Source organism: Arenimonas sp. (assembly GCF_044348765.1).
Lineage (GTDB): Bacteria > Pseudomonadota > Gammaproteobacteria > Xanthomonadales > Xanthomonadaceae > Arenimonas.
Map to the genome: position 1 here is coordinate 1 of NZ_JBIKSE010000004.1, position 57671 is coordinate 57671.

At 60.0% G+C, this 57671-nt stretch carries 53 protein-coding genes, 1 tRNA gene and 1 riboswitch (1 of these 55 running past the window's edge); of the genes, 23 read left to right on the top strand and 31 right to left on the bottom strand.

Translation table 11 applies throughout. The annotated features are described in order from the left end of the window. The 5 genes from ACIQ0Q_RS01365 to ACIQ0Q_RS01385 all read left to right on the top strand — a co-directional run. Window positions 1-1001 (top strand): alpha amylase C-terminal domain-containing protein (locus ACIQ0Q_RS01365; protein ID WP_395771151.1); only part of this gene is annotated, 1001 nt, incomplete at its 5' end. Then, window positions 998-3106 carry a glycogen debranching protein GlgX gene (gene glgX, locus ACIQ0Q_RS01370; protein ID WP_395771152.1) on the top strand — a complete coding sequence of 703 codons (2109 nt, stop codon included), beginning with the start codon at window positions 998-1000 and terminating at the stop codon, window positions 3104-3106. The genes ACIQ0Q_RS01365 and glgX, both read left to right, overlap by 4 nt. Continuing rightward, entirely contained in the window at window positions 3103-4623 is a 1521-nt protein-coding gene (malQ, locus tag ACIQ0Q_RS01375; RefSeq protein WP_395771153.1) for a 4-alpha-glucanotransferase, read from the top strand. The genes glgX and malQ overlap by 4 nt, the downstream gene beginning before the upstream one ends. A 52-nt stretch (window positions 4624-4675) precedes the next feature. Further along, window positions 4676-6394, top strand: a complete 1719-nt coding sequence (locus ACIQ0Q_RS01380; protein WP_395771154.1) for a glycoside hydrolase family 43 protein — start codon at window positions 4676-4678, stop codon at window positions 6392-6394. Then, window positions 6391-6894, top strand: a complete 504-nt coding sequence (locus tag ACIQ0Q_RS01385) for a GNAT family N-acetyltransferase (RefSeq protein ID WP_395771155.1) — start codon at window positions 6391-6393, stop codon at window positions 6892-6894. Before ACIQ0Q_RS01380 ends, ACIQ0Q_RS01385 begins: the two co-directional genes overlap by 4 nt. 3 nt (window positions 6895-6897) lie before the next feature. Here the strand turns inward: ACIQ0Q_RS01385 and thiC are convergent, their stop codons facing one another. The 5 genes from thiC to ACIQ0Q_RS01410 all read right to left on the bottom strand — a co-directional run bounded on the left by thiC (window position 6898) and on the right by ACIQ0Q_RS01410 (window position 14976). Next, complete coding sequence (gene thiC, locus ACIQ0Q_RS01390; protein WP_395771156.1) at window positions 6898-8757, bottom strand: phosphomethylpyrimidine synthase ThiC; 1860 nt, start codon at window positions 8755-8757, stop codon at window positions 6898-6900. Between the two features lie 33 nt (window positions 8758-8790). Continuing rightward, window positions 8791-8879: riboswitch (TPP riboswitch) on the bottom strand. Window positions 8880-9039: 160 nt separating this feature from the next. Further along, a complete protein-coding gene (locus ACIQ0Q_RS01395) occupies window positions 9040-9747 on the bottom strand; it encodes an SIMPL domain-containing protein (protein ID WP_395771157.1) in 708 nt (235 codons plus the stop codon). A gap of 86 nt (window positions 9748-9833) precedes the next feature. Then, window positions 9834-10694: an alpha/beta fold hydrolase gene (locus tag ACIQ0Q_RS01400; protein ID WP_395771158.1), complete on the bottom strand. Its 861-nt coding sequence runs from the start codon at window positions 10692-10694 to the stop codon at window positions 9834-9836. A 17-nt stretch (window positions 10695-10711) separates the two neighbouring features. Beyond that, window positions 10712-13867 (bottom strand): efflux RND transporter permease subunit, encoded by a 3156-nt coding sequence (locus tag ACIQ0Q_RS01405; protein WP_395771159.1) that lies wholly within the window; start codon window positions 13865-13867, stop codon window positions 10712-10714. Further along, window positions 13864-14976 (bottom strand): efflux RND transporter periplasmic adaptor subunit, encoded by a 1113-nt coding sequence (locus tag ACIQ0Q_RS01410; protein ID WP_395771160.1) that lies wholly within the window; start codon window positions 14974-14976, stop codon window positions 13864-13866. Before ACIQ0Q_RS01410 ends, ACIQ0Q_RS01405 begins: the two co-directional genes overlap by 4 nt. Before the next feature lie 69 nt (window positions 14977-15045). Here ACIQ0Q_RS01410 and ACIQ0Q_RS01415 point away from each other — a divergent pair, with 69 nt between their 5' ends. The 3 genes from ACIQ0Q_RS01415 (at window position 15046) to ACIQ0Q_RS01425 (ending at window position 17814) form a co-directional block, all read left to right on the top strand. Next, entirely contained in the window at window positions 15046-15684 is a 639-nt protein-coding gene (locus ACIQ0Q_RS01415; protein WP_395771206.1) for a TetR/AcrR family transcriptional regulator, read from the top strand. A 106-nt stretch (window positions 15685-15790) separates the two neighbouring features. Beyond that, window positions 15791-16444 (top strand): protein-L-isoaspartate O-methyltransferase, encoded by a 654-nt coding sequence (locus ACIQ0Q_RS01420; RefSeq protein ID WP_395771161.1) that lies wholly within the window; start codon window positions 15791-15793, stop codon window positions 16442-16444. Window positions 16445-16458: 14 nt separating this feature from the next. Beyond that, window positions 16459-17814, top strand: coding sequence for a TolC family outer membrane protein (locus ACIQ0Q_RS01425; RefSeq protein ID WP_395771162.1), 1356 nt, complete (start codon window positions 16459-16461; stop codon window positions 17812-17814). 10 nt (window positions 17815-17824) lie between these two features. Here the strand turns inward: ACIQ0Q_RS01425 and ACIQ0Q_RS01430 are convergent, their stop codons facing one another. Beyond that, entirely contained in the window at window positions 17825-19036 is a 1212-nt protein-coding gene (locus ACIQ0Q_RS01430; RefSeq protein ID WP_395771163.1) for a 3-deoxy-D-manno-octulosonic acid transferase, read from the bottom strand. A gap of 110 nt (window positions 19037-19146) precedes the next feature. On the opposite strand from ACIQ0Q_RS01430, the gene ACIQ0Q_RS01435 reads away from it, so the two are divergent. Further along, window positions 19147-20049: a lipid A biosynthesis lauroyl acyltransferase gene (locus ACIQ0Q_RS01435; protein ID WP_395771164.1), complete on the top strand. Its 903-nt coding sequence runs from the start codon at window positions 19147-19149 to the stop codon at window positions 20047-20049. Window position 20050: 1 nt separating this feature from the next. Here the strand turns inward: ACIQ0Q_RS01435 and ACIQ0Q_RS01440 are convergent, their stop codons facing one another. The 8 genes from ACIQ0Q_RS01440 to groES all read right to left on the bottom strand — a co-directional run bounded on the left by ACIQ0Q_RS01440 (window position 20051) and on the right by groES (window position 28707). Beyond that, window positions 20051-20239 carry a zinc-finger domain-containing protein gene (locus ACIQ0Q_RS01440; RefSeq protein WP_395771165.1) on the bottom strand — a complete coding sequence of 63 codons (189 nt, stop codon included), beginning with the start codon at window positions 20237-20239 and terminating at the stop codon, window positions 20051-20053. Window positions 20240-20342: 103 nt separating this feature from the next. Further along, window positions 20343-20912, bottom strand: coding sequence for a YceI family protein (locus ACIQ0Q_RS01445; protein ID WP_395771166.1), 570 nt, complete (start codon window positions 20910-20912; stop codon window positions 20343-20345). Window positions 20913-20952: 40 nt separating this feature from the next. Then, window positions 20953-21543, bottom strand: coding sequence for a malonic semialdehyde reductase (locus ACIQ0Q_RS01450; protein WP_395771167.1), 591 nt, complete (start codon window positions 21541-21543; stop codon window positions 20953-20955). A 124-nt stretch (window positions 21544-21667) separates the two neighbouring features. Beyond that, the gene (glnE, locus tag ACIQ0Q_RS01455) at window positions 21668-24391 is read right to left on the bottom strand and encodes a bifunctional [glutamate--ammonia ligase]-adenylyl-L-tyrosine phosphorylase/[glutamate--ammonia-ligase] adenylyltransferase (protein WP_395771168.1); all 2724 of its coding nucleotides are present in this window, start codon (window positions 24389-24391) and stop codon (window positions 21668-21670) included. Next, window positions 24381-25577 carry a magnesium transporter gene (locus ACIQ0Q_RS01460; protein WP_395771169.1) on the bottom strand — a complete coding sequence of 399 codons (1197 nt, stop codon included), beginning with the start codon at window positions 25575-25577 and terminating at the stop codon, window positions 24381-24383. Before ACIQ0Q_RS01460 ends, glnE begins: the two co-directional genes overlap by 11 nt. Window positions 25578-25628: 51 nt before the next feature. Then, a complete protein-coding gene (locus ACIQ0Q_RS01465) occupies window positions 25629-26630 on the bottom strand; it encodes a TraB/GumN family protein (protein WP_395771170.1) in 1002 nt (333 codons plus the stop codon). A gap of 115 nt (window positions 26631-26745) precedes the next feature. Then, window positions 26746-28386 (bottom strand): chaperonin GroEL, encoded by a 1641-nt coding sequence (gene groL / locus ACIQ0Q_RS01470; RefSeq protein WP_395771171.1) that lies wholly within the window; start codon window positions 28384-28386, stop codon window positions 26746-26748. A gap of 33 nt (window positions 28387-28419) precedes the next feature. Next, a complete protein-coding gene (gene groES, locus ACIQ0Q_RS01475; protein ID WP_297800893.1) occupies window positions 28420-28707 on the bottom strand; it encodes a co-chaperone GroES in 288 nt (95 codons plus the stop codon). Between the two features lie 212 nt (window positions 28708-28919). On the opposite strand from groES, the gene ACIQ0Q_RS01480 reads away from it, so the two are divergent. From ACIQ0Q_RS01480 to ACIQ0Q_RS01525, 10 genes are all read left to right on the top strand, one after another. Then, the gene (locus ACIQ0Q_RS01480) at window positions 28920-31013 is read left to right on the top strand and encodes a protein-disulfide reductase DsbD family protein (protein ID WP_395771172.1); all 2094 of its coding nucleotides are present in this window, start codon (window positions 28920-28922) and stop codon (window positions 31011-31013) included. After that, the gene (locus ACIQ0Q_RS01485) at window positions 31010-31597 is read left to right on the top strand and encodes a TlpA family protein disulfide reductase (protein WP_395771173.1); all 588 of its coding nucleotides are present in this window, start codon (window positions 31010-31012) and stop codon (window positions 31595-31597) included. Before ACIQ0Q_RS01480 ends, ACIQ0Q_RS01485 begins: the two co-directional genes overlap by 4 nt. Window positions 31598-31708: 111 nt before the next feature. Further along, complete coding sequence (aroQ, locus tag ACIQ0Q_RS01490; protein ID WP_395771174.1) at window positions 31709-32167, top strand: type II 3-dehydroquinate dehydratase; 459 nt, start codon at window positions 31709-31711, stop codon at window positions 32165-32167. 20 nt (window positions 32168-32187) lie between these two features. Next, window positions 32188-32667, top strand: a complete 480-nt coding sequence (gene accB / locus ACIQ0Q_RS01495) for an acetyl-CoA carboxylase biotin carboxyl carrier protein (protein ID WP_395771175.1) — start codon at window positions 32188-32190, stop codon at window positions 32665-32667. 13 nt (window positions 32668-32680) lie between these two features. Then, the gene (gene accC / locus ACIQ0Q_RS01500; protein ID WP_395771176.1) at window positions 32681-34048 is read left to right on the top strand and encodes an acetyl-CoA carboxylase biotin carboxylase subunit; all 1368 of its coding nucleotides are present in this window, start codon (window positions 32681-32683) and stop codon (window positions 34046-34048) included. Beyond that, window positions 34048-34944 (top strand): 50S ribosomal protein L11 methyltransferase, encoded by an 897-nt coding sequence (gene prmA / locus ACIQ0Q_RS01505; protein ID WP_395771177.1) that lies wholly within the window; start codon window positions 34048-34050, stop codon window positions 34942-34944. Before accC ends, prmA begins: the two co-directional genes overlap by 1 nt. Before the next feature lie 155 nt (window positions 34945-35099). Beyond that, on the top strand, window positions 35100-35372 hold the full coding sequence (locus ACIQ0Q_RS01510) for a helix-turn-helix domain-containing protein (RefSeq protein WP_395771207.1): 273 nt from the start codon (window positions 35100-35102) through the stop codon (window positions 35370-35372). Window positions 35373-35428: 56 nt separating this feature from the next. After that, complete coding sequence (gene purH / locus ACIQ0Q_RS01515; protein ID WP_395771178.1) at window positions 35429-37000, top strand: bifunctional phosphoribosylaminoimidazolecarboxamide formyltransferase/IMP cyclohydrolase; 1572 nt, start codon at window positions 35429-35431, stop codon at window positions 36998-37000. Between the two features lie 9 nt (window positions 37001-37009). Further along, window positions 37010-38296, top strand: coding sequence for a phosphoribosylamine--glycine ligase (gene purD, locus ACIQ0Q_RS01520; protein ID WP_395771179.1), 1287 nt, complete (start codon window positions 37010-37012; stop codon window positions 38294-38296). A gap of 40 nt (window positions 38297-38336) precedes the next feature. Further along, complete coding sequence (locus tag ACIQ0Q_RS01525) at window positions 38337-40220, top strand: MFS transporter (RefSeq protein ID WP_395771180.1); 1884 nt, start codon at window positions 38337-38339, stop codon at window positions 40218-40220. A 135-nt stretch (window positions 40221-40355) separates the two neighbouring features. Here the strand turns inward: ACIQ0Q_RS01525 and ACIQ0Q_RS01530 are convergent, their stop codons facing one another. The 6 genes from ACIQ0Q_RS01530 to ACIQ0Q_RS01555 all read right to left on the bottom strand — a co-directional run bounded on the left by ACIQ0Q_RS01530 (window position 40356) and on the right by ACIQ0Q_RS01555 (window position 44374). After that, window positions 40356-41231 carry a hypothetical protein gene (locus ACIQ0Q_RS01530; protein ID WP_395771181.1) on the bottom strand — a complete coding sequence of 292 codons (876 nt, stop codon included), beginning with the start codon at window positions 41229-41231 and terminating at the stop codon, window positions 40356-40358. A gap of 15 nt (window positions 41232-41246) precedes the next feature. Beyond that, entirely contained in the window at window positions 41247-42146 is a 900-nt protein-coding gene (gene nudC, locus ACIQ0Q_RS01535; RefSeq protein ID WP_395771182.1) for an NAD(+) diphosphatase, read from the bottom strand. Then, window positions 42146-42502 (bottom strand): iron-sulfur cluster insertion protein ErpA, encoded by a 357-nt coding sequence (gene erpA / locus ACIQ0Q_RS01540; RefSeq protein WP_395771183.1) that lies wholly within the window; start codon window positions 42500-42502, stop codon window positions 42146-42148. Before erpA ends, nudC begins: the two co-directional genes overlap by 1 nt. 20 nt (window positions 42503-42522) lie before the next feature. After that, window positions 42523-42855: a polymer-forming cytoskeletal protein gene (locus ACIQ0Q_RS01545; protein ID WP_395771184.1), complete on the bottom strand. Its 333-nt coding sequence runs from the start codon at window positions 42853-42855 to the stop codon at window positions 42523-42525. A gap of 81 nt (window positions 42856-42936) precedes the next feature. Then, entirely contained in the window at window positions 42937-43656 is a 720-nt protein-coding gene (locus ACIQ0Q_RS01550; protein WP_395771185.1) for a DUF6776 family protein, read from the bottom strand. Window positions 43657-43780: 124 nt separating this feature from the next. Beyond that, window positions 43781-44374: an RNA pyrophosphohydrolase gene (locus tag ACIQ0Q_RS01555; RefSeq protein WP_395771186.1), complete on the bottom strand. Its 594-nt coding sequence runs from the start codon at window positions 44372-44374 to the stop codon at window positions 43781-43783. A 142-nt stretch (window positions 44375-44516) separates the two neighbouring features. On the opposite strand from ACIQ0Q_RS01555, the gene ACIQ0Q_RS01560 reads away from it, so the two are divergent. Further along, a tRNA-Met gene (locus ACIQ0Q_RS01560) sits at window positions 44517-44593 on the top strand. 31 nt (window positions 44594-44624) lie between these two features. Here ACIQ0Q_RS01560 and ACIQ0Q_RS01565 read toward each other — a convergent pair. Continuing rightward, on the bottom strand, window positions 44625-45137 hold the full coding sequence (locus ACIQ0Q_RS01565) for a DUF3016 domain-containing protein (protein WP_395771187.1): 513 nt from the start codon (window positions 45135-45137) through the stop codon (window positions 44625-44627). Window positions 45138-45419: 282 nt separating this feature from the next. Between ACIQ0Q_RS01565 and ACIQ0Q_RS01570 the strand changes: the two genes are divergently transcribed. Then, window positions 45420-45791, top strand: a complete 372-nt coding sequence (locus ACIQ0Q_RS01570; RefSeq protein WP_395770639.1) for a cell wall hydrolase — start codon at window positions 45420-45422, stop codon at window positions 45789-45791. 29 nt (window positions 45792-45820) lie between these two features. On the opposite strand, the gene ACIQ0Q_RS01575 is transcribed toward ACIQ0Q_RS01570, so the two are convergent. Beyond that, window positions 45821-46366 carry a molybdenum cofactor guanylyltransferase gene (locus ACIQ0Q_RS01575; RefSeq protein ID WP_395771188.1) on the bottom strand — a complete coding sequence of 182 codons (546 nt, stop codon included), beginning with the start codon at window positions 46364-46366 and terminating at the stop codon, window positions 45821-45823. After that, complete coding sequence (locus tag ACIQ0Q_RS01580; RefSeq protein WP_395771189.1) at window positions 46345-47595, bottom strand: molybdopterin molybdotransferase MoeA; 1251 nt, start codon at window positions 47593-47595, stop codon at window positions 46345-46347. Before ACIQ0Q_RS01580 ends, ACIQ0Q_RS01575 begins: the two co-directional genes overlap by 22 nt. A 72-nt stretch (window positions 47596-47667) precedes the next feature. Here ACIQ0Q_RS01580 and queD point away from each other — a divergent pair, with 72 nt between their 5' ends. Further along, window positions 47668-48024: a 6-carboxytetrahydropterin synthase QueD gene (queD, locus tag ACIQ0Q_RS01585; protein WP_395771190.1), complete on the top strand. Its 357-nt coding sequence runs from the start codon at window positions 47668-47670 to the stop codon at window positions 48022-48024. Window position 48025: 1 nt separating this feature from the next. Here the strand turns inward: queD and ACIQ0Q_RS01590 are convergent, their stop codons facing one another. The 3 genes from ACIQ0Q_RS01590 to bioD form a co-directional block, all read right to left on the bottom strand. Continuing rightward, entirely contained in the window at window positions 48026-51088 is a 3063-nt protein-coding gene (locus ACIQ0Q_RS01590) for an efflux RND transporter permease subunit (RefSeq protein WP_395771191.1), read from the bottom strand. 15 nt (window positions 51089-51103) lie between these two features. Beyond that, window positions 51104-52147 (bottom strand): efflux RND transporter periplasmic adaptor subunit, encoded by a 1044-nt coding sequence (locus ACIQ0Q_RS01595; RefSeq protein ID WP_395771192.1) that lies wholly within the window; start codon window positions 52145-52147, stop codon window positions 51104-51106. A 99-nt stretch (window positions 52148-52246) separates the two neighbouring features. After that, window positions 52247-52879, bottom strand: coding sequence for a dethiobiotin synthase (gene bioD / locus ACIQ0Q_RS01600; RefSeq protein ID WP_395771208.1), 633 nt, complete (start codon window positions 52877-52879; stop codon window positions 52247-52249). 58 nt (window positions 52880-52937) lie between these two features. On the opposite strand from bioD, the gene ACIQ0Q_RS01605 reads away from it, so the two are divergent. Next, complete coding sequence (locus ACIQ0Q_RS01605; RefSeq protein ID WP_395771193.1) at window positions 52938-53420, top strand: GAF domain-containing protein; 483 nt, start codon at window positions 52938-52940, stop codon at window positions 53418-53420. 5 nt (window positions 53421-53425) lie between these two features. On the opposite strand, the gene ACIQ0Q_RS01610 is transcribed toward ACIQ0Q_RS01605, so the two are convergent. The 5 genes from ACIQ0Q_RS01610 to glmS all read right to left on the bottom strand — a co-directional run. Then, complete coding sequence (locus ACIQ0Q_RS01610; protein WP_395771194.1) at window positions 53426-54004, bottom strand: TIGR00730 family Rossman fold protein; 579 nt, start codon at window positions 54002-54004, stop codon at window positions 53426-53428. Window positions 54005-54018: 14 nt separating this feature from the next. Further along, window positions 54019-55242 carry an organoarsenical effux MFS transporter ArsJ gene (arsJ, locus tag ACIQ0Q_RS01615; protein ID WP_395771195.1) on the bottom strand — a complete coding sequence of 408 codons (1224 nt, stop codon included), beginning with the start codon at window positions 55240-55242 and terminating at the stop codon, window positions 54019-54021. Continuing rightward, on the bottom strand, window positions 55235-56257 hold the full coding sequence (locus ACIQ0Q_RS01620) for an ArsJ-associated glyceraldehyde-3-phosphate dehydrogenase (protein WP_395771196.1): 1023 nt from the start codon (window positions 56255-56257) through the stop codon (window positions 55235-55237). Before ACIQ0Q_RS01620 ends, arsJ begins: the two co-directional genes overlap by 8 nt. Before the next feature lie 61 nt (window positions 56258-56318). Continuing rightward, complete coding sequence (locus ACIQ0Q_RS01625) at window positions 56319-57218, bottom strand: endonuclease/exonuclease/phosphatase family protein (protein WP_395771197.1); 900 nt, start codon at window positions 57216-57218, stop codon at window positions 56319-56321. Continuing rightward, window positions 57172-57671, bottom strand: the final stretch of a protein-coding gene (gene glmS / locus ACIQ0Q_RS01630) for a glutamine--fructose-6-phosphate transaminase (isomerizing) (protein ID WP_395771198.1). Its footprint extends 1327 nt past the window's final position; the window shows 500 of its 1827 coding nt (coding positions 1328-1827); its start codon lies beyond the right edge, outside the window — the gene reads right to left on this strand; the stop codon is at window positions 57172-57174. The genes ACIQ0Q_RS01625 and glmS overlap by 47 nt, the downstream gene beginning before the upstream one ends.

Here is a 57671-nt window from a genome sequence, read left to right on the forward strand (position 1 = left end):
AGCGCTGGGGCGTCGATGGTCTGCGTGTCGATGCGGTCGCCTCAATGCTTTACCGCGACTATTCACGCAAGTCCGGCGAGTGGCTGCCGAATGCCTTTGGTGGCCGTGAGAATCTGGAAGCGATATCCCTGTTCCAGCGCATCAATACCGAAATCGGTGGCAATCCCGGCGCCATCACCATGGCCGAGGAATCGACCGCATTCCCGGGCGTGACCGCGCCTGTGCCTGCCGGCGGTCTGGGTTTCCATTTCAAATGGAATATGGGCTGGATGAATGATTCCCTGCAGTACATGCATGAAGATCCGGTACACCGGCGTTGGCATCACGACAAAATCACCTTCAGTCTGGTGTATGCCTTCAGCGAGAATTTCATACTTCCGCTTTCGCATGACGAAGTGGTCCACGGCAAGGGTTCACTGCTGGCCAAGATGCCGGGCGATGACTGGCAGCGCTTTGCCAATCTGCGTGCATATTACGGTTTCATGTGGGGCCATCCGGGCAAAAAGCTGCTATTCATGGGTCAGGAATTCGCACAGCCGACCGAATGGCGGCATGACCAAGCCCTGCCCTGGTCGCTGCTGGAGGATGCGCGTCATGCCGGCATCCAGCGACTAATCCGCGATCTCAATATGCTGTACCGCGAACAGCCGGCTCTGCACACCAAAGACTGCGAGCCCGAAGGCTTCCGATGGCTCAATGGCGGTGATGCCGATAATTCGGTACTGTCCTGGCTGCGCGATGATGGCTGCGGAAATCATGTCATCGTGCTCTCCAACATGACGCCGGTGCCGCGTCCGAGTTACCGCATTGGTCTTCCGGAAGGCTTGAGCTCGCGTTGGCAGGAGGCCCTGAATACCGATTCGCGCCATTACGGCGGCAGCGATGTGGGCAATACCGGTGCCGTGCTGCAAAGCGAGGTCCTAGCCGCCGACGGCCATGCCAATTCGCTGGCCGTAAGCTTGCCACCGCTGTCCACTGTGTTTCTGGTACCGTCATCATGACTGTTCTGCCCGAATGTCTGGAGCCGGGACGGGATGCGCCACTGGGCGCGCATGCCGGCGAAAGCGGCGTCAACTTCGCGGTCTTTTCGCAGCGTGCCGAAGCCATCGAGCTCTGTCTGTATGCCGATGATGGCGCCACCGAACTGAAACGCTACCGTTTACACGGTCCGGACGACGGCATCTTTCATGGTTTTCTTGACGGCGCCACGGCAGGACTGTATTACGGCTACCGCGCGCACGGCGAATACCGGCCGGAAAACGGAAGGCGTTTCAATGCCAACAAACTGCTGCTTGATCCTTATACGCGCGCCATCGAAGGCCATTTCGACTGGCAGGACCAACACCATGGCTGTCTGCGTGATCACCCGGAAGGCGACCGCCGAGCCGACGCCTGCGACAACGGCGCCAGTTCACTGAAAAGCCGTGTGCTGGCCGATCCAGGGCCGGGACCGGGCAGCGGCAACCGGCCGCGCCATGCCGCGGCCGACGTGGTGCTGTACGAACTGCATGCCAAAGGTTTCAGCATGCAGCTGCCGGGTATTCCGGAGGAACTGCGTGGCAGTTTCGCGGCGCTCGCGCATCCGGCGGCCATCGCACATTTCAAAAAGCTTGGAGTCACCACACTGTCTCTGCTGCCGGTGCAGTACGCACTCAGCGAGCGGCATCTGACCGAAAAAGGCCTGATCAACTACTGGGGATACAATCCGATCGGTTTTTTCTGTCCGGATCCGCGTCTGTGTGCGGCTAGAACGCCGGAGACGCAGCGCGAAGAATTCCGGCAGATGGTACACACCCTGCATGCGCATGGTCTGGAAGTGGTCATTGATGTGGTGTTCAATCACACTGCAGAAGGCGGTGCCGACGGCCCGACCTTAAGTTTCCGCGGCCTCGATAATGCCAGCTGGTATATGTTGGTGCCGGATGACCGCAGCCGTTACGAAAATCACAGTGGCTGCGGCAACACCCTGCGCGTGGTACATCCGCGTGTGGCGCAGTTCGTGATGGATGTGCTGCGCTATTGGGTCGAAGTGATGGGTGTTGACGGCTTCCGTTTCGATCTGGCACCGGTGCTCGGCCGCACCCGGCAGGGCTTCGATGCCTCGGCTCCGTTTTTCACGGCATTGCGCCAGGATCCGGTTTTGGCCGGTGTGCATTGGATCGCCGAGCCCTGGGACACTGGCCCCGGCGGTTATCAGCTTGGCCGTTTCCCCGGAAAATTCCTGGAGTGGAATGACCGCTTCCGCGATGCCGTGCGCGGCTACTGGCTGGGTACCGGCGTCAGCCGCGGTGAATTCGCGCGCCGGGTTACCGGATCGAGCGACCTGTTCCACCATGGTGGCCGGCAGCCGGTCGCCAGTGTCAATTTCGTGGCCGCGCATGACGGCTTCACGCTGCAGGATGCCGTGAGTTACACCCAGAAACGAAATCAGGCCAACGGCGAAGACAACCGTGACGGCCATGCCCATGAGATCAGCGTCAACTTCGGTGCCGAAGGCGACAGCCATGATGCCGCCATCCGCGATATACGCATTCGTGTTCGGCGCGCCCTGCTGGCGACGGTGATGGTGGCACAGGGCACACCGATGCTGTGCGCCGGCGATGAACTTGGCAACTCGCAGAACGGCAACAACAATGCCTACTGCCAGGACAATCCCACCGGCTGGCTGGATTGGTCCGCCGGCGACCGCGATCCGGGCACGGCCCTGCTGGTTTCGAAGCTGGCGGCGCTTCGCCGCATCAATCCGCTGCTGCGCCATCCGCGCTGGTTCGCCGACGAAGGCGACACTGGCAGCACACCGCAGTTGCACTGGTATACCGCAGCCGGCGAACGCATGGCCATTGCCGACTGGCACGACCGCAGCGACAGCGTGTTCGCCTGCCAGGTGCAGGACAGCGCGGAGGCGGTGCCGGATTCCTGCGTAGTGTTCAACCCGCAGAACGCCGACCGCGAGGTCGCTCTCGCGCATGGTCCGTGGCGGATCGTGCTGGATACCACCGCACCGGAAGCAGCGGCCTCGCACGAACCGATTTATCATATCAACGTTCCCGCGCACTCTCTGCTGATTCTCGCGCGCGCCCAAATTGCACAGGAGTTTCATCCATGATCGATCTGCAACAACGCCAAGCCGGTGTGCTGCTGCATGTCACTTCACTGCCCGGCCCAAACGGCATCGGCGACTTCGGACCGGATGCATTCCGATTCGTCGACTGGCTGGCATCGGCCGGACAGAAGATCTGGCAGTGGCTGCCGACCACGCCAATCGGACCCGGCGACTCGCCGTACCAGAGCGTGTCGGCCTTTGCCGGATCGCCCTTGATGGTGGCGCTTGAGCCGCTGCTGATGGCCGGCTGGCTGGGCAAACCGGAAATGCCGAAGGATGGATTCAACGCATTGCGCGTGGATTTCGCAAAGGTGGTGCCTTGGCGGCTGATCCAGCTGCGCGCCGCATTTGCCGGCTTTGTGGCCAAGAACAATGCTGGCGAACAGGCCGCGTTTTCCGCATGGCGCAGCCGCGAAGCGTCCTGGCTGGATGATTACGCGCTGTTCATGGCCCTGGAAACCGAAAACGCCGGCAAGGCCTGGTGGCACTGGCCGGAGGCATTGTGCCGTCGCGAAACCTCCGCTCTGGCCGACGCACGAACGCGTCTGCAGGATGAAATCGCATTCTGGGCGTTTGTGCAGTGGTGCTTCGACACCCAGCTGGCCGCGCTAAAGCAGTATGCCAACGGAAAAGGTATCGCCATCATGGGCGATCTACCGATATTTATCGCCCACCATAGCGCCGACTGCTGGTCGCGTCCGGACCTGTATACACTTGATGAACATTTCCAGCCTACCGTGGTCGCCGGTTGCCCGCCGGATGCAATGGCACCGACCGGGCAACGCTGGGGCAACCCGCTGTACCGCTGGGATAAAATGGCGGAAGAAGATTACGCCTGGTGGAGCGCCCGACTGAAACGGGCCTTGAATCAAGCCGATGTGTTCCGGATCGACCACTTCCGTGGCTTCGCCGGCTATTATGAAATTCCTGCGAGCTGTCCGACCGCCGAAGAAGGCCGATGGGTTCCTGGCCCAGGCAAGGCCTTGTTTGAAGCCATCGAGCGTATGCTTGGCCGGCTTCCGATTGTCGCCGAGGACCTCGGACTGATTACTGAAGACGTCATCGCGCTGCGTGATGGCTTCGCCTTCCCTGGCATGAAAATATTGCAGTTCGGCTTCGGTACCGACGGTACCGATGATTTCCTGCCGCACAACTGGAGCCGGAATTTCGTGGCCTATACGGGTACTCACGACAACGACACCGTGCGCGGTTGGTGGGATTCGGCCAGCGAACGTGAACGCGTTTATGCCGGCAGTTATCTGGCCACCGATGCCGGCGATGTGCATTGGGCAATGATCCGCGCCTGCTGCAATTCAGTGGCGGACATCGCAGTATTTCCACTACAAGACGTGCTCGGTCTGGACGGTGCGCACCGGATGAATGTGCCCGGCACCATCGGTGCGCATAACTGGACTTGGCGTTTCCACTGGGATTGGCTGGGCAGCGAGCCGGCACGCGTGCTTGGTCTGATCTGCGCTGCAAGCGGAAGGTCACCGGTCGCGCTGCTGCAACTGCCATGAGCTCCTTTCAGAAATTTTGATTCCTCTTCAACTTTACAAACCGGAGTTCGGCATGCCGTCAATGAAAAGCCCTTTTCTGGCTTTACTTATGTCTCTCGCCTCTGGTCTGGCATTTGCAATGCCAGCCGGTCATGAGTATGCAGCAGCTTCCGGGAAATTCAGCAACCCCGTAATACCGGGTTTCGCGCCAGATCCTTCGATCGTCCGTGTTGGTCAGGACTTCTATCTAGTCAGCTCCAGCTTTGAATACTTTCCGGCGCTTCCCATTTACAAAAGCCGCGACTTGGTAAATTGGACTTTGATAGGACATGCGCTTTCAGATCCCAATGTTTCCGGCCTCCACATGGTTGAATCCAGCGGCGGCGTGCAGGCAGCAACTATCCGTTACCATCAAGGTACTTTCTATGTCGTCACTACCCGCATCGTTGATGGGAAGATGGCCAGTTTCATCGTCACGGCAAGAAACCCTGAAGGACCATGGTCCGCACCGAAAATCATTACCGATGCCGTTGGCATCGATCCCTCGCTGTTCTTCGATGATGACGGTCGTGTCTGGTATACGGCAAACTGGATTCCTCCGGATCCCGAATTCGATGGACAGGCTGAGATTTGGTTGCAGGAGCTTGACCTAAAGCGTTTTGTCCTGAAAGGCCCCAGACATTTCATCGGACGCGGCTGCTGCCAGGGCGTCTGGGCAGAAGGTCCGCATATCTACAAACGGAATGGACGATATTATCTTCTGATCGCTGAGGGTGGCACATCCTATGAACATGCCGTTTCCATCTCAGTGGCCGATACCATCACCGGCCCCTACAAAAACAACCCACGAAACCCGGTTCTCACGCACCGCAACCTCAGCTACGACCATCCGATTACCGGGATTGGACATGCCGATCTGGTTGAACTCGATGATGGTCGGTGGTATGCGGTGGCGTTGGGCTGGCGGCTACTGGATGGCAGACATGGCATTCTGGGGAGAGAGACGTTTCTGGTGCCGGTCCTCTGGGAAAGCGAGCGCGAATGGTGGAAAGAAAACAAGCAGACCTTTCCGGTGTTCAGCCCGGATAGCGGCAAAGTGGAATCTCATTTTCCATTGCCTTTTCCCGCCCTACCCCAGGCAGCCCCTGCCGAATTCAGGGATGAATTCAATACCACGGCGTTGAATCCCGAATGGACGTTCCGGCGTGCACCAATCCGTCCTTTCCACAACCTTCGGGACAATACAGGCGAACTAAGGCTGTTTCCACAACCGGGTGCTTTTGCCGAACGTACTCAATACAGTTTTGTCGGCATTCGACAACGCCATTTCCAGTTCGAATCCAGCACTGTAATGGCCTTTTCACCGGAACATCATGAAGAAGCCGGCCTTGCCATCGTTCAAAAAGACAATGCGGCATATGCGATGACTTTGGCCAAATCGGTAAGCGGGAAAAATGTCATCCGCGTCTCTCAAATGACCGAGGCCGGGCCGACTATTTTATCGGAACAGGCCATATCGGAAACAAAAGTTTTCCTAAAGGTCACTGGCAATGCACTTGCTTACCAATTTTATTTTTCATTGGATGGCAAGTCATGGTTGGCGACAGGTCCAGTAATCGATGGCTCGACACTCTCTCCTGCTGTGCTTCGCGGCTTCAACTACACCGGTGTTTTTATCGGTCTGTACGCAACATCCAACGGATTGAAGTCAGATAATTATGCCGATTTTGAATGGTTCACCTACAGCCCCCGGTCTACCAAAGAAACCCTCGGTTTACGACGGACCCAATGATGTATAGAATTGCCATCCGCGATATATCGCAAGGCGACTTCGAGCGGATCGTCGAACTCAATGCCGCCGCCGTGCAGCACACCAGTGCGATGGATGCTTTGCGGCTGAAGGAATTGCAGACGATGGCAAATTGCAACTGGGTTATTACCGTTGACGGCACCGTCGTCGGCTTTCTGCTGGCCATGCGCGAACGCGCCGGCTACGCCAATCCCAATTATGATTTCTTCGCTGCACGGTATCCGGTATTTCTATACATCGACCGGATTGTCATCGCACCGGAACATGCCGGACTGAAACTCGGCACCCGCCTGTACGAGGCGCTGTTCGAACATGCACGTGCGCAGGGCGTTCCGGTGCTGACCTGCGAATACAATATCGAACCACCGAACGAGCCGTCGCGGCGCTTCCATGACCGGTTTGGTTTCAGCGAAATCGGCACGCAAGCACTGGACAGCGGCAGCAAGTGGGTTTCGCTGCAGGCCGCGCCAGTCAGGCAATAAAGGCTATTCCGGCCGGTAGACCTCGGCACCCTGTGCCAGGAATTCCTGGGATTTCTCGGCCATGCCTTTGGCCACATCCTGCTGGTCGGCGAACTCGCGCACGTCTTGGCTGATCTTCATCGAACAGAAGTGCGGCCCGCACATCGAGCAGAAGTGCGCGACCTTGTGCGCCTGTTTGGGCATGGTTTCATCATGGTATTCGCGCGCACGTTCCGGATCCAGACCGAGATTGAACTGGTCCTCCCAGCGGAATTCGAAACGGGCTTTGCTCAGTGCGTTATCGCGCGCCTGTGCGCCTGGATGGCCTTTGGCCAGATCGGCGGCGTGCGCAGCGATCTTGTAGGCCATCAGGCCTTCGCGCACGTCCTGCTTGTTGGGCAGGCCGAGATGTTCCTTCGGAGTCACATAGCAGAGCATGGCGGTGCCGTACCAACCGATCATGGCCGCGCCGATGGCGCTGGTGATGTGGTCGTAGCCCGGCGCGATGTCGGTGGTCAGCGGGCCGAGTGTGTAGAACGGCGCTTCGCCGCACTCGCGCAGCTGCTTGTCCATGTTTTCCTTGATCAGGTGCATGGGCACATGGCCTGGGCCTTCGATGATGGTCTGCACATCGTTCTTCCAGGCAATCTGGGTCAGCTCGCCGAGCGTCTCCAACTCACCGAACTGGGCCTCGTCATTGGCGTCGGCGATCGAGCCCGGACGCAGGCCATCGCCGAGCGAGAAGCTGACGTCGTAGGCTTTCATGATTTCGCAGATGTCTTCGAAATGCGTGTACAGGAAATTTTCCTTGTGATGCGCCAGGCACCACTTTGCCATGATCGAACCGCCGCGCGAGACGATGCCGGTGACGCGCTTGGCGGTCATCGGCACATAGCGCAGCAATACGCCGGCGTGAATAGTGAAGTAATCCACGCCCTGCTCGGCCTGCTCGATCAAGGTGTCGCGGAAGATGTCCCAGGTCAGTTCCTCGGCACGGCCGTCGACTTTCTCCAGCGCCTGGTAGATCGGGACGGTACCGATCGGTACCGGCGAATTACGCAGGATCCACTCGCGGGTTTCGTGGATGTTCTTGCCGGTCGACAGATCCATCACCGTGTCCGCGCCCCAGCGGATCGACCAGACCAGCTTTTCCACTTCTTCGGCAATGCCGGAAGACACCGCCGAATTGCCGATGTTGGCATTGACCTTGGTCAGGAAATTGCGGCCGATGATCATCGGCTCCAATTCCGGATGGTTGATGTTGGCCGGAATCACCGCACGGCCACGCGCCACTTCACTGCGTACGAACTCGGGGGTGATCTTCTGCGGAATGCTGGCGCCGAAATTCTCGCCCCGGTGCTGGCGCAGCAGATGCGCGTCGCTGATGGAATCGATACGCTGGTTTTCGCGGATGGCGATGTATTCCATTTCCGGGGTGATGATGCCCCGGCGGGCGTAATGCATCTGGCTGACATTGCCGCCGGCCAGCGCTCGCCGCGGCAGTGGCCGGTTGCCGAAACGCACGCCGTCGAGCGCGGCGTCGCGTTCGCGGGAGCGGCCGAACTCGGAACTCAGACCGCCCAGGATTTCGCTGTCGCCGCGCTCGGCAATCCAGGCCGAGCGCACCGGCGCCAAGCCGGCGAGCAGATTGATGGCAATACCGGCATCGGTGTACGGACCGGAGGTGTCGTATACGCAGAACGGATGGTTGATATCTTCACCGAACAGCTTCGGCGTCGGCGACAGCGCGATTTCGCGCATCGGCACGCGGATGTCCGGGCGTGAGCCTTCGACTTGGATTTTGCGGGAGCCGGGAATCGGCGCGGTTACCGATTCGGAAAGGGTCTGGGCCTGCTGCTGCAGCGGATTGAGTAGCGCGTTCATGGAAATCCTCGGGCAATGAACGCAGGCGGCCCGATGATCGAGTCCGAAGCTCCCTCCGGCGGTGTTAACCGCATCAGGTTCTAAGGGTATGTCTCAGCCGTCCGGCACCCCTGCTTGAGTGCGTATTAGACCATAAAAAACCCGCCATTCGGCGGGTTTCTTGGGCTTACCGGCCTTTCAGGCGGGCAGCGCGGCGACGGGCGCGGGCTTTTCTCATGACGGCGTACTCTGGATGAATTGATGACTATTGTCCCACAATCGACGGGTTCGCACCTGAACGGCTCAATCCGAGAGGTAATACTCGACCGTTGCCACCACCCGCACGGCCTTGATATGTGGGGTATTGGCATCGCGCGCCTCCAGGCTGAACTGACCCTGGCTGGCTGATTTGATCTTGCCGAGCTTGCTGTTGGAGTCTTCCGCGAATTTTTGGGCAACCTGGCGAGCATTGCGAGTCGCTTCTTCAATCATCTGCGGTTTGAGCGCATTCAGTCCGGAGAATTGATAATCGGTGGACTGATAGCCGCCGCCGACACCGACGCCCTGCTTGCCGAGCTCGGCGATCTGGGTGTTCATCGCGCGTACCAAATCGATGTTCTTGGTGTACACCGTGGCGGTCTGCGTCGCGTAATAGCGCAAGCCACCGCGGTTGTCGTCGGCGTACTGGCCCTTGTCATTCACGTTCGGCGCCGACAGCGTGATCTCCTCCGCCCTGAACCCCTTGTCGAGAAGGAACTGACGGACCTTGCCGCTGTCTTTCTCCAGCTGCGTATACACCGCGGAAAGCTCGTTACCGCTGGCGGCGAAGGTCACCGGCCACAGCGCGGTATCTGCCGGCACATTGCGCTCCGACAGGCCTTTGACCGTCACCGTGCGTTCGTATTCCTTGAACCGGATCAGGCTCTGACCGAGAGTCAGGCCCAGCAGCAACAGGCCGAACAGAATACCGCCGGCAAGAATCCAGGCGCTTTTGCTAGTCGAAGTGGACATAAGGTATTCCTCAGCGGAGTTTCGGCCTATTAGAGCAAAAGCCGGAGGCATTGGCGATGCCGCCCGCTACGCTGGTTATGCGGCGTTTATCCGCCGAAGGCCTCGAGCTGCTTCAGGGCATGTGGCCAGAGGGTGTCTTTATGGATACTGCGGAAGAAATTCAGATGCCCGATGGCACGGCCACCGAAATCCGCAGGACGCAGGGTTTCCATGGCGACACTGCGCGCGTTCGGATAATGCGCAATCAGGCTGCGCACCGCTTCCGGGGTGCCCCAGGGGTCGTCACTGACCTGGTACAGATGCAGGTGGCCTTTGAACGCCAAAGCATTGCCACGGGGATCGAACTGGCGGGCATCGAATACGAAATCGGCCTGCTGAGCCCATTCGGCGAATTCGCGGCCGAGTTTCGCCGGCAGATCATGGCTCAAGCCTGCCCAGCCCGGCCAGTATCCGAATAAGGCCGTGGTTACCGGCACCAGGGCCGTCCAGGCGAACCAATGGAAATAACGATGCGGACGTGCCATCAAGGGCCAATACGCGGACAAGGCGGCGACTCCGAGCAAGCCGTCAATGCGCGGACTGGCATAGGTCAACGCGGGCATCCAACCGCCGACACTGTGACCAACGATGTACAGCGGCTGGCTCGGATGGCGTGCGCGCATCCAGTCGATGACCGCCGGGTAATCTTGCTCGGCCCATGAGGAAAATCCGATATCCGCATAGTCACGGATTGGACGCAGTTTCGATTGACCGACGCTCCGGAAATCGAAGGTAAGCACGTCGTATCCGTGGCCGGAAAGATACTTGCAGAAGTTGTAGTAAAACGTCTGCGGCACCGCCGTGGCCGGACCAACGATGACACTGCGACCGCGCCGGAAACCTGTTGCCGCAGGAAAAAGATGAGCGATCAGGCGGTCATCGTTGATGGCAATGTCGACTTTCTGCATCAGCAGGCTCCGATTCTTTACGGCACTGATTGCGCGGGCGTGTCGCATTCGACCTTGAACCAGGCGGCATACAGCGCCGGCAGGAAAAACACGGTCAGCGCGGTCGCCACAATCAACCCGCCCATTATCGCCACCGCCATCGGCCCGAAGAATACGCTACGCGACAGCGGAATCATCGCCAGTACAGCAGCCAATGCAGTCAGCACGATCGGTCTAAAACGGCGTACAGTGGCATCGATAATGGCGGCATACGGCGCGCTACCGGCCCGGATATCATGATCGATTTGATCGACCAAAATCACCGAATTACGCATGATCATGCCGGACAGCGCGATGGTGCCGAGCATGGCCACGAAGCCGAACGGCACGCGAAAAATCAGCAGGAAAGCGGTCACCCCGATCAGCCCCAGTGGAGCGGTCAACAGCACCATGAACGCACGCCGGAAGCTTCTCAGCTGCAGCATCAGCAGGGTCATCACCACCAGCAGGAACAAGGGTATGCCGGCAGCAACCGATTTCGAGCCGCGGTCGGAGTCCTCCACGGTGCCGCCGGTCTCCAGCAGATAACCGTTCGGCAGCGCGGCACGGATGCTTTCCAGTTCCGGCAGGATCTGCGCGGTCACCGTCGGCGGTGCGGTCTCATCGTAAATATCGGCACGCACGGTAATGGTTGGCAGCCGGTTACGGTGCCAGATGATGCCGTCTTCCATGGTGTACTCGAGCGAGGCGATCTGTGACAGCGGAACGCTGGCACCGGAGTCAACCGGTACCGACAGGCTGTCGAGCAGATCGAGGTTGGCGCGTTCGTTGTCCGGACCGCGCAGCAGGATTTCGATCAGCTCATTGCCTTCGCGGTAGGTGCTGACCGTGGTGCCTGAAAGCGAACCGCGCAGGAACGCCGCTAGATGAGTGGAGGTGATGCCGAGTGCGCGTGCGCGGTCCTGGTCGATGTTCAGACGCACGATCTTGCTGGGCTCGTCCCAATCCAGATTGACATTGACAACATGCGGATTGGCACGCACTTTGTTCGCCACGGCATGGGCAAGGCGTTTGACTTCGTCGATGTGTTCCCCGGAAACCCGGAACTGGATCGGATAGCCGACCGGAGGACCGTTTTCAAGGCGCCATACCCGGGTCTGTACAGTCGGGAATTTTTCATGCATGAGCTGGATCAGCCAGGTCCGTGTCCGCTCGCGCGATTCGATGTCCTTGGTCAGGATGACGAATTGCGCGAAGTTGGCCTGTGGCAATTTCTGGTCGAGCGGCAGATAGAAACGTGGCGAACTGGCGCCGATATGGCTGACGTAGTTCACTAGATCCTTACGCTTGGCCAGTTCGCGCTCCAACCGCTCGGTAATGCGCTGGGTGTCCTTCAGCGAAGCGCCTTCGGCCAGTTCCACATCGACCATCAGTTCGAGTCTTGTGGAGGACGGAAAGAACTGCTGCGGAATGAACCGGAACAGCAGCACCGAAGCCACGAAGGCGGCGATGGTACCCAGAATCACCGCGCGCCGGTGCTGCAGACACCAGCCGACCCACTGTTTGAGTTGGTGGTAAAACGGTGTGCCATAGGGATCTTGATGCGTGGCGCCGGACTCCGCCAACCAAGCCTGTGCCCGTGCGGGAAGCAGATGCGAAATACGCTCTTTGAACCGGGACGGTTTGCGTTCCGATGGCGTATCCGCCGTATGCGCATCCGGCAGCAGCCGGTAGCCCAGGAAGGGAATGAAGATGACCGCCACGATCCAGCTCAGCAACAAGGCAATGGTGACAACCTGGAAGATCGAGCGCGTGTATTCCCCAGTCGAGGAATTGGCGGTGGCGATCGGCAGGAAGCCGGCAGCGGTGATTAAGGTACCGGTCAACATCGGGAAGGCGGTACTGGTGTAGGCGAACGCCGCCGCCGAAAGCCGGTCGAAGCCCTGCTCCATTTTAATGGCCATCATTTCGACGGCAATGATGGCATCATCAACCAGAAGGCCAAGCGCGAGGATGAGCGCGCCGAGTGAGATCTTATGCAAACCGATGCCGAAGTAGTACATGGTGGCGAAGGTCATTGCCAGCACCAACGGAATCGACAAAGCCACTATCAGGCCCGGACGCTTGCCGAGCGAGAAGAAGCTGACCAGCAACACGATGATCACCGCCTCGGCCAGGACGCGGACGAATTCACGCACCGAATGCTTGACCACCGCCGGTTGGTCGGACACCTTCTCGAGCAAGATACCGGAAGGAAGGGTTTTCTGCAGGCGTTGGAATTCCGTTTCCAGCTGTTCGCCGAGTGCGATGATGTCGCCACCCTTGCGCATCGAGACCGCAATGCCGATGCCTGGCTTGCCCAGGAAACGCATTTTCGGTGCAGCCGGATCGGCGAAACCACGAGACACTTCGGCGATTTCGCCGAGCCGGAAATTGCGGCCGTTGGCGCGTACCGGGAAATTGCGGATTTCATCGATGGACTGGAATCCGCCGCTCACGCGCAATTGTACCCGGTCGGTCTCGGTTTCGAAGAAACTGCTGCTGTTGACTGCATTCTGGGCGTCAATGGCCTGCTGTACCTGATACATCGACAGGCCGAGCGTGGCCAGTTTGGTATTGGACAGATTGATCCAGATTTTTTCGTTCTGCAGACCGACTAGTTCAACCTTCGCCACATCCGGAACACGGTGCAGTTCGAGCTCGATGCGCTCGGCGTAGTTCTTGAGCGTGGCGTAATCGAAACCGTCGCCACTGAGCGCATAGATGTTGCCGAAGGTGTCGCCGAATTCGTCATTGAAAAACGGGCCCTGCACGCCCTGCGGCAGCGTATGCCGGATATCTCCGACCTTCTTGCGCACCTGATACCAGAGCTCGGGAACATGGTCGGAGGTCATGGCGTCTTTGGCCATGAACATCACCATCGACTCGCCGGGCTTGGAATACGAGCGCAGGAATTCGTATTGCCCGGTTTCCAGCAATTTCTTTTCAATGCGGTCGGTCACCTGTTGGCTGACTTCAGCCGCCGTCGCACCCGGCCAGTACGTTTGCACCACCATAACCCTGAAGGTAAACGGCGGATCTTCCGACTGGCCGAGTTTCTGGTAGCTGAAAATGCCGACCAGTGCCAGCACCAGCATGGCAAATCGCACCAAGGTGCGGTTCTTGATCGCCCAGGCGGAAAGATTGACGCTCATTGCGCTGCCTTGGCGGCACCGCCCATCGGCACCGGCCGGTTGTCGGCATCGACCGCGCGCACGCTTTCACCGTCGCGCAGCAGATGCACGCCGGCCTGCACAATCCACTCGTTCTGCGCCAGTCCCGCTGTGATCTCAGCGCTGCGGGCACCGTAGCGACGCACGCTGACGCCGCGTTTCTGCAGACGTTGGTCACGCCCGACGACCCACACCGCTGGCTTGCCATTGCTTTCAGTCAAGGCCGACAAGGGCACCGAGAGGCCCTGATTACCGCGTTCCGCCATGTACACCCGTGCGCTCTGGCCGAGCTGGGTCACCGCTGCGGCATCATCGAGTGCTACCCGCACAGCATAGGTACGGGTCAAGGCATCGGCGGCGGCGCCGATTTCACGGATTTTGCCGTCGTACACGGTGCCTTCCTGTGTCCACAACTCGACTTTCACCGGCTGCCCTGCACGCAGATTCGGCAAATGCTGTTCGGCCACGGTGATGGCGACGTCGCGGGCGCCGTCGGCGGCGAACGTGAACACCGGCTGGCCGGCGGAAACCACCTGCCCGGCTTCGGCCAGACGCTGGCTGATGACACCGCTGACCGGTGCACGGATCACGGCATAGCCGGTCTGGTTGCTGTTGACCTTGGATTGTGCGACCGCCTGTTGGTAACGCGACTGCGCCGCCTGGGCCTGGGCTTTCTTGCTGTCGAAAAGGGATTGCGACACCAGCTGCTTGCCGACCAGTTCGCGGTAGCGGGCCAACTCGGCCGCCGCCAGATCCCGGTCAGCGCGCAGGGCCTGCACCGAGGCCTCGGCGGCCTCGCTTTGCAGCGCAAGGTCACTGTCATCCAAACGCGCCAGAATCTGACCGGCCTGCACACGGACGCCGGCATCCACATAACGGGTGGCGATTTTACCGGCCACGCGGAACGACAGATTGACTTCCTCGCGGGCACGGACTTCGCCGGCAAAGATCTGGGATGCCGTGCCGCTCGGTTGCGCCTGGGTCACCAGCACCAAGCGCCTGGAATCGGGCTCCGGGCCGCGGGAACAGGCGCTCAGGGTCAGCAACAGGGCGGTGGCAAAGCCAAAACGGCGAAAGGATTGGTGGCGCATGGTGCTGTCCGAATTATTGTACTAATTGGTATACTATCATTATATTGTACTAATTGGTACACTAATGTGATGAATCTGCGAAATCCCCAAAAACTCGGCCGGCCGAAAAATCCGGAAAAACACCAAGCCATTTTGCAGGCGGCAGCCGAACTGTTTCCGGCCAAAGGCTTTTCCGGCGTCAGCATGATGGAAATCGCCGAAAAAGCGAATGTTTCGAAACTGACTCTGTACAGCCATTTCGTCGACAAGGAAGATCTTTACACGCAATCGGTAATCGACTGCTGCGAGCAGCAACTTCCGGCCAGCAGCTTCAAGCCCGCGCCCGGCCTCGATCTGGAGCAGGCCCTGCGCGCCATCGGCAATGGCTTCCTTGACCTGATCATGGACGAAAAGGCACTGACGCTGCACCGGATGATCATCCAGCAATCGGGCGCCGATGGCGACCACGCCGGTCTGTTTTTCAACGCCGGCCCGGCACGCATGCTCTCCGAAATGCGCAGCTTCCTTGAACAGGCCTCACGCAGCGGCGCATTGCTGATTGCGGAACCACGTCTGGCCGCCGAACATTTTTTCTGTCTGCTCAAGGGTCTGGTCTACATGCGGGTGATGATGGGGCTTTGTCCGCCGCCAGCCAAAGCCGAACGCGAAAAACACGTACGGGAAGTCGTTTCCCTGTTCCTGCGCGCCTATCGCCCGCTGACGGCCTGACAAGATGACTTTTGGCACGTTTTCAACCCGGCGCGAACGGGGATAATCACTTTCTGCACACAGGCAAAAGCCTTACAATAGGCGCTCTTGCCGGAGAATGAACGTAATGACGATGAATGTTGAACATGCCCGCCACGCCATGATCGAACAACAGGTCCGCCCCTGGGACATCGTCGATCTGCAAGTGCTGGCCGCGATGTCGGCGGTTCCGCGCGAGAACTTCGTGCCGGCGGCCTACCGTGACCTCGCCTTTGCAGACACCGAGCTGCCGATTGGCTATGGCGAAACGATGTTCAAGCCGGTGCTGGAAGGCCGCATGCTGCAGGGCCTGAAGCTGCAGCCGAATGACGAAGTGCTGGAGATCGGCACCGGCACCGGTTACATCACCGCCTGTCTAGCCAGCCTGTGCCGCTCACTGGTCAGCGTCGATCTGCATGCCGATTTCATTGCCGATGCCAAAAACCGATTGGCCGCACTTGATCTGAACAATGTCCGTTACGAACAGGCCGATGCATTGGCCTTCAATCCGGATCAGCAGTTCGATGCCATCGCGGTCACCGGCGCCGTCACCGATGTGCCGCAGGTGTTTCTGGACTGGCTACGTCCCGGCGGCCGCCTGTTCATCATCCACGGCCAGTCACCGGCACAGGAAGCGGTATGCCTGACCCGCAGCGCACAGGGCTTCGATACCGAAAGCCTGTTCGAAACCGATATCCCCTACCTCGTCGGCGCACAGCCGATCGACCGCTTTTCCCTTTGATCAAGGAATTCCACATGCGTTTCAAAGCGACCCCCCTGGCCTTGGCCACCGCGCTGGCACTGAGTTGTTCGCCGGCTTTCGCTGTTGACCTGGTCCAATCCTACACCCAGGCCCGTCAAGGCGACCCGACACTGGCCATCAGCGAATCGCAGAATGCCATCTCGAAAGAAGGTGTAGTGCAGTCGCGCTCGAATCTGCTGCCGCAGATCAACGGCCGCGTGGGCCTGAACAAAAGCGATACCGACGGTACGCTGAACAACAACAGCACCTTCAGCAGCTCGAGCACCCAGCAGCAGAACAGCGCCAGCCTGAGCCAGAGCATTTACAACTACGGCAACTACGCCCGACTTTCAGGCAGCAAGGCGCGCGCGCTGCAATCGGATTCGGAACTGGATTCGGCCAACGATAGCCTGATCATCCGTGTTTCTGAAGCCTACTTCAATGTGCTCACCGCCATCGACAGCCTGGCCGCATCGCGTGCCGAAGAACGTGCGGTGAAACGCCAGCTGGATCAGGCCGAAAAACGTCTGGAAGTCGGCCTGGCACCGATCACCGATGTGCACGAAGCCCGTGCCCGTTACGATTCTTCGCGCGCCAACACGATTCTGGCCGGCAATGTGCTGATCGATGCGCGCGAAGCCCTGCTTGAAATCACCGGTCCGCTGCCGGAATCACGCATCAAGGGCCTGCCCAACGATTTCCAGCCGGTCGGCGAGTCCCGCAAAGCCACGGAAGAGCTGGTCAACGATGCGCTGATTAACAATCCCAATGTGATTGCGCGCGAAAACGCTCTGAAAGCTGCGGAAGACGATGTGCGCCTGGCGCGCTCGGGCCACCTGCCCTATCTCGATGCCAATGCCAGCTGGAGTGACAACACTCTGAAAGACGGCGATACCGGTCCGTTCTCGGCCAAGGATTCGACCTCGACCGGCGTCAACCTGTCGCTGGTGGTGCCGATTTTTACCGGCGGCGCCACCCAATCGCGGGTACGCCAGACCGTATCCAGCCGCGACATCGCGGCTGAGCAGCTGGAGCAGACCAAACGCCAAATCGCCCGCCAAGTCCGCAATGCCGACCGCAATTTGGAATCCGGCCTAGCCGAAGTGGAAGCCCGCCGACTGGCTGTGGTGTCTGCGAAATCGGCGCTGGAGGCCGGGGAAGTGGGTCTTGAAGTCGGAACGCGCACCATCGTCGACGTGTTGTTGGCACAGCAACAGCTGTTCACCGCCGCCCGCGAATATTCCCGTGCGCGCCACAACTATCTGGTCAACACCCTGCGCCTGAAGCAGGCCGCCGGCACGCTGGAAGTCGCGGATGTGGAAGCGGTCAACCGCTTCCTGACCGAAGACGCTGAAGCCAAACTGCAGTAATACCGGCCGATCAGTCCGGATCACCAAGGCACAGGGCGACCCGTGCCTTTGTTTTTTCTAAAGCACCGCGGTTTCGGGCGACACAGGCCATATTCTGCGCCGCCATGGCATATCGACGGGACTCATCCGCCAGAAGACCCAACACGGCATCCTTCAACGCACTGGCATCCGCGACTTCGAGCAGCCCCCCGGCATCCTTCAACGCAAGGATGCTATCGGCGAAATGGGCGGTATGCGGACCGACCAGAACCGGAACGCCGGCGGCTGCCGGCTCCAGCACGTTATGGCCGCCAATGGCCTGCAAACTGCCTCCGACGAAAACTAGATCCATGCCCGGCATGAACGCCCGCAGTTCGCCGAGGGTATCGATCAGGAAAATCTGCGCCGCCGTCGATGGGTGCGCCTGACGGCTCCGGCGCTGCACCCGGAAGCCCTGCGCCTGGGCTGCCGTTACCGCCACGGCAAAACGCTCCGGGTGCCGGGGGGCCAACAGCAGCAATGCGGTCGGCCAGCGAGCCAACACCGCACGATGTGTGGCAAGTACCGCCGCCATCTCCTCAGGGTGCGTACTCGCTGCCATCCAGACCGGCGATTGCGGCCAGGAAGCCCGTCGCTGGAGCCCGGCTTCCCGTGTCGCGGCATCCGGCGTCAGATCCCATTTCAGATTGCCAGTAACCGCGACCGCCTCCGCGCGCGCTCCGGCCGCAACATAACGCGCGGCATCGGCAGGACTCTGGCAGAGGATAGCCTCCGGCAAGATCAAAGCGGTACGGAACAGATCGCCGAATCGCCGGTAACGCCGCAGCGAGCGTTCGGACATGCGGGCATTGACCATCGTCAATGGGATGCCGGCCCGGTGTATCTCTCGGAACAGATTCGGCCAGATTTCGGTTTCCACGATGAGGGCGGCGCGCGGCTGGAAATGCTTGAGGAACCGGCGCGCCAGACAGGTCAGATCGATGGGCAGATACACCACGATGCTGTTCATCAATCCAAGCGCCTGCGCTGCTTGACGACCGGCTGGGGTCTGGCAGGTAATCAACAACGGTAGTTTCGGGGAATCTACACGCAAGGCCAGCAACAAAGGTTTCAAGGCATGCACTTCGCCCATGGAAGCGGCATGGCACCACAGGGGTGCACTCGCTGCAGCCGGATAGCGGGCGAAACGCTCGAACAGATTTCGCCGATAGGCCGGCTGCGCCAGACTACGGAAAAGCAGCAACCCGATTACGGCCGGTAACGCCAACAACCATAAGGCGGCGTATATCAGGCGTGGGAGGATGGGATAAGATACAGAAGCCATTTGGTTAAGCATAACCCAGGACACCCCGCGTGCCGCAGCCCTCCCTTCGCCCCGCCCTGCTCCCGCACCTGCCATCCTGGATCGGCATCGGCTGCGGATGGCTGATTGCGCACCTGCCATGGGCCTGCTACCGGCCTCTGGCCTGGCTGTTGGCGCGCCTGATGCGTCTGCTGATGCGGGAACGCGGCCATATCGCACGCACCAATATCCGTTTATGTTTTCCCGAATGGGATGAAGCGGCGCAGGAAAACCTTTGGCGTGACAGTTTCGATTCCATGGCTTTTTCGCTATTCGAATTCGCGCGCGGATGGTGGGGCAATCTGCGTCCGGCGGATACGCTGACGCCGGTCAGCGGCCTTGACCGCCTCAAGCAAGCCCAGGCCTGCGGCAAGGGCGTGCTGTTGGTTTCCGCGCATCTGATGACCTTGGAGTATTGTGTCAAGATCCTTGCCGGTCATGTGGCCATCGGCGGCATGTACCGCCCTTTCGATTCCGCAGCCTTCGAGTGGAGCGTACGCCAAGGGCGCCGCGCCTACACCGACAGTATGTATACGCGCGAAGAGCTGCGCGCTGTGCTGCGCCACCTTAAAGCGGGTGGCATTCTTTGGTTTGCGCCCGACCAGGAAACCCGGCGCGGCGATAGCATGTTCGTGCCGTTTTTCGGTAACCCGGCCTGGAGCCTGACCTCGACCCATCAGCTGGCGAAACTCAGCGGCGCCGCCGTGATGCCGTTTTTCCACCGGCGTAAAACCGACGGCGGCTATGAGCTGGAGATCGGCGAAATTCTGGAGGATTTTCCGGGCGATGATCCGGCTACCGATACCACGCGCATCATGGCGCTATTCGAAGCGATGATCCGTCGCTGTCCGGAACAGTATCTCTGGTTGCATGCCCGTTTCAAGCGCCAGCCCGGCGGGAAAAGTCCTTACTGAATCAGTCGATCAGACGGTATGCCGCGCCGCAGTAGGGGCACTTGGCGGTGCCGTTGGCTTCGATGGGAATCACTACTTTCGGATGCTGGTTCCACAACGCCATGTCCGGAGTCGGGCAGGTCAGGGGTAGATGCGCACGCGACACTTCAATGAGGGTATCTTTCGGCGTATTGGCGGCGTTGGCGGTCATACCTGGACTCCTGGATGGACAACCAGTTTACCCGTTCAGGCGGCAATCGGCAAAACAAAACCCGCCGCAGCGGGTTCTGTCGCTTGCCGGAAGCGACGGGACCTTACTTGGCCGCAGTAGCTTCCAGCGTGATACTGATACGGACTTCGTCGCTGACCGCCGGAACATAGGCACCCACACCGAAATCGGAACGCTTGATTATGGTGGTGGCATCGAAACCGGCAGCAGGAATCTTCTTCATCGGATGGTTGCCGATGCCGTTGATCTTGACGGTCAGTATGGCCGGCTTAGTGACGCCGTGAATGGTCAGGTCACCGCTGACATGCAGTTCCTTGGCGCTAGCGACATGTACCGATTTGCTCTTGAAGCTAGCGGTCGGGTATTTCGCAATGTCGAAGAAGTCTGATCCCTGCAAGTGCTGATCGAGCTTGGCCACGCCGGTCGAGATCGAAGCGATTGGAATTTCGACGGAGATTTTTGACTTGGACAAATCGGCGGTATCCAGATCGAATTCACCGCTAATCTGGTCGAAACGGCCGGTGATGTTGGAGAAGCCAAAATGGCTGTAGGTGAACTGGACCTGGGTATGACCGGGGTCGATGTCGTATTTGGCGGCATCGGCGGCACCCGAAAGAGTGAAAGCGGCGAGAGCGATTAGTACGTAATTTTTCATGGGTTCTCCTTGCATGGTAAGCGATTGAAGTTTTGTAGAATCACAGAATACGGCAGGCTTCACTGAATTCAAGGCGCGGCGAACGCGGAAACAGCTGGGTCGCATCACCGTAGCCGAGGTTAATCAGAAAGTTGGATTTCCAAGAAGTGCCGGCGAAGAACGCGTCATCGACCATGGCATTGTTGAAACCGGACATCGGACCGCAGTCCAGACCCATGGCACGAGCCGCAAGGATGAAATAACCGCCCTGCAGGTTGCCATTGCGCACTGCGGTGCTTTCGATTTTGGCCGGACTTCCAGCGAACCAGCTACGTGCATCCGTGTGCGGAAACAGTTTGGGAAGCTGCTCGTAGAATTCGAAATCGGTGGCAACGATGACATTGACCGGGGCCTGCAAGGTCTTGGCACGATTGCCTGCATCGAGTGTCGGCGCCAGCTTGGCCTTGGCCTCGGCCGACTTCACAAATACAAAACGGACCGGGCAGCTGTTGGCGGCGGTCGGGGCCCATTTGACCTGATCATAGATGGCCTGCAAGAGCGCGTCCGGTACCGGCGTATCGAGCCAGACATTGTGCGTGCGGGCATTTCCGAACAGCTGACCAAGCATGGTTTCATTCAAAGCAGTATTCATGACTTCTCCAATAATCAATATCGGCAATCCGGCGCACCGGATTCCGAGAATGGATGTTCATGGTACGGGAAATGCACCAAGCGCGGTAAGCGCAACAAATCAAAAGATTGTTCCGATTATGGGACTATTGCTCGGCCTCAAAAATGTAACCATGCTCGCGTAGAACCGTTGCAACCGCCCGTCGCACGGCCTGCAGCACTGGGGTCAATGCAACCACCCGTGACTGCATGGCCAGATGACAGCGCAGACTTTCAGCCTGAAGCACTTCGATGGCATCCATCAGAATTTCGGCCTGCCCCGCGGTCATGGTACCGGTCTGCACCAAGGCCGTGACCAGCGCGCAGCTTTCACGACATACCGCCAGCGACGGATGCTCGGCAGCATGGCCGAGCACCATCGCCTGCAGTAGAAACTCGATGTCGGTCAGTCCACCAGGACCGTGCTTGAGATCGAACCGGTCCTCGCAGCCGCGGTCGAGCTCGGCCCGCATGCGTTGACGCATGGCGGTGATTTCCGCTTTCAAAGCCATTGGATCACGCGGGCTGCAGAGAATTTCGACACGCAGCGTTTCGAAAGCCGAAACCAGCGAGGCATCGCCTGCGACCGCACGGGCACGCACTAGGGCCTGCAACTCCCAGACCCAGGCCCGTTGTTTCTGATAGGTTGCGAAGCTGTCGAGGCTGCTGACCAATAGCCCCTTGGCACCGTCCGGGCGAAGCCGAATATCAGTCTCGTACAGACTGCCGGCGGGCGTGGTCAGATCCAGCAGTGCAATCAGCTTCTGGGCATGACGCAGGAAATAACGGGAGGCATCGAGGCTGCGTATGCCATCACTGGCCTGAATCGGCCCGACTTGATTGAGGAAAACAAGATCAAGATCTGAATTGAATGACAAGCCGGAAGCGCCCAGACTGCCGTATCCGATGACGGCGAAGGCCGAATCCATTACCGCACCGTGCTGCTGGAAAAGCTCGGTGGCGGCAATCCGCTGGCAACGCTCCAGCACTTGTTCGGCGAGTTGGGTCAGGAGGCGACTGGCCTGGGTGGCGGCCATGCCGTGAAAAAGAAAATGGTAGGCAATCTTGAACCCGAGACTGAGCTTGGATTCGTTCAAAGCGAGCAGCGCGGCCTCGGCATCTTCGGCATGTCCGGCCAACCGAGCATCGATCTGTGCCGGCAAGGTCTCGGCATCGAATCCACGCGCGATGATACGGCTGTCCAACAACTCATCCAACAACAGAGGATGCTCGATTAACTGCTGGGTCATCCACAGGCTTTCATCAAAAACATCGACCACCCGCTGCAGTGCATTCGGCTGCTCGTCGAGCAGGGCGATGTAACTGCTGCGCTTGAGGGTGGCCTGCAGGAAGCTGATGGCATGGGTCAGACAGTCGTCCGGGTGGCTGGCCTTGCTGCAGGCGAGCATCAAAGCTGCTGTGACGCGCTGCAGTCGCTGTTTCGAGCGATCCGCCAGTGCCTGGGTGACGGCACTTTCAAATAATGCCGTGATGCGATCAGTATGCCGGACAGAATCAGCAAAACCCATCGCCTGCAGGTCCTGCTCGCCAGCGGTAGCGGCAGGCTGTGCTGCAGGATCGCCGAGCAATCCGGAAAACAATTGTTCAACAGCGGACCGGTGCCGTTCTAAATCGGCAATCAATGCGGGTGTCTCGGCATAGCCCAATCCCTGGGCCAGACGCTTCTGGATTTCGGATGGTTCCGGAAGCCGGTGCACCTGTGCATCCGCCAGCATCTGCACGCGGTTTTCCAGACGCCTGAGGAACAGATAGGCTTCATGCAGGATGACCGCTGCCTGCGGATCGATCAATCCAACATCCCGAAGACGCATCAATCCCTCAAGCAGGCTCCTTACCTGCAGCGCCTTATGGCGTCCGCCATAAATGATCTGCAGCGCCTGCACATAGAATTCGATTTCACGGATGCCGCCCGGGCCCAGCTTCAGATCATCGCGTTTGTCGCGGCGCTGCACTTCGGCCTCGATTTTCGCCTTCATGTCGCGCAACCCATCGATGGCGGTGAAATCGAGATAGCGCCGGTATACAAACGGGCGCAGCATGTCGAGCAGGCGCCAGCCAGTAGCGGCGTCACCAGCCACCGGACGCGCCTTCAGCCAGGCATAGCGCTCCCAATCACGTCCCGCACTTTGGAAATAGTGTTCCATGGCAGTGAACGACAGTAGCAAGCGGCCACTGGCACCGAACGGACGCAGTCGCAGATCAACCCGATGACAGAAGCCATCGGCAGTGACCTCATCAAGCAGATTGGCCAGCCGTTGTCCAAGCCGGGTGAAATACGTTTCGGCAGCAATCGGGCGTTCGCCATCACTCATGCCATGCCCGCTGAAGGCATACACTAAATCGACATCGGATGAAAAGTTCAGCTCTCCGCCGCCGAGCTTGCCGAGGCCGAGCACCGTCATATGCTGCTCCAGACCATGCTGGTCACGAACGGTGCCATGACTTTGGCGCAATACTCTGTCAATGGCCGAAAATCCAGTCTGCAAAGCCTGCTCGGCAATCCAGGTACTGCCGGCAAGTGTCTGCTCGACGCTATCGATGCCAAGCACATCCCGCCAGATCAATTTCAGTGATTGCGCGCGACGCCAGCGGCGGATCAGGCCAGGCCACTCGGCGTCTCTGCCATCGGGAAGTTGCAGAGACTGCAAGGGCTCATCAAGCCTGCCCAATAGATCGGGTTGCTGAATCAATACATCAACAGCGAAATCAGAAGCGGCCACAAGTCGCGCGAGCGCCTCGGAACTTGGGGCATTATGGGGATGATCGGCCAACAGTCCGGCCAGTACCGGCGGTAAAGCCTTATAGGACAAACGCCACCGCCATCCACAGGAACAGGCCAATGCAGATCATGTCGGACAACCCCGAGAGCACCAGATTGGCGGCCATGGCCGGATTGATGCCAAGCTTGCGGAGCAGCAAGGGCATGGCCGCACCGAGCAAGCCGGCGACCATGCAGCTGAGCGCCATCGCCGTCGCAAGCAAAAGCGCCAGGGGCAATGGATCGCCCTGCTCCGGATGCCGCGAGGCGATGATAAACATGCCGACACCGGCCAAAACACCAGTCAGAACACCGTTGACCAGTCCGAGCCAGGTTTCCTTGAGCACCTGACGTTTGACCGGCCGTGCGGGATTGGAAAGGCTGAGACCACGGAGGGTACAGGCCAGAGACTGCGCCCCGATTGTCCGGCACAGGCCGGCCAGTACCGGCAGGAATATCGCGAGCAGTGTGGCTTTCGCGATATCTTCCTGGAAGCGGCCGATGATGGCACCGACTACAAACAGCATGAACAGATGGATCTGCAACCAGGGCTGACGGAACTGGAATTTACGCCACCACGGGGATGCCCACTGTTCATCATGGTCGACCCCGACCAGGTAGCCAGGCTGTCCCGACAATTCGAACGCCTGCTGCTGGTGCAACCGGTGCGTGTGCACCTGGCCAAGCAATACGTTAGCGTCGTCGCAGACCGGATAGGTCAGCGGCGGCTGAAGTGATAGTCGCGACAGGGCCTCATTCAATGGCCATTCGGGACGCAGGCTGCAGGGATCACGCTGCATAATTTGGTCGAGTGTTTGTCCGCGCTCAGCAAACAGCAGTTCGCGGAAGGCCACGATACCGAGCAGACGGTTCTCGGGATCGACCACATAGACTTGGTTCAATTCGCGTTGCGGCATCAATTCGCGCAACAGATCGACTGCCATAGCCACCGAAGTGCCTTTGCGGAAGGCCGCAACCGGTTCTTCCAGTTGATTGCCTACGGTGCCCAGCGCGTAGTGTTCGGCGCGCAACCAGGCCGCGCCGGTTTGACAGGCAGTCATGATCGATTCACGGACGTCTTCCGGCAAGGCCAGCAGGATGGCCATGGCACGCGCCGGCGGCAGATCACTGAGTTGCTGTGCGGCCAGATTGGGATGCTCGAGATCAAGCAGACCGGCGGCCGTGCGTGCATCCAACGCCATCAGGCGGGAACTGAACAGTTCGTCTTGGCGGACCACGGCGCTTCCTCAAAGGGTTTGCCATAGATTAACGCAGTTGTGCGGCAATGCCTACGGCACGTACACTGGTTCGGTAATGACATAACCGCGGGCCTGCAGGCGGTCAAGCAATCCGCCGGGTGCAATCAAGTCGGCGATATTGACCACGGCCACGGTAGAAGGATTCTTCGCCACGGCGGCATCCACCGCCTGCAGCCAGGCACTCCGTGCACGTTGCTGCACATCACCCAAGCCGGCGCTCTGACCAATACCGGAACCGACCAAGGCATCAATGCAGGCCCCGGAAAAATCGGTTTGCGCAATACGCCGGTAGCCAGCGATATCGCCGACCGCCCATAGACGCCCGCGTTCGCCCATGAACTGCACATCGCGTTCGATACTGTCCAAAGTTTTCTCGAAGCAGGCAACATCGCTGAGCGCACGCTTGTTGAACTCCTTGATGAATTTTTTCGGATCGCCGATATCCACGGTGATTTCCGGGCGCGTCACCGGCACATCGGCTTTCTTGGCCAGGTCCTTGGCTTCCGGCCAGACAATGCCCTTGTTGCTTAGGCCGGCCTTGCGGATGGCTTTTTCGTACAATTCCTGCGCAGCGAAAATCGGACGCCAGCTTTCGATATCCTTGTCATTACCGATGTACTTCTGCTTCATCACCTGCCAACGGCGATAGGTTTCCGGCTGCAGGATCTCCTGCAGCGTACGGCCATCGGGATTCTTACGCGCTTTCAAAAGCGAAGGCACCAAACCGATTTTGGCAAAGAAACCGAGCTTGCTGTCGAGTTTGACCGATGGCCCACCGATCAGCGCCTGCGATTGGGCCAGACGGCGCTCGAGCTTGATGGTTTCCCATTCCATGCCCTTGGGTACCGGCCGGATCGAGGCCAAAATCCAGACGATGTTGCCGCCTTTACTGGCCTGCCAGAAACCGGGCCCAGGCAAAACGCCTTTGACCTCGACGGTATTGGCCACCACCACGGGCGGTGTGGCCGCAACGTCCTGCGACAGGACCGGAGTGGCGCTGATGGACAGCAGCAGAGGTAGGATGAGACGCATGGCTTTTCCGGAGAGGCAATGATGCATTCTATGACAGGTTGATGTGAAGAATGTTGCAATGAAAAACCCCGCTCGGAAGCGGGGCTCTTTTCAGGCCTGCATGTACAGGGCTGGATTAGAAATCCATGCCGCCCATACCACCCATGCCACCGCCCGGCGGCATCATCGGCTCGTCTTTCTTCGGCGCCTCGGCCACCATCGCTTCGGTGGTAATCATCAGGCCGGCGATCGAACTGGCGTTCTGTAGTGCGGTCCGAGTGACTTTGGTCGGATCCAGGATGCCCATGGCGACCATGTCGCCGTATTCACCGCTGGCGGCGTTATATCCGAAGTTGCCGGAACCTTCCTTGACCTTGTTCAGCACCACCGACGGCTCTTCGCCGCAGTTGGTGACGATTTCACGCAGCGGTGCTTCCATGGCGCGCAGCGCCAAGGCGATACCGACGTTCTGATCGTCATTGGCGCCTTTCAGAGTGCCGATGGTGGTCAATGCACGGATCAGAGCAACGCCGCCGCCCGGAACAATGCCTTCCTCGACCGCGGCACGGGTCGCGTGCAGGGCGTCTTCGACACGGGCTTTCTTTTCCTTCATTTCGACTTCGGTAGCAGCGCCGACTTTGATTACGGCGACACCGCCGGCCAGCTTGGCGACGCGTTCCTGCAGTTTTTCACGGTCGTAATCCGAGGAGGTTTCCTCGACCTGGGCTTTGATCTGCTTGACACGGGACTGGATACCTGCGGCTTCGCCGGCACCGTCGATGATGGTGGTGTTTTCTTTGGAGACCTGGATCTTCTTGGCGCGGCCGAGATCCTTGATGGTGGCCTTATCAAGCGAAAGACCAACCTCTTCGGAAATCACGGTGCCGCCGGTCAGGATGGCCATGTCTTCCAGCATCGCTTTGCGGCGGTCGCCGAAGCCCGGGGCTTTGACGGCGCAGACCTTAACGATACCACGGATGGTATTGACCACCAGCGTGGCCAGCGCTTCGCCTTCCACTTCCTCGGCGACGATCAGCAACGGTTTTCCGGCCTTGGCAACGGCTTCCAGCACCGGCAGCAGATCGCGCACGTTGGAGATTTTCTTGTCGTACAGCAGAATGAACGGATCATCCAACTCGGCCGACATCGATTGTTGGTTATTGACGAAATATGGGGACAGGTAGCCGCGGTCGAACTGCATGCCTTCGACCACATCGAGTTCGTTTTCCAGACCCGAACCTTCTTCCACAGTGATGACGCCTTCCTTGCCGACTTTGTCCATGGCCTTGGCGATCAGATCGCCGATGTTTTGGTCGGAGTTGGCCGAGATCGAACCGACCTGGGCAATTTCCTTGCTGGTGGCGCAGGGCTTGCTCAGTTTCTTCAGCTCTTCCACGGCGGCACCGACGGCCTTGTCCATGCCGCGCTTGAGATCCATGGGGTTCATGCCGGCGGCTACGGCCTTCATGCCTTCGCGGATCATCGCCTGGGCCAGAACGGTCGCGGTGGTGGTGCCGTCACCGGCGATGTCGGCGGTCTTGGTGGCGACTTCCTTCACCATCTGGGCGCCCATGTTTTCGAACTTGTCGGCTAACTCGATTTCCTTAGCCACGGACACGCCGTCCTTGGTGATGGTCGGAGCACCGAAGCTTTTATCGAGCACGACATTGCGGCCTTTCGGACCGAGAGTGGCCTTGACGGCGTTTGCGAGAACGTTGACGCCTTTGACCATACGCGCGCGCGCGTCTTCGCCGAAGCGGATATCTTTTGCTGCCATGATTGTGTTCCTCAGTAATTCGTGGATTGGGAATTAGGCCAGGATGGCCAGGATGTCGTCTTCTTTGACGACCAGGATTTCGACGCCATCGTGTTTGATTTCGGTGCCGGCGTATTTGCCGAACAGGACCTTGTCACCCACTTTGACTTTCGGCGCGCGGACGCTGCCGTTATCCAGCGGCTTGCCTTCACCCACCGCCAACACTTCACCTTTCACCGGTTTTTCAGTGGCCGAATCCGGAATGACGATGCCGCCGGCGGACAGTTTTTCTTCTTCCATGCGTTTGATGACAACGCGATCATGCAGAGGCTTGATGTTCATAAATTACCTTTGTGTTTAAAATCAATATGTTGAGTAAATCCCGAGTCGGCGTTTAGCACTCGGGAAAGCAGAGTGCCAGATTCTACGCGAAAATGCCCAGCTCTGGGGTGTTGCCTTAATGGGGGCCGGTGGTTCGGCTTTCAAGGGGTCGGCAAAGCGCCCGCTTTGGGCTACCCTAGAAAGCCGTTGAAAACCGCCTGTCCGGAACGCCCGTGAACCGTATTGTTCTCTGCCTAGCCCTGCTTTCCCTGTCGTCCGCATCGGCACGTGCCGCTTCCGAAGCCGATCTGCTGCCGGTGGATCAGGCCTACCCGATTTCAATCGATGCAGTGCGTACCGACAGCGTCCGGATCCGATGGGGCATCGCCGACGGCTACTATCTTTACAAGCACCGTACCGCCATCGAAAGCGATAACCCGGAGGTGACGCTGGAGCCGCTACAGCTTCCTGCCGGCAAACCCTACCGCGATGAATTCTTCGGCGATGTCGAAACCTACCGCAAGGAATTGGTCACCACGGTCCGTTTCAGCGCGCCGGACGGCACCGGCCATCTGCTGTTGCGCCTGCAATATCAAGGCTGTGCCGACATCGGCATCTGTTATCCGCCGCAGAACAAACGTCTGCGCATCCCGCTGACGACTACCGACACCGATGGCATGGCTGTACTTGGTCTGGATGCCGCCGACGATAGCACCCTGCGGGAACAAGATGCGTTCCGCGTCGAAGCCATCGTCGGTGATGCCGGATCACTACTACTGAAATTGACGCCGGCTGAAGGTTACTACCTGTATCGCGACAAAATTGCCTTCAGCACATCGCAGGACGCCATCGCCGAACTGGGCAAAGCGAAGCTGCCAGAAGCGGTGTGGTATCCCGATCCGGAATTCGGCACCGTGCCGGTATATTTCGAGCCAGCAGAAATCGTCCTGCCCCTGCAACGAAAGCGTACGAAGGCCGGCACCCTGCAATTGACCGTGAATTATCAGGGTTGCAAGGAAAACGGTATCTGCTATCCGCCGATGAAAAAAACGCTCACGCTCGGACTTCCCGCCGGTAGCACGGTCAGTGATGCCGGTGCTGTCGATACCAAGGCGCCAGCCATGCTACTGCAATGGTTGCCGGCGTTGCTCCTAGCGCTTCTGGGCGGACTGATTCTCAACCTGATGCCCTGCGTGCTGCCGGTACTGTCGTTCAAGGCTATGGCGCTGGCAAAGGCCAACACCCCCGGCCATGCCCGCAGCCATGCCCTGTGGTACACCTCCGGCGTCATGAGCAGTTTTGCCGCACTCGGCATTGGCGTGCTGGCGCTGCGTAGTGCCGGTCAAGCCATGGGCTGGGGCTTCCAGTTGCAGCAGCCAATTATCGTCGGCGGTCTTGCGCTGCTGATGTTCGGTATCGGTTTGATGATGTCAGGTCTTTTCAACTGGGGCTCCGGCTTCGCCGGCATGGGACAATCGCTCACCGAAAAATCCGGCCCCACCGGTGACTTCTTCACCGGCGTTCTGGCGGTGGTAGTGGCCAGCCCGTGCACCGCACCGTTCATGGGCAGTGCCTTGGCGTTCGCTTTCACCGCACATTGGCTACTGGCCTTATCCGTTTTCCTGGCCTTGGGTCTGGGTCTAGCACTGCCGTTCCTGCTGATCGGCTTCCTGCCCGGCCTTGCCGGTAGATTGCCGAAGCCCGGCGCCTGGATGGACACGCTCAAGCATTGGCTGGCCTATCCGATGTACCTAACCGCGGTATGGTTGGCTTGGGTATTCGGAAACCAGAAAGGCGTGGATGGCTTGGCACTGCTGTTGCTTGCCGCCACCATGCTGGCCGCCGCACTGTGGTGGTTCGAGCGTCAGAAACTGAACCCCAACCTGCGCGCCAAAGCCATTGTGCTGGCGCTGGGCGTACTGGCCGCTGCCAGCTTCGGTGCCGCCCTGCAACAAGCGCAACCGGGCGCAACAATCAGCACGCAAGGCAAGAATTACGAAGCGTTCAGTCCGCAACGCCTGGCCGAACTGCGCGCACAGGGCACGCCGGTGTTCGTCGACATGACCGCCGACTGGTGCATTACCTGCAAGGTCAATGAAAAAGCAGTACTGCATACGGACGCCTTTACGCAGCTACTGAGAGAGGCCGGCACCGTGTATCTGGTCGGTGATTGGACTAACCAAGACCCGGCCATCAGCGCCTATTTGGATCAATACGATACTCCGGGCGTGCCGCTGTATGTGGTCTATCCCAACGGCCCGGGCGAAGGCAAGAAACTGCCACAGCTACTGACGCTCGATATCATGCGTGACGCGCTGGTGCCATGAATCCACTGAAGGTGGTGGCGCTAGCGTTTTTGGCAGCCCTACTGGGATTGGCGGCCGGAGTGTTCGTTGCCGGACCCGGTATTTTGCTGCGCACCGACGTCGGACAGGCGCTGTTCGAGCACGTGCTGCCACCAAAATATCCGGCACCGGGCGGTGCCGCCAGCATCGGCGACACAGTGCGGCCTTTCACGGTGACCAGCTTCGATGGGAGCCCGCGTATGCTGCCAAGCCCGGGCCGTTGGCAGATCGTCAACTACTGGGCCAGCTGGTGCGGCCCCTGTCGGTTGGAAATGCCATGGCTGGATGCTGTCCATGCCGACAGCCGAGGACGCTACGAGGTCGTTGGCATCGCGCTGGAAGCCCCGGATGCGGCCGTCACCCTATTGAGTGAAATTCCGGTCCGATTTGCCCAACACCACGAGCCGCCTGGCGCGGCCGATAGCTCGGTAATTCTGGGTAATGGCTGGGGGGTTCTGCCGTTCACGGTGCTGATTGACCCACAAGGGCGTTTGGTCAAACGCCATATCGGCGTATTTGCCGGCGAAGCCCAATTGCGCGAATGGCTGCAGGATGGCATGCGCTGATGCCAACGGTGATTAAAATTCAAACAGCATTCATTTTCAGCTAAATTACGTCATTATCTGGACAAAACCGCTCAAGTTTGCGAAAATTGTCGTTCGCTTGGGGAGGATGCTGTGGCGTATTTTCTGATATTGAACGGCCCGAATCTGAATCTGCTAGGGCAACGCGAGCCGGGCATTTACGGCACGGAGACCCTGACACAGATCAACGACGGCCTCAGAATTCAGGCCGAAAGCGCCGGTCACCGCATCACCTTCCTGCAGAGCAATGCCGAACATGAACTGGTCGAGGCGGTGCAGAAGGCGCCCGCCCAGGGCGTGAATGCCATCCTGATCAATCCGGCGGCGTTCACCCACACCTCAGTCGCCCTGCGCGATGCCTTCGCGGCGGTCGGCCTGCCCTTCATCGAAGCGCACCTGTCAAATCCGCACAGCCGCGAACCGTTCCGGCAGCATTCCTATTTTTCCGATCTGGCCAAAGCCGTCATCTGCGGCTTCGGTCCCGACAGCTACCGCTTTGCCCTGGCGCAACTGATGCAGTGGTTTCCCGCATCCACTGCCGACACCCCCTGAACCACGCACCCGAGGTCATTATGGACTTACGCAAAATCAAAGCTCTGATCGAACTGCTGGAAAAATCCAGTCTGTCCGAGCTGGAAATCAAGGAAGGCGAGGAGACCGTGCGCCTGGCCCGGCATAGCAGCATGGCCGCACCGGCTCCGGTCGTGCATCATGTGTCGGCGCCGATGCCCGCCACAGAAGCCCCGGCACGTGTACCGGCCGCCAACCCCGGTCCGTCGGCCGAGGCCGTCGGCAAATCGACCAGGTCGGTTCCGGACGGCCACACTGTGCGTTCGCCGATGGTCGGCACCTTCTACGCCTCGCCCAGTCCGGAAGCCGCACCCTATGTGCGGATCGGACAGACCGTGAAAGCCGGCGACACCATCGGCATCATCGAAGCGATGAAGATGTTCAATCCGATCGAAGCCGACGTGTCGGGCACCGTGACCACCATCCTGGTCCAGCCGGGCCAGGCGATCGAATTCGACGAAGCGATGTTCATCATCTCCTGAGCAGGTTGAATCCATGTTGAAGAAAGTCGTCATCGCCAACCGTGGCGAAATCGCATTGCGCATCCTGCGCGCCTGCCGCGCACTCGGCATCAAGACCGTGGCCGTGCACTCCACGGTCGACCGCAACCTGAAGCACGTGGCCATGGCCGACGAATCGGTCTGCATCGGTCCGGCGCCGTCGATTGAAAGCTATCTGAACGTTCCGGCCATCATCGCCGCCGCGGAAGTGACCGACGCCGACGCCATCCATCCGGGCTACGGTTTCCTGTCCGAAAACGCCACCTTCTGCGAGCGCGCCGAAGGCTCCGGCTTCATCTTCATCGGCCCCACCGCCGATGTCATCCGCATGATGGGCGACAAGGTCGAAGCCATCCGCGCCATGAAGGATGCCGGTGTGCCCTGCGTGCCCGGCTCGGACGGACCGCTCGGCGACGATGCCATGGCCAACCTGAGAATGGCCGAAGAGATCGGCTATCCGGTGATTATCAAAGCGGCCGGCGGCGGCGGCGGACGCGGCATGCGTGTGGTGCGCGAAGCCGACAGCCTGATTACCTCGATCGCCACCACCCAGCAGGAAGCCAAGGCTGCATTCAACAACGACATGGTCTACATGGAGAAATTCCTGGAGAACCCGCGCCATATCGAAATCCAGGTACTGTCCGACGGCCAGGGCAATGCCATCCATCTGGGCGAACGCGATTGCTCGATGCAACGCCGCCACCAGAAAGTAGTGGAAGAAGCGCCGGCACCGGGCATCACCCCCGAGCAGCGTGCCGAAATCGGCCGCATCTGTACCGAAGCCTGCGTGCGCATCGGGTACCGCGGCGCAGGCACCTTCGAATTCCTGTATGAAAACGGCCGTTTCTATTTCATCGAAATGAACACCCGCATCCAGGTCGAGCATCCGGTTACCGAAATGATCACCGGCGTCGACCTGGTGCGTGAACAACTGCTGATCGCCTCCGGCCAAAAACTGTCGCTCACTCAGGACGACATCGTCATCCGCGGCCACGCCATCGAATGCCGCATCAATGCCGAAGATCCGGACAGCTTCCTGCCGAGCCCGGGCCTGATCAAACATTTCCATTCGCCGGGCGGTCCGGGCGTGCGCGTGGATTCGCACATCTACGAAGGCTACAAAGTTCCGCCGAATTACGATTCCATGATCGGCAAGTTGATTGTGCATGGCAACACGCGTGAACAGGCCATTTACCGCATGCGCTGCGCGCTTTCGGAAATGATCGTGGATGGCATCAAGACCAATGTGCCGCTGCAGCAGCGCATTCTGGCCGATACCGGCTTCTTTCAGGGCGGCACCAATATCCACTATCTGGAAAAACGTCTGGCCGAACGCAAAGACAAAGGCCTCGGCCTGACCTGATGCCCTTCCTCGAGCTGTCCATCGCCTGCAAGTCCAGCGAGGAGGCGCGGGTGGAAACCGCGCTGAACGAACTCGGCGCGCTCAGCGTGTCGCTGCTGGACGCGGCGGATGCCGACAATGAAAAAGCCATTCTCGAACCCGGCGTCGGCGAAACCCCGTTGTGGAACGACATCGTGCTGCTGGCCTTGTTCGATGCCGGTACTCACGAAGGCCTGCTGTTGCATGCGCTGGACGCCTACGACAGCGGCATCGACTGGTCCAGCGCCAGCTTCCGCACGGTGGAAGATCAGGATTGGGAACGGGCCTGGCTGGATCAATTCGAGCCGATGCGCTTCGGCAACCGTACCTGGATCATCCCCTGGCACCGAGAGGCGCCGCCGGAAGCAGCCGAGGGTACCATCATCCGCCTGGACCCGGGCTTGGCCTTCGGTTCCGGCACGCACCCGACCACCGCACTCTGCCTGCAATGGCTGGATGGCCTCGATTTGCAGGACCGCGAGGTGCTCGACTTCGGTTGCGGTTCCGGCATCCTGGCCTTGGCGGCACTGAAGCTGGGCGCGGCCTCGGCGATCGGCGTCGACAACGATCCGCAGGCGTTGATTGCCACGCAGGATAACGCCGAACGCAACGGGGTTAGCCGCGCGCTACAGGTGTATCTGCCCGAAACCGAACCGCTGCGCCAATATCCGGTGGTCATTGCCAACATCCTGGCCTCGGCGCTCATTGCCCTGCATGATACGTTGGCGGCACGCACACAGTCCGGTGGCGTCATTGCCCTATCCGGCATTCTGAAAGGCCAGGAATACGAGGTTTTGGAAGTGTTCGCAGCACATTTCGATGCATTGACGGTGACGCAGCAGGACGACTGGGTCCGGATTGATGGCCGTAAACGCTGAGAAAAATAGCCTTTGCGAGCCGAAAACTTTCGTGCTGGCCCGGGCAAGGCCGCCAACTCCGCCTTCGACTCTCACTGAGACGTTCAGGTAGCCGGTGTCAAATCCGGCTAAACTACACGACCGGAAATTGTCAGCCTGAGCCGTTCGTGAACTCCCTGCACCTCATCCACAGCACCACCTCCGATGCCAAATCCCAACCCTGCCTGAAAGATGTCGTGGCTCGCGTGGTACGTCGGTACCTGCAAGACATGGGTCACGCCCCGAGCAGTGATCTGTATGACACCGTACTGGCCGAAGTCGAGCCGGCGTTGCTGCAGGAAGTGATGATTCATTGCCGTGGCAATCAGAGCCGCGCTGCCGAAATTCTCGGTCTGAATCGCGCCACTCTGCGCAAAAAGCTCAAGCAATACGCGGTTTCCGGGAGCTGAGGTCGCCCAATGCATCACCCCGAGGGTTTATAATCAAGACCCTTCCGGAGTGATTTATGCCTGCTACCTGTCATCCCGTCCGCCGGGCCCTGCTGTCGGTGTCCGATAAGTCCGGCCTACTGCCGCTGGCTGAAGCCCTCATTGCACATGGCGTGCAGCTGCTCTCCACCGGCGGTACCGCCAAAGCCCTGCGCGACGCCGGTCTGACCGTCATCGATGTCAGCACCGTCACCGGCTTTCCGGAAATCATGGATGGCCGGGTGAAAACCCTGCACCCGAAAATCCACGGCGGCCTGCTGTCGCGCGCCGGCACCGATGACGCGGTCAGCGCCGAATACGGTATCGAGGCCATCGATCTGCTGGTGGTGAACCTGTATCCGTTCGCGGCCACCGTTGCCAAATCCGACTGCAGCTACGACGACGCCATCGAGAATATCGATATCGGCGGACCGGCTATGCTGCGCGCTGCTGCAAAAAACCATGCGCGCGTGGCCGTACTGACCGATCCGGCCGATTACGCCGGCTTCATCGAAGCACTGGCCGACGGCGGCAGTACTGCGGCGCAGCGCCGCGTGTGGGCCGCGAAAACTTACGCGCACACCAGCGCCTACGACGGCCAGATCACCGAATGGCTGTCTAAGCGCGCCGAAACTCCCGAAGCGCCCACAGCCTGGCCGGCCAGTCTGCATCCGGCTTTCGCACTCGGCAGCGCACTGCGTTATGGTGAGAACCCGCACCAGGCCGGCGCGCTGTTCGTCGAAGCTGGTGCCGGTACCGGCATCGTCACCACCGCGCGTTCCATTCAAGGCAAGGACCTGTCGTTCAATAACATCGCCGATGCCGATGCCGCACTCGAATGCGTCAAGGTCTTCGAGGCGCCGGCCTGCGTCATCGTCAAGCATGCCAATCCCTGCGGCGTAGCCGTGGCCGCCGATATCGGCGATGCCTATGAGCGTGCCTTCGCCACCGATCCGACCTCGGCCTTCGGCGGCATCATTGCCTTCAACCGCATGCTCGACGGCAAAACTGCGAGCGCCATCGCCGAACGCCAGTTCGTGGAAGTGGTAATCGCGCCGGGCATCAGCCCGGAAGCACAGATGGCCTTCGCGCACAAACCCAATGTGCGCGTGCTCGACTGCGGCGCGCTCGACGGCCACCACGGCAACTGGGACTACAAACGCGTGGCTGGCGGCCTACTGGTACAGAACACCGACAGCGACCATCTGGGCAACAAGGACCTGAAAACGGTTAGCGACACCCAGCCGAACCTCGAACAATTGGAAGACCTGCTGTTCGCTTGGAAAGTAGCGATGTTCGTGAAGTCGAACGCCATCGTGTTCGCGCGCGGCCAACGCACCATCGGCATCGGTGCCGGCCAGATGAGCCGTGTCATCAGCGCGAAAATCGCCGGCATCAAGGCCGATGATGCCGGTCTAGCTGTGTCCGGTGCGGTGATGGCTTCCGATGCGTTCTTCCCGTTCCGCGACGGCATCGATACAGCAGCCGCCGCCGGCATCAAAGCCATCATCCAACCCGGCGGATCCATGCGCGACAACGAAGTCATCGACGCCGCCAATGAACATGGCATCGCCATGGTGTTTACCGGCCGCCGTCACTTCAAGCACTGAGGAACCTCCATGAAAATTCTCGTGATCGGATCCGGCGGACGCGAACATGCGTTGGCCTGGCGTTTGGCCCAGTCGCCGCGTATCACGCAAATCCTGGTGGCTCCCGGCAATGCCGGCACCGCCAATGAACACAAATGCCGAAATGTCGCGGTTGCCGTCACCGACATCGATGCTCTACTGGAGCTGGCCTGCGAGGAACGGGTGGCTTTCACTCTGGTCGGTCCGGAAGCACCGCTGGTGCTGGGCGTGGTCGATCTGTTCCAGGCCCATGGCCTGCGCATCTTCGGGCCGCGTCAGGCCGCCGCGCAGCTGGAAGGCAGCAAGGCCTTCGCTAAGGATTTCCTGGCCCGGCACGGCATTCCGACCGCGCATTATGCGGTGTTCGACAACGAAGCCGAAGCGTTGGCGCATGTCGATCACGTCGGCGCACCGATCGTAATCAAGGCCGATGGCCTGGCCGCCGGCAAAGGCGTGGTTGTAGCGATGACATTGGACGAAGCACGTGCGGCGATCACCGATATGCTCGGCAACAACCAGTTCGGTGACGCCGGTACACGCGTAGTGATCGAGGAATTTCTGGTCGGCGAAGAAGCCAGTTTCATTTCGATGGTGGACGGCCGCACCGCACTGCCGATGGCCACCAGCCAGGACCACAAACGCGTGGGTGACGGCGACACCGGTCCGAATACCGGCGGCATGGGCGCGTATTCGCCGGCCCCGGTGGTCACTCCGGAAGTACACGCGCGGGTCATGCGCAAAGTGGTCGAACCGACCGTGCGCGGCATGATTGCGGACGGCATGCCGTTCACCGGATTCCTGTATGCCGGCCTGATGATCGATCATGCCGGCGCACCGAAGGTAATCGAATTCAATGTGCGTTTCGGCGATCCGGAAACCCAGCCGGTGATGTTGCGTCTACAATCGGACTTCAGTGAACTGATCGAAGCCGCCATCGACGGCCGCCTGCATGACACCGAAGCGCGCTGGGATCCGCGCCCGGCACTCGGCGTGGTGATGGCCGCCGAACACTACCCGGGCACGCCGCGCACCGGCGATGTCATCCACGGCCTCGACATCGACGCGCCGCCCGGCAGCAAACTGTTCCACGCCGGCACCGTGCTCGAAGACGGTCAGGTACTGACCAGCGGCGGACGTGTACTGTGCGCCACCGCGCTCGGTACTACGGTAGCAGAGGCGCAGAACATAGCCTATACACTGGCCGACCAGATTTCATGGCTGGGCGAGTTCCACCGCAGCGATATCGGTTGGCGTGCCATCGAACGCGAGCGCGGCTGAACGGCTATAGTAGGTCTTGGTCACCGAACACCCGCGTACCATGGCCCACTCGCAATTCGAACTGCTCAAGCAACGCCGCTTCCTGCCGTTCTTCCTGACGCAGGCGTTGGGCGCTTTCAACGATAATGTATTCCGTAATGCCATGCTGGCGCTGATGGTGTATCAGATGGGCCTGAGCACGGAGCAGTCTACGCTTTATGCCAATCTGGCGCCGGCACTGTTCATCCTACCCTATTTCCTTTTTTCCGCCACCGCCGGCCAGATCGCTGAGAAGGTCGAGAAGGCGCGCCTGATCCGCATCACTACCGCCATGGAAATCGCCATCATGAGCCTGGCGGCGTACGGCTTCATCTACAGCCTGCCCACACTACTGCTATTCTGCCTCTTCCTGACCGGCGTGCAGTCCACCCTGTTCGGTCCGGTGAAATACGCCATCCTGCCGCAGGTGTTGGCACCAGAAGAGCTCACCGGCGGCAACGGTCTGGTCGAAATGGGCACGTCCATTTCAATTCTGATCGGCATGATCGCCGGCATGTCCTTGCTGATGATTCCCGGTTACGGGCCGCAGGCCGCGGCCGCGGCAATGATCGGCCTAGCGGTGACCGGTCATCTGGTCAGCCGCGCTATTCCGATGGCGCCGGCTATCGCTCCGGATCTGAAAATAAACATAAATATTCTGGCCGAATCTCTGCATGTACTCGGCATGGTCCGCCACAACCCGGTGGTGCGGCGCGCGGTGTTCGGCGTGTCCTGGTTCTGGTTCGTTGGCACACTGCTCAGCGCGCAATTGCCGAATTACGCCAAGCTGCATCTGGGTGGCTTGGAATCCCTGAACCTGTTGGCGCTGGCACTGTTCTCGGTCGGTATCGGCCTGGGTTCGCTGTGGTGCGAAAAACTCTCGCAGCGCACGGTGGAAATCGGTCTGGTGCCGTTCGGCGCACTGGGCATGACCGTATTCTGCGCCGACCTATATTTCGCGCGCCCCGGGTATGCACCGGAAACCGGCATTACCCTCGCGCAGTTCTGGCAACAGACCGGCAGCTTCCGGATTATGGCCGACCTGACTCTGATCGGTCTGTTCGCCGGCTTTTTCATCGTGCCGCTGTTCGCACTAATCCAAAGCCGGACCGAAAAGCATCATCTGTCGCGCGTCATCGCCGGCATGAACATCCAGAACGCGGTATTCATCGTCTCGGCTGCTGCCACCGGCATCGTGCTGCAGCGCTATCTGGGATTCAATATTCCGGACGTGTTCCTGCTACTGTCGGTGCTGAATCTGGCCGCGCTGGTTTACCTGCTGCTGCTGGTGCCGGAATTCTTCCTGCGCTTCCTGGCCTGGATCTACATCCGCATCATGTACCGGGTCGAGGTTCAAGGCATCGAAAAACATGTGCCAGATGATGGTCCAGCGCTGCTGGTGTGCAATCACGTGAGCTACATGGACGCCCTGCTGCTGAGCAGCGCGGTGCCGCGACCGATCCGTTTCGTGATGTACTACAAAATCTTCAATACCCCAGGCGTGCGCTGGGCGTTCAAGGCCGCCAATGCCATTCCGATTGCCGGTAGAAGTGAGGATCCGCAACTGATGGAACGCGCATTCGCAGAAGTCGATAATGCTTTAGCCGACGGCGAACTGGTCTGCATTTTTCCCGAAGGCCGCTTGACTCCCGACGGCGAAATCGGCCCGTTCAAACTCGGCATGGAGCGTATTCTGGCCGCACGCCCGGTGCCGGTGGTGCCGATGACGATCCGCGGCATGTGGGCCAGCATCTTCAGCCGCAACGGCATGATCAACACGTTGCGTCTGCCCAGCCGCATCCGCGCGCACGTGACGGTGCTGGCCGAAGCACCGGTGGATGGCGCCAGCGCCACGGCAGCGGGCATGGAAGAAAAAGTGAAAGCAATGCGGGGCGAGTGGGCCTGAGGCCGAATGCCAACGATGTGCAAAGCCGGTTGAACTGGGCCAGGAAGCCACATCGGCCTGCTGAATGTCACCATTCCGCTGTGCCTGCTGTACAGTCTCGCGATGCGTTTCAACAGAAGGAAAGGCTGAGGCAGTTCAATTCACCAAACCCGCCAAAACGAACACGGCCAGCACCGCCATCCACAGCAGGAGCGTGCGCCAGGCCAGACTCATAGCATCGCGCAGTTCCAGCAGAGCCGGTGCCGAAGATGGGCCGTCCTCAGCATCGGCCGTTTCTTCGGCGAGCTCGGAAGCCACACTGGCATTGGCTGCAGCCGCCAGAAACGTATAGTCGAGACGCATGCCACCCTCGGCATACCAGCCGCGCCAGACCTGTATCACCTTGTCGAAATTGGCTGCCAGTGCCATCGCCAGTGTCATCAGGTGCGCCGGCGGGCAGTGCGCAGCATTGAGGGTTTTTACAGCAGCAGAGCGCAGCCCTTCCGGCAAAGCCATGCCATGTTTGTGATGTACCAGCAGATACAGCAGACGATAGGCCAGCGCACCGCCCGGACCGAGCAACAGGAACCAGAACAGAACAGCGAACCAGCGCGTCAGTGCATTTTCGAATACCGCCGCCACCACCATCGGGCCATCCATGGAAACCGTCTGGCCTTCTTCATACAAGACGCCGGCTGCTCGCTCTTTCGCATCGAGACCTTCTGCGGCGATGATGGCGCTCACATCGAGATCGAGATCTCGCGGACCCCACGTGTATAGCATGGCAGCGAGCGCGATCAGAAATGCGAACAGGCCATCCAGCCAGCCAACCAACAGCGCCAGAACCAAAGCCGGAAGGCCGACGCACAGGAACACAGCACCGTACTGATGCCAAGGGGCTTTACCGAATTCGGCGCGACGCACGATGTCCAGCCAGCGTTCGAACCAGGTAAAGTCGCGCCATCGGCTGACCTGCGGCAGAACATGACCGATCAACAATGCTGCCAAAACCGCCATTACCGTCCAGGTCATTTACCCCCCCCCTTGTCAGGCCTTAGTATGCCAAAATTCTCCGATCGCAGAATCGGCATGCAGCCAGCGCATGATCAGATAATGCGATATCGACAGTGGGTCGGGCAAGGTCAGCTCATCGGCCGCAACCAGCGCTTCGAGTTCGTCCCGGCCGAACCAACGTGCATCCTGCAACTCATCGCTGATGTGGATGGCCTGCATTGGCGCGTAGGCGTCGAATCCGACCATCAGTGCCATCGGCATCGGCCAAGGCTGCGAAGCGACATAACGCACGTGTTCGACGCGCACACCGGATTCCTCCCAAACCTCGCGCACCACGGTCTGCTCCGGCGTTTCACCAGGCTCGACGAAACCGGCGAGCAGCGACCAGCGCTTTTCCGGCCACGCCGGCTGCCGGCCGAGCAGCAAATGTTCGCCGTCGCTGACGCACATAATGGTCGCCGGATGCGTCTGCGGATAACTGGCCAAGCCACAGTCGCCGCAGACTGCGCTGTAGCCGGCGGTTTTCAAATCCAGAAAGCCGCCGCAGCGTCCGCAGAATTTGGACTGCGACTGCCAGTGCAGAATGGCCTTGGCCTGCGCGAATACGGCGGCATCCCGGGCGGGCCACCGCACAGCGGCGGCGCGGATACTGATGACTTCATGCGGTGCATGCACCATCGTATCCTGTGGCAATGCGAAAAAGGCTTGACCATCATCGAAGCCAAGCCATGTGGCCGATTCCGGTCGACGCAAAAACATACTGGAAGCCGGATAATAGATTTCGGAGGCGCTATAACAACAAGCCTCACCTTTTTCATTCAACACCAGAAGCTGCGCATCCTGCCAAGCCGCATCGAGTTCGGCCGGATGCGCACGCATCGGTTCGGCGCGGTCCAGACCGGCATGCTGGAAAGCGAAATCAGGGGCCTGCATCAGGCCGAAAAACTGCTGCCGCAGCCGCAGGTAGTTTTGGCGTTTGGATTGCGAATCACGAACTGCGAACCCTGCAGACTTTCACGGTAATCCACTTCGGCACCCATCAGATACTGCAAACTGAGCGGATCCACAATCAGAGTCACGCCATCGCGTTGCACCGCCAGATCATCGGTCTCTGCCTGTTCGTCGAAACTGAATCCGTACTGGAATCCCGAACAGCCACCGCCACTGATGTATACGCGCAGCTTGAGTTCAGGATTGGCTTCCTCGGCAATCAGGCTAGCCACCTTGGCAGCGGCTGACGCGGTCAGACTCAGCGGGGCGGCAACGGTTTGGTAGGTCGGTTCGCTCATGGACTTTGCCTCGGAATGAGTTATTCGGCCGGCTGCTGATGGATTAACTGGCCGCTGACGGTGGCGCCGGCGGTGATTTCAATCAGACGGTAATGGATATTGCCCTGGATGTGGGCGGTTTCAGTGAGTTCAATGCGCTCATGGCTATGGATATCACCGGTCAGTCGACCGGAAATGACCGCGTTTGGCGCACTGATGCTACCTTCGATGATGCCGCCCTGGGCCAAGGTCAGCAGCGAATCAGCGCCGTCTTCAGCGATGACCTTGCCGAGCACTTTGCCTTCGATGTACAGGCCGCCAGAGAACAACAGGTCGCCCTGGATGACCACATGGCGGCCGATCAGCGTTTCCACATTATCCGATCGATTGGCGGACAGTTTTGTTTTTTTACTACCCAACATGGTGTGAAACTCCATTGTGATCAAATTAAGAATTTAGAGATCCGGCTGTGTAGACGTAGTGCTGACCGTCCAGTCGAAGCGCTGTTCCTGTTTGCCAAAGCCACCGCTGACACTGACCCGTACCCGTTGCGGAGTGAAGCCCAGCGGCAGCATGACATCGCCTTCAATCTGCTGGAAATAGCGAAAGGAAAAGTCCTGCGCGGGCGCTTCCGGCTTCTGCAGCAACTGTGACCAATTGAGGGTCTTCAGTTTGCCGCCGGAAACACCGTCCACGGCGAACTGCATCTGGCCCGAGGTCAAACCGCCGCGATTAAGGTTCTGGGTCAAGGTGATGGTGTAGCGCCAGGCATTGCCGGCACCGGGACTGAACTCGGCGTTATGCACACTCAGACCGTGCCGGCGGCCGCCGGAGCCGACCAGACGTTCATAGAAATCCATATCGGCGCGCAACCCGGCGATCTGTTCGTCTTTTTCGGCCAGGGACTCCTGAATTTGGGTGTTGGCGCTACGGGTGATGAATTCGGCACGCTTGGCGTTGGCCAGCTCCTGCTTCAACAGTGCTTCGCTCCGTTTTAGCCCGTCCCGCTGCTCACGCAGTTGCGCCGCATCAGTATCCATACCCCGCCAGAGCAACCAAAGCCAAGCCATGGCCAGCGCCAGCCAAAACACAGCCAGCACCACGCTGAGGCGTGTGAAACGCGGTGATTGGCTGACGATAGAAAAGCGTGGTAGATCTTTGTTTTGCACCGCCATGGCAGCGACTCCCGGCGCGGACTACGTACATCATTATAGCGGTTCCCAACGACCCCGTTCGCAATCGCCGGACATGCTGACAACGGCTTGATTTTGGGTGCGTAATGAGTATTCAAAGTGCATATCAGGCCGGCTTGCGCGCCTGCCGTTCCGAGCGGCTGCGCGCGTCACGGGCGATTTTGCGGATGCGTAGGTTTTCCAACAGCCGTTCGCCTGTTTGCTGAGGCACACTGGTCTCGCCGGCCAGCTCGCGCGCCATCGGCGATAGCAGCTGCAGGGCCTGAACATACACTTCGCGTTTGAAGTGCACCACGTTCTCGCCCGGATACCAGAAATCAACCCAGCGCCAGGCATCGAACTCCGGCGTATCGGTCATATCCAGGCGGAGTTCCGATTCATCGGCATTGAGCTTGAGCAGGAACCAGACCTGTTTCTGGCCGATACAGACCGGCTTGGTATGGTTGCGGATGCTGCGCCGCGGCAACCGGTAACGTAGCCAGCCGGGAGTGGCGCCGAGCACGTCGACGTGATGCGACTGCAAACCGATTTCTTCTCCCAGCTCACGGTACATGGCTTCCAGTGGGGTTTCATCGGTGTTCATCCCGCCCTGCGGAAACTGCCAACCATCCCGGTTGACCCTGCGGGCCCAGAACACCATACCGTCGGCACGCATCAGGATGATGCCGACATTGGGGCGGTAACCGTCCGGATCTATCACGGCCGGAACTCCAGAAAATTCTACTGCCTACAAGACTGCCACAGCGCGCGGTAATCCACAAGCGCAGCGCTTTGACCAGGGTTTAGGCAAATCATTGACAGAACTGGCGAAAACCGCGAAAATAGCGCCCTTGTCACGTTTCGGCTATGTAGCTCAGCCGGTTAGAGCACAGCACTCATAATGCTGGGGTCGGTGGTTCGAGTCCACCCATAGCCACCAAACAAAAACCCGCCTTTCGGCGGGTTTTTTGTTACTGCCCTTTCGGCAGTAACGTTTTGGTGAACCATTCCCGGAGCATTCGGGTTTCATAATAGAACGACGTGTTAGTGGTGCTGCTCCGCGGGCCGGACAGATAGGACATATCCTTCAACTCCACGTCCTTCTGTTCGGAAACCACCGCGCCGGCTGCATCCAACACACGGTAGTCGAATTGCAGGCGCGGGAAATAGACGTCCTTCAAGAGGCGCAGCTGGTAGCCGCCCGGAACCTCGACTGGATCGACCTCACCGGCCAGATCGATATCGGTGAAGTTCAGCTCCAGAGTCTGCCCGGCCGGCAGGGTCTTGGCCGATTTGGCCAGCTCTTGGGTGAATGCCCGCTCAAGGCCCTTGCGGAAGCTCTTATCGGTGCCGTTGCCCGGCTCGATATCGGTGAATTTATCGGGATTCTGCAGGCTCATGCGGGCTTCGCCGGCCACTGCGGTGGCCGGAACCGCCAACACCAGGGCCAAAACAGCGGCTTGTAGCGCAATCGGGGTTTTCATGGGTTTTCCCTCCGGAATCAGTCCAGTACCCCCAATTCTACGTCCGAATCGCCGGCGCAGGGTGAAAAACTGTTCAGTTTCAGTGGTCAAAAAACACCCCGCTTCACCTGTCGTTCAGTAAAAAACCGTCAAAATACATCCACTTATCGCAAGGGACGAGCTGCCGCTACCCCAAATTCCGGTGCCCGCCGCAGTCCGTGGCACCACCCGCCAGTACCAACCGGCTTCATTTGCCGGGTCTGGCTCCCCCCGTGAAAACCCAAAGACGTCAAGGAGCAAATCATGATTGATTTACCCCCCGCAGAAGTGCGCTGCCTTGAAGCAGCCATCCACCACGAAGCTAAAGGCGAAAGCCTGGCCGGCAAGCTGGCCGTGGGTAATGTGGTGCTGAACCGCGTGGCCGCCCCGGCCTTCCCGAAAAGCGTGTGCGCCGTGGTCAAGCAGAAGAAGCAGTTCTCCTGGTACAAAGGCAACGATGCCACCCTGCATACCCCGGTGAGCCAGGAAACCAAACTGGCCGCCCGCAAAGCCATGGCCGCCGAACGCGACAATGTGCTGTTCTTCCACGCCACCTATGTGGCCCCGAAGTGGTCGAACCGGCTCAGCCGGCGCTATACCATCGGCAACCACATCTTCTACGCGTTGAGTCACTGATCGAAAAAACCCCGCTTCGGCGGGGTTTTTTATGGCGCGGCCAAGGCCCGGCGGAACGCGGCCCAGTCTTCCGGCGTGTTGAGGTTGGCCTGCTCATGGGTCGGCAGGGCCGGCAAGGCGCGGCTGTGCAGGCGCGCATGCAGCTGGTGGATGGCCAATTCGCGTGGCGCGGCGGCCAGCATGGCGGCAATGGCGGTCGCCAAAGCGTCGGTATCCGGAAACCAGGCCGGCAAGGGCGAGTCGCCATAAAACGCGGGTGTGGTCTGCTGGCGTAGCACCTGCAGGCGTTCGGGGCGCAGGCCGGGCATGTCCACAGGCAGCGCCCACAGCGCGGCATTCGGGAATCGCAGCACGGCCGCATGCAAGCCGGCCAACGGGCCCAAGCCGGGCAGTAAATCGGGCACGGCGTCATGTTCGGGGTAATCGCCGCTGACCACGATCCGATCGCAACAGTCCGCCAAGCGCGCCACTTGCCAGGCCAGCAGATCGCCCTGCGCCAAGGGCAACCGGGCTTTGTCTTCGCCCATGCGCTTTGAGCGGCCGCCGGCCAGAATCAGGCCGATGCAGGGGCGCATGGCCATTCCGACTGCGCCGGTTGCAGCGGGTAACAATCCAACACGCGGCCGGCTTCAAGCGTGGTGTCGCTTTCCGGCAGAACGGCCCAGGCATTGGCCAGAGCGAAAGGTTGAATGCGGAACGATTCCTGCCCGACCAAGACCCGTAGCTGCAGCTGGGCGTCATCCGACACCGCCAGCGCGGCTTTCTGGATCAGGGTCCAGCCCGGTTTTTTGCGCACCGGCGCCTGCAACACGGCGCGCAGCGGCAGTTCCGGCGGTAGGCCCTGCATCTGGCGCAGCACGGCCTGCACGAAAAAGCGTGCGCCCACCGCGCACGACATCGGATTGCCCGGCAAGCCAAACAGCAGAGCGCCCGAGGGCAACACCGCGAACAGAGTCGGTTTGCCCGGCCGCATCTGCAACTTATGGAATACCACCTCGGCGCCGAGCGCACGCAGGGCTTCCGGCACGAAATCGTGCACGCCCATCGACACCGCACCGGTGCTGAGGATGATCCGGGAGCCGGCGCGTTCGGCCTCGCGTACGGCATCAACATAAGCCTTCGCGGAATCGGGAACGCTGCGGTACAGCGCAATGGCCGCACCCATCATCGACAATGCCGCGCACAGATAGGGACCGTTGCTGTTGCGGATGAAGCCGTCGACCAATGGCGCGCCGGCCTCCACCAGTTCGGAACCGGTGCACAGCACGGCCACGGCCACCGACGCACGCACGTTGACCTGAGTGATGCCGAGCGCGGCGAGCAGCATCCGGTGTTGTGGCAGCAGGCGCGTGCCTGCGGAAAATATACAGCTTCCGGCGCACACATCTTCACCGGCACGGCGGATATGCATGCCGGCGTTGGCGGGCGTGTTCAACACGAAGGTCTGTGTGCCATCGGCAGCGATGTGCACCGTGGCTTCTTCCACCGGTACTACCGTGGCAGTGCCGTCAGGCACCATGGCGCCGGTCATGATTCGGCAGGCGGCAGCGCCCAGCGTTAAGCGCGCATCCCCGGCGGCCTGCACACCATGCAAGGCAATTGGCGCGCCCAGCGGCAGTGCCAGATGCGCGGCGCTCAGCGCGAAGCCGTCCATGGCGGCGTTGTCGAAGCCCGGCAGGGAATCGGTGGCGATGAGGTCTTCGGCTAGCACATGGCCGAGCGCGGCATCAGCCGCAAGCATCACATCGGGTTGCGGGGTGGCGCGTTGGCGCACGGCCATAAGGGCCTGCTCGAAGGAAATCACGGGGCTCCGGCACAAAGGGGCATCAGGGGCTTTAATGCTATGCTATCGGCGGTCATTTGAGCAGTCCGCCGCATGGAAATCTACAAGAAATTCCACATTGAAGCCGCCCATCGTCTGCCGAACGTACCGGACGGTCACAAGTGCGCGCGCCTGCACGGCCATTCCTTTCTGGTGGAACTGTTCGTGACCGGCACCCCGGGCAAACACACCGGCTGGATCATGGATTTCACCGACATCAAATCGGCCTTCCAGCCGATTTATGCGCGACTCGACCATCACTATCTGAATGATATTCCTGGTCTGGAAAACCCGACCAGCGAGAATCTGGCGCGCTGGATCTGGAACGAACTGAAACCAGCGCTGCCGCCACTGAGCGAAGTGTGGGTGCATGAAACCTGCACCTCAGGCTGCCGTTACCGCGGCGACTGATTCAGCTTGCCGCCGGCCGGTGATCGCGCGCCAGCAGCAAATACGCCACCGGCACCACCAGTAGGGTGAACACGGTGCCTATACTCAGACCGCCGACGATGACCCAGCCAATCTGGTGACGCGCTTCTGCACCGGCACCCGAGGCCAGCGCCAAGGGCACTGCACCCAGCACCATGGCACCGGTAGTCATCAGAATCGGGCGCAGACGCAGCGTGGCGGAATCCACCACCGCTTCCAGTTTGCTCTTGCCTTGCTCTTGCAGTTGATTGGCGAACTCGACAATCATGATGCCATGCTTGGAAATCAAGCCGATTAGGGTGACTACACCAATCTGCGTGTAGATATTCCAAGAACCGGTGGCGTTCCACAGACCCAGACCGGCACCGGCATTGAGCAGCACCAGACATAGGAACGCACCGAACACCGCCAGCGGCACCGAGACCAGAATCACGAACGGATCGATGAAGCTCTCGAACTGCGCGGCCAGCACCAGGTAAATGAATACCAGCGCCAACAGCAGCATGGCCGCAGTGCTGGATCCGGACTCGCGATACTCGCGCGATTGGCCGTTCAGATCATATTGCGAACCGGGCGCCACCTGTTGCAGAGCGTTTTCCATCCAACTCAGGGCTTCGCCCTGGGAATAGCCGGGTGCCAAGCCGGCGCTGATCACCGCTGCACGCATTTTGTTGAAGTGGTTGAGTTCCTTGGCTGCCACGGTTTCCGACACGGTGGCTAGATTGCTCATCTGCACCAGGCCGTCGCTGCCGCGCACGTAGATGTTGGCCAGCGCTTCCGGGGTGCGGCGCAGGCCGTCATCAATCTGTACGATCACATCGTACTGTTCAGAGCCCTTCTTGAAGCGGGTCACGTTGCGACCACCGAGCATGGTTTCCAGGGTGCGGCCGACCGTACCGACATCGGTGCCGACCGACGCAATCTTGTCGCGGTTCATCAGCACACGCAGCTCGGGTTTGTTCAATTTCAGATCGGAGTCCGGATTGGTCAGCTGCGGATTTTCCTGCATCTTGGTCAGCAGTTTCTTGACCGTGCCATCCAGCTCTTCCCAAGTACCGGTGGTCTGCACGACGAAACTGACCGGCTGACCGAAATCATTCTGGCCGAGCGGCGGCGGTGTGACCGGAAACGCCATCAGGCCGGTAATGCCCATGAACTGGGGGAACAGGCTGCCGGCGATCTGCTGTGCGGTGCGCGCGCGTTCGTCCCAGTCCTTCAGGCCGACGAAACCGATGGCGGAAGTGACTTCGCCAAAACCAACAATGACGAACGAACGGTCGCGCTCGACCACATTTTCGAACACTTTTTCCATCTGCTTGGCGTAGCCGTCCGTGTAGTCGATGGTGGCGCCTTCGGGCGCGTTGGCGAAACCGATGATCAGTCCCTGGTCTTCCTGAGGTGCCAGTTCTTTCGGCAGCAACGTGAATAGCAGCGCGGCGCCGGCGAACACCACCGCGGCACCGAAGACCACCAGTTTACGTACCAACAGAACCCGCGCCAGCACGCGCCGGTAGCCGGCATCGAGCGATGCCAGCATGCGCTCGCCCCACAGATAGAATCGGCCGTGCTCGGTTTCGCGGCGCAGCAGTTTCGAGCACATCATCGGCGACAGGGTCAGCGCGGTGAAACCCGATACTAACACGGCGCCGGCCAGAGTCAGGGTGAATTCGACGAACAGCTTACCGGTGCGTCCGGTTGAGAACGCGAAAGGCAGATAGACCGCAGCCAGGGTCAGTGTCATGGCGATGATGGCGAAGCCGATTTCTTTGCTGCCTTTAAACGCCGCCTGCAAGGGTGGCATGCCTTCTTCGATATGCCGGTAGATGTTTTCGAGCATGACGATGGCATCGTCCACCACCAGACCAATGGCCAGCACCATGGCCAGCAAGCTGAGGATGTTGATGGAAAAGCCGAGCATATACATGATGGCGAACGCGCCGATCAGCGAGACCGGAATGGTCACGATCGGAATCAGCACCGCGCGCCAGTTGCGCAGAAACAGGAAGATCACCAGCACCACCAGCAGCATGGCCTCGAGCACGGTGACGTACACTTCGCTGATCGATTTTTCGATGAAGATGGTGGAGTCGTAGGCGACTTCCACTTTCATGCCGGCCGGCAGCGCGCGGGTGATCTGCGGCAGCATCGTCTTGATGGCCTTGGAAATTTCCAGCGGATTGGCCACGGCCTGCTTGACGATGCCGAGCGGAATCGCGTTGGTGCCGTTGAAGCGGGCCCGGAAGCGTGCCGAATCGGCGCCGAGCTCGACCCGGGCGACATCGCCCAGACGCACCAGATAGCCGTTGCTGTTGCCGAGGATGATCTGCGCGAACTGCTCCGGCGTTTTCAGGTCGGTTTCCGACAGCACGGTGAACTCACGTTGCAGGCCTTCGACGCGACCGGCCGGAATTTCCACGTTCTGCGCGCGCAAGGCCGACTCGACATCGGACGGCGCCATACCGTAACCGGCCAAACGTTCGGGATTCAGCCAGACACGCATGGCGTAGCGGCTGCCGTAAACCTGCGCCTGGGCCACGCCGGGAATGGTCTGCACCCGATCCTTGACGATGCGGTTGGCGTAATCGGCGATTTCCACCAGCGAGTGGCGGTCGGAGGAAAAGGCCAGATAGATAATCGGCTGGGCATCGGCTTCCTGCTTCTGCACGATTGAATCGCTGGCTTCTTCCGGCAGCGAGCCGCGGGCCTGGGCCACGCGATCACGCACATCGGAGGCGGCGGCATCGGCGTCGCGGTCGAGCTTGAAGCGTACGGTGACCTGCGAGGATTCGGCGCGTGACACCGACTGGATGTAATCGATGCCTTCAATGCCGGACAGGGTATCTTCAATCGGCTTGGTGATCTGCGACTCGATGACCTGCGCATTGGCGCCCGGATACCCGGTGGCCACGGTCACCACCGGTACGTCCACATTCGGCAGCTGGCGCACGGCCAAGCGGTCGTAGCAGATCACGCCGATCAGCACGATGACCAGATTGACCACAATGGCCAGCACCGGCCGGCGGATGGAAAGATCGGAGAGCACCATGGCGGTCGTTCCCGGTTATTTAGCAGCGGCGGGTTTGCCGGTCATCACCGGGGCGCCAGGGAACAGCTTCTGCTGTCCGGCGGTGATCACTTCGTCACCGACCGACAGACCGGCGGTGACCGCGACCCAGCCGGGTTCACGCAGTCCCAGAGTGACCGGCACCAGCTCGGCTTTGCCGGCCTTGATGCGATACACCATCTTCTGATCACCGCTTGGCCAGATGGCCTGCTCGGGCACCATCAGCACCGGTTCCGCGGCGGCCAGCGCCACCTGCACCTGCGCGAACTGGCCGGGCTTGAGTTTCTTTTCGGCATTGGCCAGGCGTGCGCGCACGGCCACGCTGCGGCCGGACACCTGCACGCTTGGCGCAATCGCGCTGATGCTGCCGGTGAAGGATTCGCCCGGGAAAGCATCGGTCTGCACACTGACGCTTTGGCCGGCATTCAAACGTGCAGCCAAGGTTTCCGGAATCTGGAACTCCACTTCCAGCGGATCCAAGCGCACCAATTCCACCAAGACCTGGCCGGCATTGACGTATTCGCCGACGCTGACCTGACGCAGACCGACTACACCTTCGAACGGTGCACGGATTTCGGTCTTGGCCAGACGCGCCTTGGCCGAGGCCAGTTTTGCGCTATTGATTTCAGAGATGGCCAAGGCCGCATCGGTATCGGATTTGGAAATGAGCTGTTTGGAAGCCAGCTCGATAATACGCGGTCGGTTGCGTTCGCTGGCACGCACGGAGGCCATGGCTTCGTTTACTTCGGCGCGCGCGATATCGCCATCGAGTGCGAACAACAGCGTGCCGGCAGCCACGGTCTGGCCTTCGGCGACCTGGATGCGCACCAGCTTGCCGGCCACTTCCGGACGCACGGTCACCGACTCCAGCGCGCGCAGACTGCCCACCGCCTCGATGTGATCGGACAGCGGCCGGGTCTCGACTTTGAAGGTTTCGACCATGGTCGGCGGCATGCCGCCGCCGGGCGGGCCGCCTTGCGGGGCATCTTTGCCGCAGGCGGACAGCAACAACGCCAACAGAATGGTCAGAATGACGCGCATGATGTTCTCCAGAATTCCCCGCCACAAGACCGCCATTATACGGCTTATGCGTCCTGTCTTATTGAAGCGGATTCGCCGCCACAGTGCATGGGTCGGAAGTCATGCGTTTTGGAACGGCAGGCGCCCGAGGCAAGGCGAGCGCATGCTGCGTTGCAGCGCTCCGAAATAGCGACCATCGCCATCGAAACCGGGTTCCACGGCATTGCCCAGCCAGCCGAGCAGACGGCAGCCGCTGGCGCGGATGCTGTGCTCGCTCAGGCGCGCATGATTGATGCATCCCAAGCGCAGGCCGACCACCAGGAGCACCGGAAGATCCAAAGCATGCACCAGATCGGATTGATCCAGATCATCGCTCAGCGGCGCCAGCCAGCCGCCGACGCCTTCCACCAGCACCATATCGGCCTGTGCGGCCAGCTGCCGGTAAGCGGAAGTAATCACCGGCAAGGCGATGACCACGCCTTCCTCGGCCGCAGCCAGCTGCGGTGCGGTCGGGGTCGGTAAGGCATACGGATTGACCCACGCGTAATCGGTATCGCTGCTGGCGGCGTCGATCAGCATCAGGGCGTCTTCGTTGCGCCAGTCGCCATCGATGCGCTCGCAACCGCTGGCCACCGGCTTCATGCCCTGCACGCGCCGGTCCGCAAGGCGCATGGCCCGCAACAATGCGGCACTGGCATGGGTTTTGCCGATACCGGTATCGGTACCGGTCACGAACATGCCGGTTTCCGGCAATAGGAAGTTCACATCAAGGGTCTGCATATCGCCTAAAATACCGCAAAAGGAAACCACCATGTTCACCGCCAGCCCGCTTTCCGGCAATAAAGCCGAACAATACGAACAACTAATCGCCCAGTGCCAAGCCCTGCTGCACGGCGAGCGTCACCGCGTGGCCAATGCCGCCAATCTGAGTGCACTGCTGTTCAATAACCTGTCGGAAGTGAACTGGCTCGGTTTTTATTTTCTCGAACAAGACGAACTGATTGTCGGTCCATTCCAGGGCCTGCCGGCCTGCGTGCGCATTGCGCTCGGCAAGGGCGTCTGCGGCGGCGCGGCACAGACCCGCGAAACCCTGCTGGTGCCGGATGTGCATGTCTTCCCGGGCCACATCGCCTGTGATTCGGCCTCGCAATCAGAAATCGTGGTGCCGCTCATCCAGAATGGCGTATTGATCGGCGTGCTGGACGTGGACAGCCCAGTGCTGAACCGCTTCGATGACACCGACAAGGCAGCGTTCGAAACCATCGCCGCGCTGTTCTGCGCCGGCAGCGACTAAGACGGCTAACGCACCACCGCATAATCGCGGGCGTCTTCGCGCCATTTCGGGGTGGCCAGAATGCGCGGCAGCACATCGGCCGGCGTTTCTTCCAGCGACCACATCGCAATGTGCTCCGGATTCATGAATTTTTCGACAATGACCTGATCCATGAACAGCTGCAAGGGCGCATAGAAATTGCGGGTATTGAGCAGGACAATCGGGTTGAAATAGATGCCGAGCCGCTTCAGGGTGATGGCTTCGAATAATTCTTCGAGCGTGCCGCAGCCGCCGGGCAAGGCGATGACCGCATCGGAGTCGGTCAGCAGACGGTGTTTACGCTCACGCATGTCTTCCACCAGCTGTAGTTGGGCCAGTCCCGGGTGGCCCCACTCGAGATCGGCCATGAATTTCGGCAGAATGCCGATGACTTTACCGCCGTGCTTCAGCGCGCCATCGGCCACGGCGCCCATCAGGCCGGTGGAGCCGCCGCCATACACCAGGCTGTGCCCGGCCAAGGCGATCTGTTCACCCATAGTGAATGCCGCGATCTGGAATTCGGGATGGACTTGCGCGCTGGACGCGGCATAGACGCAGATACGCATGGACAGGCACTCGCTTAAACGGAAGCCTTATTATGCCTCGGAAGTGCACGCGCGATAAGCGCCGCCAGCGCCAGCAGACCGGCAGAGACCCACAGACAGGCAGCCAGCCCCTGGGTCTGATAAATCCAGCCGGACAATACCGTACCGAGTAATCGACCCATGGCATTGGCCATATAGTAGAAACCGACATCCAGCGACACGCCGTCTTCGCGGGCATAACTGAGAATGAGATAACTGTGCAGAGCGGAATTCACTGCGAACAGCACACCGAATACGGCCAAGCCAATCATCAGCACGCCGGCGGCAGAAACGCCTTGTACCAGCGCCATGGCCATACCGGCCGGCACCAGCACCAAGGGCAGCGCCCAGTGAAGCGCGGTCCGGCCGTCCGGGGCGTGTGAGGCGTGACGGCGCCCGGTAATTGCCGGCGCTAGCGCCTGCACGATACCGTAGCCAATGACCCACAGCGCCAGAAATCCGCCGACCTGCCAATGATCCCAACCCAACTGCGCGCCCAGAAACACCGGTAAAGCGACTACGAACCAGACATCGCGGGCGCCGAATAAAAAAAGACGTGCGGCCGAGAGGATGTTCACGGCGCGACTTTTCGACAGCAGCTCGGTAAATTTCGGTTTGGCCTTGGCCTTGCCTAGATCGCCGCGCAGCAGGAACAGACTCGCAATCCAGACCAGCAGCAGCACTGCCGCCATAACGCCGACGGCGCCCTGGAACCCAAGCACACTGAGCAACAGCCCGCCCAGAAAAAACCCGACGCCTTTGAGTGCGTTTTTCGATCCGGTCAGCAGGGCAACCCACTGATAAAGCCTGTTCTGGACATGATCGGCTACCAGGAATTTCAGACTGCTCTTCGCGCTCATCTTGTTCAGGTCTTTGGCGATACCCGAGAGCGCCTGCGCTGCCATCACCCAGACCACGCTCAGCATCGCGCTGGGCACCAGCAGCATGGCCAAGGCCAGTACCTGCAGCAGCAGGCCGGCATTCATGGTGCGGTTCAAGCCCCAGCGCGCGCCCAGCCAGCCCCCGAGCAGATTGGTGATGATGCCGAAGATTTCATAAAATAGGAACAGCAGGGCAATCTGCAACGGACTGTAGCCGAGCGCGTGGAAATGCAGCACCACCAGCATGCGCAGGGCGCCGTCGGTCAGCGTGAATGCCCAGTAATTGCCAGTGACCGTCAGGTACTGCTTTAGCTCCGTAGTAAGCGGCCTGCTAGCCATTGGTTTTGGCTTGATCGATTTGGCCGACTTTTATTGCCAGCTCGAAGGTACGGTTGGCATAGCCCCATTCGTTGTCGTACCAGGCATACAGCTTCACCTGCGTGCCATTCACCACCATGGTCGACAGCGCATCGATGATGCTCGAACGCGGATCGGTTTTGTAATCGCTGGACACCAGCGGGCGCTGCTCATAACCGAGAATGCCTTTCAGAGGGCCTTCCGCGGCGGCTTTCAGCAGCGCATTGACTTCATCGGCGGTGGTGGGCCGCGCCACTTCGAATACGCAGTCGGTCAGTGAGGCGTTGGCCAAGGGCACGCGCACGGCATGGCCATTGAGTTTGCCTTTCAGCTCGGGAAAGATGTGGGTGATGGCGGTGGCCGAACCAGTGGTGGTCGGAATGAGATTCAGGCCGCTGGCGCGCGCGCGGCGCAGATCCTTGTGCGGCGTATCGAGAATGGATTGGGTGTTGGTCAGATCATGGATGGTAGTAATCGAGCCATGCTTGATGCCGAGCGCTTCATGGATGACCTTCACCACCGGCGCCAGACAGTTGGTGGTGCAGGACGCGGCGGTGACGATGCGATGCCGGGCTGGATCGTAGGTGGCATCGTTGACGCCCATCACTACATTCAGCACGCCCTCCTCTTTCACCGGTGCGGTGACCACCACGCGCTTCACACCCTGATCCAGATAGGCCTGCAGCACGGCTTTGGTTTTCATCTTGCCGGAAGCCTCGATCACTACATCGCAGTCCGACCAATCGGTGTCGGCGATGGCTTTGTGATGGCTGACCGCGATGCGCTGGCCGTCCAGCATGATTGCACCGTCGCTTGCCTGCGCTTCGCGGTGCCAGCGGCCGTGCACCGAGTCGAAGTTCAGCAGATGCGCCAAAGTTTCGGCATCTCCAGCCGGATCGTTGACACGGACCACCCGGACATTGGGATTGTCGGCGGCGATGCGCATCACCAGGCGTCCGATGCGACCGAAGCCGTTAATGCCGATACGTAGTGCCATATGCGGAACCTACAAATAAAAGGAATTATATGACGGAAATATGACAGGTCTATGACGGGGCTCAATACGAAATTCGCACCGAAACTGGTAGATGATCCGAGGGATAACTTCCCGCGTTGGCGTCGTCCAGCACTGCATGCTCAAGCACCTCAACCGGCCCCCGAGAGACAGTGAACAAATAATCAATGCGGCGGGTTACGGCGCCCTCCACGGTAAAGCCGCTGAAGGTTCCCGATGGCCCGCTCGGCGGGCTATGGCTACTGTCGCGTGAATCGGAAAGGTGTTGCTTCAGCAAAACCATCGGCGGGGACTCCGGCTCGGCATTGAAATCGCCCATCAGCACCAGCGGCCCACCATCGGGATTGATTTTTTCGATCTGCGACAGCAGCAGCCGGACGCTCTCGAGGCGCGCCGTTTGCCCAGCATGATCGAAATGGCAGTTGATGACCCACAGCCGCTGCCGGCTCGATGTTTCTTCGAACTGCCCGTAGCTGCAGATCCGATTCAGCGCGGCATCCCAACCGCGCGAGGGCTGATCCGGCGTTTCGGACAGCCAGAAAGTAGCGCTCTGCAGCATGGTGAAACGGTCCTTGCGGTAGAACACCGGCACGCCTTCGCCGTCGCCGCTGGCATCACGGCCCACGCCGAACCATGCGTAGTCCGGCAACGCGGCGGCGAGCTCACTGATCTGATGCGGCAGCGCTTCCTGTATGCCGAAGATATCCGGCGCGTGTTGACGCAGCAATTCGGCAACCGCCGCTTTGCGCTGCGGCCAGGCATTCACGCCGTCGGCCGGCGTGTCGTAGCGGATGTTGTAGCTCATCAGCCGGGCTTCTGTGGCCAAGGCGACGCCGGGCAGAAGCAATACTGCCCACAGCAGCAGGGCGAAGCCGGAAATTCCGGAGAGCGCTTGCTTATTCAACCGTGACGGATTTCGCCAGATTGCGCGGCTTGTCGACATCCGTGCCTCGCGCGATGGCGGCGTGGTAAGCCAGCAGCTGCACCGGAATCGAGTGCACCACGGGGCTAAGCAATCCGACATGGCGCGGGGTACGGATCACATGCACGCCATCGGAATCGCTGAAGTGGCTGTCGGCATCGGCGAACACGAACATCTCGCCGCCGCGGGCGCGCACTTCCTGGATGTTGGATTTCACTTTTTCCAGCAGGCTGTCGTTCGGGGCGATCACCACCACCGGCATGTCGGCATCGACCAGCGCCAGCGGACCGTGCTTGAGCTCGCCGGCCGGATAGGCTTCGGCGTGGATGTAGGAGATTTCCTTGAGCTTGAGCGCGCCTTCCAGCGCGATCGGATAATGCAGGCCACGGCCAAGGAACAGGGCATGCTGCTTGGGCGCGAACAGACCAGACCAGGCGATGATCTGCGGTTCGAGGTTGAGCGCGGCCTGCACGC

Excerpts from the sequence above, each read along its gene's own strand:
- ACIQ0Q_RS01425 (WP_395771162.1), top strand. The coding sequence starts at position 16,459 with ATGCGTTTCAAAGCGACCCCCCTGGCCTTGGCCACCGCGCTGGCACTG.
- ACIQ0Q_RS01410 (WP_395771160.1), bottom strand. The coding sequence starts at position 14,976 with ATGCGCCACCAATCCTTTCGCCGTTTTGGCTTTGCCACCGCCCTGTTG.
- thiC (WP_395771156.1), bottom strand. The coding sequence starts at position 8,757 with ATGAACGCGCTACTCAATCCGCTGCAGCAGCAGGCCCAGACCCTTTCC.
- ACIQ0Q_RS01565 (WP_395771187.1), bottom strand. The coding sequence starts at position 45,137 with ATGAAAACCCCGATTGCGCTACAAGCCGCTGTTTTGGCCCTGGTGTTG.
- ACIQ0Q_RS01465 (WP_395771170.1), bottom strand. The coding sequence starts at position 26,630 with ATGCGTCTCATCCTACCTCTGCTGCTGTCCATCAGCGCCACTCCGGTC.
- ACIQ0Q_RS01445 (WP_395771166.1), bottom strand. The coding sequence starts at position 20,912 with ATGAAAAATTACGTACTAATCGCTCTCGCCGCTTTCACTCTTTCGGGT.
- ACIQ0Q_RS01405 (WP_395771159.1), bottom strand. The coding sequence starts at position 13,867 with ATGAGCGTCAATCTTTCCGCCTGGGCGATCAAGAACCGCACCTTGGTG.
- ACIQ0Q_RS01440 (WP_395771165.1), bottom strand. The coding sequence starts at position 20,239 with ATGACCGCCAACGCCGCCAATACGCCGAAAGATACCCTCATTGAAGTG.
- ACIQ0Q_RS01525 (WP_395771180.1), top strand. The coding sequence starts at position 38,337 with ATGGCCCACTCGCAATTCGAACTGCTCAAGCAACGCCGCTTCCTGCCG.
- groES (WP_297800893.1), bottom strand. The coding sequence starts at position 28,707 with ATGAACATCAAGCCTCTGCATGATCGCGTTGTCATCAAACGCATGGAA.
- ACIQ0Q_RS01450 (WP_395771167.1), bottom strand. The coding sequence starts at position 21,543 with ATGAATACTGCTTTGAATGAAACCATGCTTGGTCAGCTGTTCGGAAAT.
- ACIQ0Q_RS01575 (WP_395771188.1), bottom strand. The coding sequence starts at position 46,366 with ATGCGCCCCTGCATCGGCCTGATTCTGGCCGGCGGCCGCTCAAAGCGC.
- ACIQ0Q_RS01595 (WP_395771192.1), bottom strand. The coding sequence starts at position 52,147 with ATGCGCGTCATTCTGACCATTCTGTTGGCGTTGTTGCTGTCCGCCTGC.
- ACIQ0Q_RS01395 (WP_395771157.1), bottom strand. The coding sequence starts at position 9,747 with ATGTCCACTTCGACTAGCAAAAGCGCCTGGATTCTTGCCGGCGGTATT.
- ACIQ0Q_RS01400 (WP_395771158.1), bottom strand. The coding sequence starts at position 10,694 with ATGCAGAAAGTCGACATTGCCATCAACGATGACCGCCTGATCGCTCAT.
- ACIQ0Q_RS01625 (WP_395771197.1), bottom strand. The coding sequence starts at position 57,218 with ATGTCGACAAGCCGCGCAATCTGGCGAAATCCGTCACGGTTGAATAAG.
- accC (WP_395771176.1), top strand. The coding sequence starts at position 32,681 with ATGTTGAAGAAAGTCGTCATCGCCAACCGTGGCGAAATCGCATTGCGC.
- ACIQ0Q_RS01415 (WP_395771206.1), top strand. The coding sequence starts at position 15,046 with ATGAATCTGCGAAATCCCCAAAAACTCGGCCGGCCGAAAAATCCGGAA.
- arsJ (WP_395771195.1), bottom strand. The coding sequence starts at position 55,242 with ATGGCTAGCAGGCCGCTTACTACGGAGCTAAAGCAGTACCTGACGGTC.
- glgX (WP_395771152.1), top strand. The coding sequence starts at position 998 with ATGACTGTTCTGCCCGAATGTCTGGAGCCGGGACGGGATGCGCCACTG.
- queD (WP_395771190.1), top strand. The coding sequence starts at position 47,668 with ATGGAAATCTACAAGAAATTCCACATTGAAGCCGCCCATCGTCTGCCG.
- ACIQ0Q_RS01570 (WP_395770639.1), top strand. The coding sequence starts at position 45,420 with ATGATTGATTTACCCCCCGCAGAAGTGCGCTGCCTTGAAGCAGCCATC.
- purD (WP_395771179.1), top strand. The coding sequence starts at position 37,010 with ATGAAAATTCTCGTGATCGGATCCGGCGGACGCGAACATGCGTTGGCC.
- ACIQ0Q_RS01420 (WP_395771161.1), top strand. The coding sequence starts at position 15,791 with ATGACGATGAATGTTGAACATGCCCGCCACGCCATGATCGAACAACAG.
- accB (WP_395771175.1), top strand. The coding sequence starts at position 32,188 with ATGGACTTACGCAAAATCAAAGCTCTGATCGAACTGCTGGAAAAATCC.
- groL (WP_395771171.1), bottom strand. The coding sequence starts at position 28,386 with ATGGCAGCAAAAGATATCCGCTTCGGCGAAGACGCGCGCGCGCGTATG.
- ACIQ0Q_RS01530 (WP_395771181.1), bottom strand. The coding sequence starts at position 41,231 with ATGACCTGGACGGTAATGGCGGTTTTGGCAGCATTGTTGATCGGTCAT.
- erpA (WP_395771183.1), bottom strand. The coding sequence starts at position 42,502 with ATGAGCGAACCGACCTACCAAACCGTTGCCGCCCCGCTGAGTCTGACC.
- ACIQ0Q_RS01605 (WP_395771193.1), top strand. The coding sequence starts at position 52,938 with ATGTTCACCGCCAGCCCGCTTTCCGGCAATAAAGCCGAACAATACGAA.
- nudC (WP_395771182.1), bottom strand. The coding sequence starts at position 42,146 with ATGCAGGCCCCTGATTTCGCTTTCCAGCATGCCGGTCTGGACCGCGCC.
- ACIQ0Q_RS01610 (WP_395771194.1), bottom strand. The coding sequence starts at position 54,004 with ATGCGTATCTGCGTCTATGCCGCGTCCAGCGCGCAAGTCCATCCCGAA.
- malQ (WP_395771153.1), top strand. The coding sequence starts at position 3,103 with ATGATCGATCTGCAACAACGCCAAGCCGGTGTGCTGCTGCATGTCACT.
- ACIQ0Q_RS01380 (WP_395771154.1), top strand. The coding sequence starts at position 4,676 with ATGCCGTCAATGAAAAGCCCTTTTCTGGCTTTACTTATGTCTCTCGCC.
- prmA (WP_395771177.1), top strand. The coding sequence starts at position 34,048 with ATGCCCTTCCTCGAGCTGTCCATCGCCTGCAAGTCCAGCGAGGAGGCG.
- ACIQ0Q_RS01550 (WP_395771185.1), bottom strand. The coding sequence starts at position 43,656 with ATGGCGGTGCAAAACAAAGATCTACCACGCTTTTCTATCGTCAGCCAA.
- purH (WP_395771178.1), top strand. The coding sequence starts at position 35,429 with ATGCCTGCTACCTGTCATCCCGTCCGCCGGGCCCTGCTGTCGGTGTCC.
- ACIQ0Q_RS01620 (WP_395771196.1), bottom strand. The coding sequence starts at position 56,257 with ATGGCACTACGTATCGGCATTAACGGCTTCGGTCGCATCGGACGCCTG.
- ACIQ0Q_RS01485 (WP_395771173.1), top strand. The coding sequence starts at position 31,010 with ATGAATCCACTGAAGGTGGTGGCGCTAGCGTTTTTGGCAGCCCTACTG.
- ACIQ0Q_RS01385 (WP_395771155.1), top strand. The coding sequence starts at position 6,391 with ATGATGTATAGAATTGCCATCCGCGATATATCGCAAGGCGACTTCGAG.
- ACIQ0Q_RS01590 (WP_395771191.1), bottom strand. The coding sequence starts at position 51,088 with ATGGTGCTCTCCGATCTTTCCATCCGCCGGCCGGTGCTGGCCATTGTG.